This is a genomic window from Micromonospora sp. NPDC005254 (assembly GCF_042872525.1).
Lineage (GTDB): Bacteria > Actinomycetota > Actinomycetes > Mycobacteriales > Micromonosporaceae > Micromonospora.
Genome location: NZ_JBIAKM010000009.1, coordinates 112,744 through 164,911 on the forward strand (window position 1 = coordinate 112,744; position 52,168 = coordinate 164,911).

Genomic DNA, 52,168 nt, shown 5'->3' on the forward strand with positions numbered 1-52,168 from the left:
ACGACCTGACCCGGCGCGTCCTGCGCCTGCGCTTCAGCCCGCCGTCGGCCCGGTGCCGGTGGCGGGCTGGGGCGGCCGGCGTGCGCGTCGCGTCGTCCCGGACCGTCGGCTACCGCCCTCGCTCGCCCGTGGGCCTCGCCTGCCTTCGCCACCGATAATGACGCCACACGGCGACCGCGCATGCCACGGCGACGAGCAGCGCCGCGGTGCCCTTCCACGCACGCTCGAACCACGGGCGGTCGGTGCCGAACGCCGCTTCGCCGGCGGCCATGAGCCACAGCCCCACCCACGCCCACTGCCAGCCGCGTGGCCAGGAGAAGGAGTCGGGCGGGTCGGCGAAGGCGCCAGCCACGACGAACGCGGCGCCGACGACGGCGATCAGCGGTACGCCGATGCGCGAGACGACCTCCCAGAGCGACACGGACCGATCATCGCCGGTGGGCGCAAGCACCAGCGTCACCGCGGGCCGGCGGGCGTGCGGACGGGACCCGGTCCGCCGACCGCGAGCCACCCGATCGCGGCGGTGCTCAGGAGACCGCCGCGCGTACCAGCTCGATGACCCTCTTCTCCACCTCGGGGCTCCACGTCCGCAGGGCGTACGCCACCGGCCAGATATCTCCGTCGTCGAGGTTGGCCGTGTCCTGGAAGCCCAGGGTCGAGTAGCGGTAGTTGAACTTGCCGGAGTCCTGGAAGAAGACGACGATCTTGTCGGCCGCGTTCGCGTAGGCGGGCATCCCGTACCAGGTCTTCGGCGTCAGTTCGGGGGCGGCGGCGGTCACCGCCACGTGCACGCGCTCGGCGAGCGCGCGATCGTCGGGCGCCATCTGCGCGATCCGGTCGAGGACCGCCTGCAACCCGTCGGCCCTCTTGGCGCCCTTCTTACCCTCGGCGCGCAGCTCGGCCGCACGCTCCTTCATCGCGGCGCGCTCCTCGGCGCTGAAGCCGTCGGACTCGGTCGTGGAGGTCTTCGCGGACATGTCGGGCTCCCTCTCGATGTTTTCCGGCCCGGCGTGGTGCCGGCTACCTGGGAAAAGGCTAGGCCGGGGCGCCGAGGCGGCGCTTCTTGATTCCTGACCGGGTCGAGGACGGCGGACGGGCGGGCCGACCCGGTCCGGCGGGCCGAACGGGCCGGGCGGGGCATCCGGGTGCCGGTGCGGAGCGCTTATGCTCGGAACCGGAGCTGGGCGCGTCCCCGTCGGGGCAGGAATCGATTCGAGGGCGGCGTATGAACATCGGGGAGATCGCCCGGCGGGCGGGGGTGTCCCGCAGCACCGTGTCGTACGTGCTGAGCGGCAAGCGGACCGTCTCGGAGGCGACCCGGCAGCGGATCCAGGCGGTCATCGACGAGCTGGACTACCGGCCGAACGCCAGCGCCCGCGCCCTGAAGGAGGGGCGTACCCGCACCCTCGGGCTGGTGATCCCACCGGCGAGCCAGCGGTTGACCGACATGCAGTTGGGCTTCGTGGCCAGCGTCGTCGAGGCCGCCGCCCGCCACGACCTGGATGTGCTGCTGTCCCCGTCCGGCGGCGACCACGACCGGTCGTTCGAGCGGATCGTCACCGGCCGTCGGGTGGACGGCGTGGTCCTCATGGAGATCCGGTTGGAGGACGACCGGGTCACGCGGCTGGCCAGAACGGGTCTGCCGTTCGTCACGATCGGTCGGACGGCCGAAGCGCACGGCATGAGCTGGGTCGACATCGACTACGCCGGGCTGATCGCGCGCTGCGTGCACCACCTGGCCGATCTGGGGCATCGGCACGTGGCGCTGGTCAACCGCTCCGCCGAGCTGGTGGCGGCGGGTTACGGGCCCAGCCATCGCGCGCTGGCCGGTTTCCAGGCGGCGGTGGCGGAACGAGGTCTGGTCGGCGTGGACGTCTGCTGCGGCGACGACACGGCCTCCGGTGAGGCGTGCGTGGAGCAGTTGCTCGGGACGCATCCGGACGTCACGGCGGTGGCCACCATCAACGAGGCGGCGCTGCCCGGGATGCAGCGTGCGCTGACCAGCGCCGGGCTGTCCGTGCCGGCCGACTTCTCCGTCACCGGGGTCGCCGCCCAGCACTGGGCGGAGGACTTCCGCCCGCCGCTGACCGCGGCGGACGTGCCCATGCGGGACATGGGCGCCGAGGCGGTGTCGCTGCTGCTGGAGATCATCGCGGCCCCCGGCAGCGTGCCGCGGCACCGCCTCTACAGCCCGCCCATCTCGTTGCGGTCCAGCACCGGCCCGGTCCGGACCCACTGACCCTCCACCGGCGCGCGGGCCCCGCCCATCGGCGGGACCCCGCTGGCCGGCTACCGCCGCGCGGCTCGGCGTTCCTCCTGGGCGGCCGCGAGGATGAGGTAGCTGCTGGCCGTCCAGGTGTACGCGCGATCCCGCAGCCCGGCGCCGGTCTCGGCGTCGAAGTTCTCCGCGAAACCGGACTTCTCACACAGCGCGAGGAAGCGCTGGCTGATGTCGTCGGCGATCGCGGTGTGCCCGGCCCGCCGCAGACCGTCCTCGACCAGCACGGTGGAGGGCGCCCAGATCGGGCCCCGCCAGTAGCCGTCGGCGAGGTAGTGGGCCGAGTCCGTCGGTTCGGTGGCCAGCCCGTGCGTGGTGAGGTGGGTCTCGACGCCCCGGGCCAGCGCGTCGGCGATCGGGGCGGGCAGGTCGGCGCCGAGAGCGACCGGCATCAGGTCGAGCAGGCTGCGGCTTGTCCGCCGCTGCCCGGTGTGCGGGCTGCGGGCGGTGAAGCGCTCGCCGTCCCACAGCTGCCCGATCATGGCCGTCCGGATCCGGTCGGCCTCCCGGGACCACCGGTCGGCAGGTTCGCCCAGCTCGGTGGCGAGGTCGGCCAAGCACCGCAACTGGGAGACCAGGAACGCGGCCAGGTCGGCGGTCTGCACGACCCGGCCCTCGTCGAACGTGGTGGCGTTGTCCCAGCCGCTGTCGTTGCCGTGCTGGTAATGCGGCAGGTCGTGGCCGGGCGCGCGGCGCGCGTCGAGCCAGAACCCGGTCCAGCGGGCCAGCCGGTCGTACGTCTGCGCGAGCGCCGCCCGGTCCGGTGACTGGGGGAGGCGTCGGCGCAGGTGACGCAGGGCCCAGCCGTGGATGGGGGGCTTGACGTAGTTGTGCAGCACCTCCGAGTGGGTGACCGAATCGGGCAGGGCACCCGCGCCGTCCTGGTGGTCGAAGGGCAGGTGGAACTGGTGCCAGGCCAGCTCCGGCTCACCGGCCGCGAGCGCGATCGCGTTGAAGCAGTGGTCCCAGCTCCACACCTTGTCCATCCAGTGCTTGGACATCAGGACGGCGGGCCGGGTGACGAAGCCCGCCGGGGCGACGGTGGCGGACCACAGCACGTACGCGGCCAGTTCGGCGGCCGGGGTGTCCGCGCCGCGCCACGGCGCGACGGCGTCGACGAACGCGGCGAACTCGGCGCTGCGGTCGCGGCACACCCGGTCGAAGGGGACGGCGGCGGCGTACGGCCGGCGGGCGGTGGCGTACTCCTCGATGGCGATCTCCCAGGGTTGGTCGCCGGGGAGGTCCAGGCAGCGGTCGGCGGTGCCGAGCGCCTCGACGCCGTCGGCGCGACGCAGCGCGCCGGAGAGCACCGTGACCCGGTAGCGGCGCCCGGTCTCGTACGAGGTGAAGACGTGTGAGCCGTCGACCGGGTCGAGGTAGAGGTAGGTGCCGCTGAACGGGGTGAGGGTGCCCGCGGCCGCGGCGATCCGCAGGCCGAGGTGCCGGCCCCGGATCCGCAGGGTGTCGGGTGCGTCGTAGGCGGCCTCGATCCGACCGGGACCGGCACGCCAGGTCAGCAGCGCGGGCGTGGCCACGACCGTGGTGCCCGCGGCCGTGGGGGAGAGGCGCAGCACCGGGTGCAGCCCGGTCTGGTGCGACACCAGGTGCAGGTCGTCGGCGTACGTCTTCTCGGCTACCACCGGGGAGATGTTGAACCAGGATCCGCGGTAGCTGAACGGGATGTCCTGGATGGCGAACTCCGGACCGGACGGGGCGACGGTCATGGGTGGCGGGTGCCTTTCTGTGGTGCGGGTGGTCAGTCCTCGACCGCCGCGGATGGTCAATCCTTGACGGCGCCGGCGGTCACGCCCATCGAGACGTACCGCTGCGCCAGGATCAGCAGCACGGCGGCGGGGATCGAGGCGACGACGGCGGTGGCCATGATGGCGTTCCACTGCTGGTTGTTGTTGCCGATGTAGTGGTAGATGCCGAGGGTGATCGGCTGGTGGTCGCCACCGCCGGCCAGGGTCGAGGCGAAGATGAAGTCCGACCAGGACCACAGGAACGCGAAGAGCGACACCGTGACGATCGAGTTCCGGCTGACCGGCAGCACGATCGACCAGAAGGTACGCAGCCGTCCCGCGCCGTCGACCACGGCGGCCTGGAGCAGCTCGTCGGGGATGCCGGACATGAAGGCCGTGAAGATCAGTACGGCGAACGGCACCGCGAGTGTCGTGTCGGCCAGGATCAGGCCCGGCAGCGTGTTGAGGACGCCGAGGGTGAGGTAGATGGCGTAGAAGCCCATCGCCATGATGATGCCCGGGATCATCTGGGCGATCAGCAGCAGGAAGCTCAGCGCCGGGCCGCCGGGTGGCCGCAGCTTCGCCAGCGCGTACCCGGCGGGGGCGGCGAGCGCCACGGTCAGCGCCACCGTGCCGAGCCCGACGAGGAAACTGGTGCCGAGGTACGGCAGTTGCTGGTCGAGGACGGCCCGGTAGCCGTCCAGCGTGCCGTCGGTCGGGAACAGGTGCGGCGGACTGGCCCGCATGTCCTGGTCCCGGGTGAACGACACATTGATCATCCAGTAGACGGGGAAGAGCATCAGCCCGGTCAGCACCAGACCGACTCCGGTCTTCCACCAGACACGACGCGGTGACGTGGTCATCGTAGGTGCTGCCTCCGCTGGGACCGGATGTAGACGAGCCCGGCGATCAGGGCCATCACGATGAGCAGGTTGCCGACGGCCGCGCCCGGACCGAACTCGGGCAGCAGGTTGCCGAAGCCGAGGCGGTACGACCAGGTGGCGAGCGTGGCGGAGGAACCGGTCGGGCCGCCCCTGGTCATGATCCAGATGATGTCGAAGACCTTCAGCGTGTAGATCAGCCCCAGCAGCAGCGTGATCGCGGAGACCGGGCGCAACAGCGGGAACGTGATCGACCAGAACCGTTGCCAACCGGTCGCGCCGTCGAGCGCGGACGCCTCGTACACCTCGACCGGGATCGCTGCAAGGCCGCTGTAGAGCACCACCAGGTTGAACGGAATGCCGATCCAGACGTTCGCGATGATCACCGAGGTGAGCGACCAGGTCGGCGAGGTGAGCCAGTTGACCGGGTCGATCCCGACGACGCCCAGCGCGGCGTTGACCAGGCCCGAGTCGCTGTTGAGCAGCCACGACCAGGTCGAGGCCGACACGATCAGCGGCAGCAGCCACGGTACGAGGATCAGCGCCCGCAGGGTGCCCGACAGCGGGAAGTTCTGGCGGAAGAAGAGGGCCAGGGCCATGCCGATGCTGAACTGGAAGACGAGCGACGCGCCGGTGAAGACCACTGTGTGCGCCAACGTCGGCCAGAACGCCGGGTCGGCCAGGACGGTGCGGTAGTTGTCCAGGCCGGCGAAGGGTGCGCCGCCCTGCACGAACGAGCGGACGGTGTACTCGCGCAGGCTCAGCTCGACGTTGCGGTAGAGCGGGTAGGCGTAGAAGGCCAGCAGGTAGACGACCGTCGGCGCCAGGAAGCCCCACGCCAGCCAACGTCCGGGCCGGCGGCTTCGAGGCGCGGGGGGCCCGGGTGGGGCGGCCTCAACCGCCCCACCGTGGCCTCGCGTGATGGTGGAAATCCGCGTCGTGGGGGTCATCGTGTCGGTTCGGCGCGCTTACTTGCTCGTGGCCGAGGCCTGCGCGGCGGTCAGCGCCTCCTGCGGCGACTTCCCGCCGCTCAGGGCTGCCTGCACGGCGGTCCACAGTGGTTCGGAGATCTTCGGGTACTTCGTGCCGAGGTTGTCACCGGTGCGGCCCTTCGCCGCCCGGACGGCCTCCACCCAGACCTTGAGCTTGGGGTTCTCGGTTGCCTGCCGGTCCTGCACGGCGGCCACCGGCGCGACGTAGGAGAGCGTGGTGTCGGTGGTGAGGAGATTGTCGGCGCTGGTGAGGCAGGTGACGAGCTTCTGCGACGTCGCGTACCGGTCGGTCTTTTTCTGGACCGGGATCGAGACGAACTCGCCACCGGTCGGCGCCGGGGCCGGCCCACCGGCGCTGGCCGGGATCGCGATGGTGCCGTACGAGAAGCCGAGCTTCTCCGCGTTGGCCAACTGCCAGGTGCCGTTCTCGGCGAACGCGAAGTCGCCGGTGGCGAACTCCTGCCAGCTCGTGGTCTGGGTGTTGTTGATGACCGAGTTCGGGGCGTAGCCCTGCCCCAGCCAGTCCGTCCAGAGAGTCAGCGCGGACACCGCCTGCGGCGAGTCCAGGCTGGTCAGCTGGGCGCCCGATCCCCAGAACCAGGGCAGGAACTGGAAGCTGCCCTCCTCGGTGCCGATCGCGGAGAAGGTGATGCCCTTCTTGCCCTTGGCCTTGACCTTCGTCAGCGCCGCGGTCAGTGACGTCCAGTCCTTGACCGAGGCCGGGTCGACGCCGGCGGCGGTCAGCAGGTCCTTGTTGTAGTAGAGCGCGAGGGTGTTGGCCCCGATCGGCACCCCGTACGTCTTGCCCCCGCTCTGGCCGGCGCCGAGCAGGTTCGCCGCCATGCTCGACACGTCCAGCTTGTTCTCTTCGGTGGTGGTGAGCGCGCCGGCCTCGGCCAGTGTCGAGATGACCGGGTTGTCGACGATCAGCACGTCCGGCGAGTTGCCCTGCTGGGCGGCGAGCAGCGCCTTGTTGGTGAGGTCGGTGGTGTCGTAGCCGGTCCGCTCGACAGTCACGCCCGCCGAGGTTCCGCACTTCTTGAGCAGGGCGACCCAGTCGGAGTCGTCGGCGAACTGCGGATACGGGTCCCAGACGAGGTACGCGCCGCCGCCACCGTCGGAGTCGCCGGACGACGACGAGCAGGCGCTCGCCGTCACCGCGGCGAGCGCTAGCACGGCAACGGCGGCCAGGCGCCGCCGTCGGTTGAGTCGTGTCATGTGCTGCCTCACTTCAAGTCGATCGTCAGGTGGGGTGTCGTGGGTTGACCGTCGCGGGCCGGACCACGTCCGACCATGAGGCGAACCGATTCGACGAACCGGTTCGCACGAAGATAGGACCGCCCGTGCGCGATGGTCAAGGGCTGGTGAGCGTCCACGGAGGCACTGCTGGGAAACAGCGGCTTCACGCGATCGTCACTTCATTGACACGGATGAGTCTCCGACCTACGATCCCTGCGAATCGATTCGCAAGCGCAGCCCTCCGGAGAGCGTCCCCCGCGCCCCACCAAGGAGCCGCCCGTGAAAACCCCGTCCCGCAGCAGGTCGGGACGAGCCCACGCGCTCGTCGCCCGACTCGTCGTCGGCCTGCTCGCCGCAACCACCGCCGTCACCGTCGCCGCGTCCCCGGCCCAGGCCGCCGACGAGTCGATCAGCGTCAACTTCTCCACCACCACCGGCACGCCGACCTACCGCGCGTCCGGCTGGATCTACGGCATGACCGAGAACGCCAGTGGCCCGCCCGACCACTTCTACCGCGACGTCAACTTCCAGTACATGCGCGCCGGCGGCGCGCAACTGCCCGGCAGCGGCTGGGTCGGTGGAAACTACGACCGCCGCTGGAACGCCACAGTCGCCCAGGCCCGTCGGACCGTCGCCCTGGGCGGGCAGTTCATCCTGTTGCCGCACGACCTGTGGGGCGCCGACGGTGCCGGCATCTCCCGCTTCCCCGGCGACAACGGCAACTGGACCGACTACGACAACTTCCTGACCCGGGTGATCAGCGACGTCCGGGCGTCCGGACTGTCGGTGCAGTGGGACATCTGGAACGAACCCAACATCACCATCTTCTGGAACCGGCCGATCTCCCAGTACCTCGAACTCTGGCGGCGCACGTACCAGCGCCTCCGGACGGAGTTCCCCAACCAGCTGATCGTCGGGCCGAGCTGCGCCTGCGTGCCGTCGACCAACCACGCGTTCTGGAACCAGTACCTGGACTTCGTGCGCTCGACAAACACCGTGCCGGACATCATCAGCTGGCACTCGCTGCCCGGTGACCCGGTCGCCAATGTCGCCGCCGCCAACGCCACCCTCGACCCGCGCGGCATCCCGCATCCCCGCCCCTACCAGATCAACGAGTACGGGGCGAGCAACGAGCAGAACCCGGCCGACGGCGCCTGGTACATCGCCCGCCTGGAGCGGGCCCGGGCGGACGGCCTGCGGGCCAACTGGGCCAGCGCCGGCAACCTGCACAACGACCTCGGCAACCTGCTGGTCCGCAACTCGGCCGGCCAGCATCAGCCCAAGGGCGAGTGGTGGGTCTACCGCTACTACGCCTCCCAGGCCGGGCAGATCGTGTCAGTGACCGGCAGCCAGTCCTACGACGCGTACGCCACGAAGGCGAACGGGGTGGCGAAGGTCCTGGTCGGTGGTGGTCGGACGACCGGGAACCTGGCCGTCAATCTGCAACGCCTCGACACGACGAGTGGCGTGGTGCAGAACAACCAGGTGCGGGTGCTCACGCAGCGCATCCCGTACAACAACGGCGGTGCGGTGCAGGGCCCGGTCACGGTTTCGAACAGCGTCGTCACCGTGTCCAACAACAACGCCACAGTGAACCTGCCGTACGGCAACCAGAACGACACGTACACGGTGACCCTGCTGCCGCCCTCCGAGGGGGGCTTCCAGTCGGTGGCGGTGGCCCAGCACTCCCAGCAGTGCCTGGACAACACCGGCCTGAGCACCACCGACGGCAACGTTCAGCAGCAGTTCTACTGCGAGGGCGGTGACCAGCAGCTCTGGAACTTCCGGCCGGTCGCCGGCGTGGCCGACACCTACACGGTGGTCAACCAGCAGAGCGGCAAGTGCCTCGACGTCAGCGGCGCCTCCACCGCCAACGGCGCCGCCGTGGACCAGTGGACCTGCCAGAACGGGCTCAACCAGCAGTTCACCCTCCGGAAGGTGACCTACTCCGGTAACGACTCGCACGACTACCAGCTCGTCGCCCGGCACAGCGGCAAGTGTGTCGACGTCAACGGGGTCTCCACGGCGGCTCGCGCGACGGTCCTCCAGTGGCCCTGCAACGCGGTCAGCCAGGGCAGCCCGCTGAACCAGACCTGGCGGGTCTGGGGGCGGTAGGCGTCGCGGAAGAGGTCAGGCGGTGGCCGTCGGCACGGGCGGCCACCGCCGGACTCCCGCCGGGCGGGCATTCATTGACACTCATCGAAAATTGATCCTACGATTGCCGCGAATCGATTCGGCTGCCCCCGCCACCACCACCTGCGGCGTCGGCCATCCACGCCGTCACGACTCCGAGGAGCCACCTCGTGCGAACCCCGTCCCCCGCCGGGTCAGGCATGGCCCGCGATCCCATCCCGAGACGTCGCCTCCCACGCCTGGCCGTCCTGGCCAGCGCACTGGCCGGCGTCCTCGTCCTCGTCACCGTCGGTGCGACGGCCGGCGCCGGATCGTCCGCCGCCGAGGCCGCCGCCGCGCCGCTGGCGGCCGCCGCCATCGCGCCCGGGCAGAGCACCACAATCGTCGGCGTCCCGTCCGGTCGATGCGTCGAGGTTCCCAACTCCAGCACCACCAACGGCACCCAGACCCAACTGTGGGACTGCAACGGCGCGGCCGGCCAGACCTGGACCTGGACGTCGAGCAAGCAGCTCACGGTGTACGGCAACAAGTGCCTGGACGCCTCCGGCCGAGGCACCACCAACGGCACCGCGGCGATCATCTGGGACTGCAACGGCCAGACCAACCAGCAGTGGAACGTCAACAGCAACGGCACCATCACCGGTGTGCAGTCCGGGCTGTGCCTGGACGCCAACGGCGCGGCCACCGCGAACGGCACCAAACTGATCCTCTGGGCCTGCAACGGCGGCGCCAACCAGCAGTGGGCCTCGCCGAGCACCCCGCCGACAACGACCCCGCCGACCACCACCCCGCCGACCACGACCCCGCCGCCGAGCGGCGCGCGCCCGTGCGACATCTACGCCTCCGGCGGCACCCCGTGCGTGGCGGCCCACAGCACGACGCGAGCCCTCTACGCGACGTACGCCGGCAACCTCTACCAGGTCCGGCGCTCGTCGGACAACACCACCCGCAACATCGGCCTGACCGGCACGGGCGGCACCGCCAACGCGGCGACGCAGGACTCGTTCTGCTCCGGCACGACCTGCGTGATCACCGTCGTCTTCGACCAGTCCGGGCGCGGAAACGACCTCTGGTACCAGGGGTCCAGCGTGGTTCCGGGCTCGCCGCAGAGCAGGCCGGCGACCGCGACCTCGGAGTCCCTGACGGTCGGCGGCGCCAAGGCGTACTCGCTCTACATCAATCCTGGCAACAGCTACTGGCGCGACGGGCACCTGACCGGCGTGCCGACCGGCGCGGCGCCCGAGGGCATGTACATGGTGACCAGCGGGACCCACGTCAACAGCGGCTGCTGCTTCGACTACGGCAACAGCGAGACGACGCGCAAGGCCGACGCCGCCGGCGCGATGGACGCCATCAACTTCGGCAAGCAGTGCTGGTTCGGCGGTTGCTCCGGCAGTGGTCCCTGGGTGCAGGCCGACCTGGAGTGGGGTCTGTTCCCCGGTGGCAGCAGCTCGTGGAACCCGAACCAGCGGGCGTTCACCAGCAAGTTCGTCACGGCGACGCTCAAGAACAACGGCACGTCCCGCTTCGCCATGAAGGGCAGCGACGCCCAGTCCGGCAGCCTCTACACGCTGTGGGACGGCTCGCTCCCGTCGGGATACAGCCCCATGAAGAAGCAGGGCGCGATCATCCTGGGCAGTGGCGGTGACTGCTGCAAGCCCGACGGGGGCGCGAACCTGAGCGCCGGCACCTTCTACGAGGGGGCCATGGTCGCCGGTTACCCGTCCGACGCGACCGAGAACGCGGTGCAGGCCAACGTGGTGACCGCTGGTTACCGCTGACCCCGTCGACGGCGGGCCTCGTCCGCCGGCCACCAGCGCCGAGAGCGGTGGTGGCCGGCGCGACGGGGCCCGCCGTCGTTCCGCTGTGGCGCTCGCTGGCGGCGGGCCGGCGCGCGCCGTGTCGGGTCGTACACCTGTCGATGGTCAGGTCGTCGAGTCGTCTGCCGGTGCGGCGGCCGACGGGGGAGCGACCTCGGCGAGCGCGGTGCGAACGATCTCCAGCAGGTCGCGACCCGGGTGGTCGATCCAGTGCTGGGTGGCGACGCGCAGGGCGGCCAGGAACGTCGCGGTCAGCAGACGGGAGCGCAGCTCCACAGCCGTGCCGGTGAGCCGGTGCGCAAGCTCCGCGGCCAGCTCGCGCTCGATCGCGGTGTACGCCGCGACCTGCTGCGCGGCCAGGCCGGGGTGCCCGCGTAGCTGCCGGCGTCGGGTCAGCCAGCTGTGGTCGCGATCATCCGATGATTCCCTGGTCACGTGTTCGGCCGCCCGGCTCAGCGCGGTCCACGGCGGCTCGCTGCCCGGCCGCTCGTGCACCAACTGCAACAGCCGGCGCAGGCGCACCGTGTCGCCGTAAAAGAGCGCCTCCTCCTTGCTGGAGAAGTAGTTCGAGAACGTCCGCCGGGAGACGTTCGCGGCGTCGGCGATCGCCTCGATGGTCACGCAGTCCGGGCCCTGCTCGGCCGCGAGGCGCAGGGCTGACTCGTGCAGGGCGAGGCGGGTGGCCGCCTTCTTGCGCTCCCGTAGACCGGTGATCTCGTCCATCGCGCTCAGCGTACGTGGAGTGACCGGCTTCTCAATGCGCAAACTTGCCGACTGGGCAAGATCGGTAGATGCTTGCGTGAGGCAACCAACTCAGGTGCGCGAATGCGCGGGTTCGTGAACCCACGGCGCTCGCCGCGCAGCCCTGTTCGACGTCGCCCTCGCCAACCACGACAAGCTGGAGGCCGCGCGATGAGCGCACCCACCACCACGGCCGGCACCGAGCCGATGACCCATCGGCAGACGCTCGAGGCGCTCAGCGGTCTGCTGCTGGTGCTCTTCGTCGCGATGCTGAGCAGCACGGTCGTCTCGACCGCGCTTCCCAAGATCATCGGGTCGTTGAACGGCTCCCAGAACCAGTACACCTGGGTGGTCACCGCGACCCTGCTCACCGCGACCGCCACCACCCCGATCTGGGGCAAGCTGGCTGACCTGTTCAACAAGAAGCTCCTCATCCAGATCGCCATCGTGGTCTTCCTGCTGGGCTCCGTCATCGCCGGCTTCTCGCAGAGCGCGGGGCAGCTCATCGCGGCCCGCGCGTTCCAGGGCATCGGGGTCGGCGGCCTGCAGGCCCTCGTCCAGGTGGCGATCGCCGCCATGATCCCGCCGCGTGAGCGGGGTCGCTACAACGGCTACCTCGGCGGCGTCATGGCGGTCGCGACCGTCGGCGGCCCGCTGCTCGGCGGCCTCATCGTTGACACGTCCTGGCTGGGCTGGCGCTGGTGCTTCTTCGTGGGCGTGCCGGTCGCCGCCATCGCGCTGATCCTGCTCCAGGCGACCCTGCACCTGCCGACGCTGCGGCGGGAGAACGTCAAGATCGACTACCTGGGTGCCACCCTGATCGCCGCCGGCGTCAGCGTGCTGCTGATCTGGATCTCCTTCGTCGACGGGTCGTTCGCGTGGGTCTCCTGGCAGACCGGGGTCATGGTGGGCGGCGCGCTCCTCCTGCTCGCCCTCGCGGTCTGGGTGGAGTCGCGGGCGGCCGAGCCGGTGGTCCCACTCGGCATCGTGCGCCAGCACACCACCGCGCTGGCCATCCTCGGCAGCCTCGCGGTCGGCATGGCCATGTTCGGCGGCGCGGTCTTCCTCGGCCAGTACTTCCAGATCGGCCGCGGCTACAGCCCGACGGAGGCCGGCCTGCTCACCATCCCGATGATGGCCGGCGTCCTCGGCTCCTCGATCGTCGCCGGGCGGCTGATCACCCGGACCGGGCGGATCAAGCCGTACATCGTCGCCGGTTCGATCCTCCTGGTCGCCGGTTTCGCACTGCTCGGCACCATCGACCACGAGACGTCGCTCGTCCTGGTCGGCGTCGCCATGTTCATCGTCGGCACCGGCGTCGGCATGACCATGCAGAACCTCGTCCTCGCCGTCCAGAACACGGTGGCCCTCAAGGACATCGGCGCGGCCAGCTCCAGCGTCGCGTTCTTCCGGTCCCTCGGCGGCACCATCGGTGTCTCGGTGCTCGGCGCCGTCCTCGCCCACCGGGTCACCGACCAGATCACGCGTGACCTGACCGCCGCCGGGATCCCCGCCTCCGGCGCCGGCGGCGACAGCAACCTCAACATCACCGCGCTGCCCGACGGGATCCAGCACATCGTGCGGGCCGCGTACGGCGACGCCACCGGGCACATCTTCCTCATCTCGGCCGCCATCGGGGTGGTCGGCGTCATCGCCGCGCTCCTGCTCCGGCCGGTGACCCTGCGGACCAGCCTCGACCTGCCGGACGCCGCCACGACGACGGCGGTCGGCGCCGACGCGGTCGACGGGGCGCCCGCGTTCGACCAGGTCTCCGTCGACCCCGCGCCGAGGGGGACGCCCGACCGGCGCTGACGTCCGACCGCAGCGGGCCGCCACCGTCTGGAGACGGTGGCGGCCCGATCCACCCGGCGACAGTGACTGAATCGAGGCGCCTGTGGAGATCGCCGAGCTGGCGGTGCCGCAGCCGGTGGCACCCGGCCGGCGGGCCGCTCCGGCCCGCCGCGCGGCGCGCGAGCTGCTGCTCGTCGCCACGCTGTTCCTGCTCTACAAGGTGGCGCGGATGGCGGTGGCCGGTCGGGTGTCGACCGCGCTGGCCAACGGCGAGTCGGTCTGGCACATCGAGCGGCTGTTCCACCTGCCCGACGAGGCTGCCGTCCAGCATCCGCTGCTCGCGCACGACCTGGTGGCGCACCTGGCCAACGGCTACTACGCGTACGTGCACTTCCCCACCACGGTGATCACCCTCGGCTGGCTCTACGTGCGACACCCGGCGCACTACCTGTGGACGCGTCGCGTGCTCGCCTGTCTCACCGCGGCGGCTCTGGCCCTGCACCTCCTGGTCCCCCTGGCGCCGCCCCGGCTGACCGCGCTGACGGGCCTGGTGGACACCGGCCGCCGGTTCGGGCCCACCGTCTACGGTCCACCCGACACCGACACCCTCAGCAACCAGTACGCCGCCATGCCGTCCCTGCACGTCGGGTGGGCGCTGGTCGTGGCCGTCGCGCTCGTCGCGGTGACCCGCGGGCGCCTCCGGTGGCTGTGGCTGGCCCACCCGCTCGTCACCCTGCTGGTCGTCGTGGCCACCGGCAACCACTACTGGCTCGACGGTGTGGTGGCGGCACTGATGCTCGGGGTCGTCCACCTGGTCCTGCCCACGCCCGCCGAGCGACCCGAGCCTCCTTCCAAGCCCCAAGCCACCGCGGCAACGAAACGAGACCTCAGCCCACCGGTACGCCGTACTCGCGCTCGGTGAACAGGTCGACGTCCCGCGGGCCCAGTTTGGCGACCCGGCGCGCGTGCAGGGCGAGCTGCCGACGTGCCTCGCCGAGGCGGCGGCTGGCGATCGTCATCTCGTCGGACGACTCGAACGGCTCCGTACCGCTGGCCCGCAGCGCGGCGGCCAGCACCCCGTTGAACGCGGTCATCAGCCCGTTGGTCAGCGCGATGCCGTCCTGGTCCCCGCGCGTCCAGATCTCCGACCAGGCGGCCTCCACCGTGACCATGTCCCGGGCCAGCCAGTCGTGCAGCATCATCGGCCCCACTGGCTTGTGCCCTCCGAGCAGGTCGTTACCCGCCTCCGGCAGGCCCGACCGCCAGTACCCGGTCTGCCGCAACGCCTCGGCCTTGTGGGCGAGGCGTAGAGCGCCGGACAGAACCAGGACGTACGCCCGCTGAAGCTCGGCCCGCTCGCGCTGCCGCCGCCTGATCCGACCGTGCACCCACACCACGAACAGCGATGCGAAGGCGGTGATCGCGGAGCCGAGCAGGGCGGCCAGGGTTGAGTTCACGCCGACATGATGCCTGCCGCCGCTTGGCGTCGCCGCGCGGGCTCACCCCGGCTCGGGAGCCTTCCCGAGCCGGGCCACGCGGCGTAGTGGATTGGTCGCGGCCGCCACACGCCGCGAGCCGGGGGTGGCGGCCGCGGGACCTCAGCGGTAGCCGGCGGCGACGATGTTCGCCTGCACCGCGTTCTCGGTCGCGTCGGACGGGTAGCCCGCCACCATCGCGCCCTCGTAGAAGGTTCCGACGCTCTGGTTGGAGTTGTCGATGCAGCAGTCGCCACCACTGCCCAGGATGATGGCGCCCTGCTTCCGCATCGGGTTGTAGCCCGAGGGCAGCGAGCCGTCCCAGAGCGTGTAGAGGTTGCCGGACTGGGAGTTGCTGCCCTTGATGGCGAAGCGCGTCGTACCGTTGTTCTTCAACGTAGCGGTGACGAACTTGCTGGTGAACGCCCGCTGGTTCGGGTTCCACGAGCTGCTGCCGCCCGGGAACAGACCCCACTCCAGATCCGCCTGGACCCAGGGACCGCTGCCGGAGCAGCCGCCGAACCAGCAACTCGTTCCGAAGTAGATGGCGTCCATCGTGCCCCGGCCGTCGGCCCGACGGGTGGTCTCGCTGTTGCCATAGTCGAAGCAGCAGCCGCTGTTGACGTGGGTGCCGCTCGTCACCATGTACATGCCCTCCGGCGCGGCCCCGGTCGGGATGCCGGTCAGGTGCCCGTCGCGCCAGTAGCTGCTGTTGCCGTTGATGTAGAGCGAGTAGACCTTGTTGCCGCCGACAGTCAACGACTCCCTGGTCGCCACCGCGGGCTGCACGGCGCCCCCGATGCCACCCGCGCCCTGGTAGCCGAGGTTGTTTCCGCGCCCGGACTGGTCGTAGATGACCGTGATGACGCACGTGGTGTTCGCGCAGAAGCTGTCCTGGGTGGCGGAGTTGGCCCGTCCTCCGGTGCTGAGCACCCCGATGTTGCGGGTGCTGTTGTCCGAGGATCGGCGCACCTGGTAGAGCGAGCCGTTGTAGGAGGCGTACAGGGCACGGGTGGTGCTGTGCGCCGCGACGCAGGGCGTGCCACCGGCCGTGTAGATGTCGCACGGCAGGGTCGTGCTCGGCGGCGGTGTGGTGGGTGGCGGCGTGGTCGGCGGCGGTGTGGTGGGTGGCGGTGTGGTGGGTGGCGGGGTCGTCGGGTCCACCCCTCCCGTACAGGTGGTGCCGTTCAGGGCGAAGGAGGCCGGTACGGGGTTACTGCCGGTCCAACTGCCGTTGAAGCCGAAGCTCGTGCTGCCGTTGGTGGGAATGCTGGCGTTGTAGGGGGCATTGGTGACGGTGAGTTCGCTGCCTGCCTGGGTGTAGCTGCCGTTCCACAGTTGGGTGACGGTCTGGCCGGCGGCGAAGTTCCAGGTCAGTCGCCATCCGTTGACGGCGTCGCCCAGGTTGGTGATGGTGACGTTGGCACCGAAGCCGCCCTGCCACTGGGAGCTGACCGAGTAGGTGACCTGGCATCCGGCGGCGGCCGCCGAGGCGCCGGTCTGGGTGAGGGCGGCGCCGACGAGCACGAGTGTGGCGGCGGCGGCGATGAGCGCCGACCGCCGGTGGCGGGGTTGTCTGAGTCGCACGTGCTCTCCTCATCGGTGAGAGATTGACGATGTGCCGGGGGCCGGCCCGTTCCCCCTGCTCGGGCCCGGACTCTGAGCAGGGGGACGGCGGGACCTGGCCCGGTCTGTGGCCGCGTACGACGACACCGAGGCCGTCCGGCGCCGGGGTGAGCCGTCGGGGACGGCGTGGTCGGCGGGCCAGGCGGTTCGGTACGTGGCGTTACCGTTGCCGGTCAGCGCCGACGGTCCTGCCCGGGGACGCGGCGGTGATCGATGAAGTGGCCGTGGCCTGGAATCGTCCGGCCCTCGGCGCGGGTCGCCCGGTGGTGATCCCGGGCCGTCCCGTGCCGGCCACGCTCCACCCGCCCCACGCCGCGAACGATGTCGACCGCACAGCCGGGACCAGCAATGACAGGCCCTTCGTGACGGTCAGATTACGCTCAGATATCGACGGTCGTCGGCTACGTTAGCGTTAACAGGATGGCATGTCCATAGACGACCGTGGGTATTCGCTCGCACCGACCTGGGCGCCCTTGGTGCCGTCGGGCCAGCCAGCTCTGCTCACCGTACGGTCAGAGTGGCCAGTGCTGGGAGACGATGTCGATGGCGGCCCTGACCGCCTCCGCCAGCGTGCCGCCGACCGTGGCCAACGCGGCAAGTGTCTCCAACGACGTCAGCACCGGCTTGGGATCCGGCTGCCGTTGCTCGCGTGCGACCTCGATCGCGGTCACCTCGCGGCCGGCGCGATCCGGGTCCTGGAAGTCGGCGACATGCTCCTTCAGGGTGCGCAGCAGCGCCTCGAACCGCTCGGCGAGGTCGTTGGTCCCGTTGTACTGGACCATGGTGACGTTGTCGCTGGCCATCGCCTGTTGCCCACCATGGATCGTGTTGTGGAACACGATCGACCGGGCCGGCTGATCCGGGTCCGCCATCGAGGGCCTCCTAGGTGTGCTGTTCGAACGTGACATTGGAGCTGGCGAACGCCTGCTGACCGCCGAAGATGGTGTTGACGTTGCCGAAGATGTTCTGGACCTCGGACGCGCGCTGCACCAGATCGCCGGTGTCCAGGCCCCGCTCGGTCAGGAACGACACGACCGCCTCCAGCACGGCCCGCTCCAGCAGCTTGGTGTACTTCCACTCGTCGAGCAGCTGCAGGTGCTTGACCGCGGTCCGCTCGGCGACGAGCTGACGCACACTGACCCGGGCGCCGTAGTCGTGCGTCCGGAACTGCTCGCTCGCGGCGAGCGCGTCGTCCATCCGGGTCTTCATGCCCCGATCGTGCCGCAGTCGCTTGATGAGGTGCCAGCCGCTGAGCACCGAGTCGGTCACCATGTTCGCCAGCACGTTACGCACGATCCGGACCATCGACTGCTCGGGCCGCAGCCGATCGACCACCGCGTACCGGGCCTCGATGGGGGGCATCACCGTGGTGACGAACTCGACGTAGAGCAACCCGCCCTCGACGGCGGCGTGCACGAACGCGGAGATGTCGATGCCGAGGTTCTGCTCGGGCAGCACGAGCCGTCCGTCGGCGGTGTGCAGGGGCTTGCCGGCGCCGCTGACCACGATCCGGTCGTAGTAGCGCAGGCCGCCCTGCGGATGCCGGACGATCACGTCGATCACCTCTTCCGAGGCGCGGCTGCGCGGCATCCCGGTCACCGGGTCGAGCAGCGGGTCACCCTGCCGGCGTACCCCGTCGGCGACGATGTGCGGCACCAGGGAGAGCCCGGGCACCCGGACGGCGCGGGGCAGCGGATCCTCCCGCATCCGCCGGATCGCCGCCCGGACGTGCGCGGTCAGCGCCGGCCCCAGCTCCGCCTGGTCGATCGGCGAGGCATCCGGGCTGCCGTCGCGGCCGGCGGCCCGGCCGGGCGCGGGCCGCACCGGAATGGCGTACGACCAGCCGTGCTCGGCCGCACCGCAGCCCAGGAAGGGGTCCCGTTCCTGGACGGTGATGTTGCCGTACTGGGCGCGGGCCACCAGGTCGAGCCGGCGGGCCACCCGTTCGTTGGGCAGGGTCGGCAGGACCGGTGGGATGCCGGGGCGCAGCTCGTCGGTCAGGATCTGGTGGGTGGTGCGCTCGAACCGGACGAGGACGGCGAGGGTGGCGACACCGAGCAGGAGGGGCATCCAGGCCAGGAAGCCGAAGAGGCCGGCCGTCATCCTGGCCTGCAGCGCCTCGACCAGTGAGTCGGCGCTGAGGTCGGGGCCGGTGCCCAGCAGGGAGCCGGCGAAGAACTCGAGGCCGCTCGACACAGTGAACAGAGGCAGCACGAGCGCCAGGCCGCCACTGCACAGCACGATGGTGATCAGCGTGCCGTACAACAGGACGCGGACGGGCAGGGACAGCTGGCGCGACTCCCGGGACCGGGCCAGCAGCACGGTGAACCCGAGCACCACCCAGCCCACGGTGGCGGTGATCGAGGTCAGCAGACCGATGACGAGCAGCCCGAACAGGATGCTGTCACGGACCAGGTAGCGGTGCTGTGCCCGGAAGCAGTGCCGGACGACCGCGTTGAGGTCGAAGCCGAACGAGAGCGCGACGGCACGCCGCTCGTCCTCGATCACCTCTCTGATCACCGTCTCGGCGTACTTCTGGTCGAGGTAGGCCGCGCCACACAACTGCCGGGTGGTGTCGGACAGCCGCGGTGGCACCTGGTACGACGGGAAATCGAAGTGGTCGGTCTGCGGCGCCTCGGTCACCGTCACGTCGTCATCTCCCGGCTCCCTAGATTTCCTTGCTGGTGCGGGTGGGCAACCCGCATGAGGTGGCGATCGGGTTCCACCGGCGCAGAAACTCGTTCTTGGCCTTCTGGGACTGCTCGGAGAGTTGGTTGCCCCGCCGCCAGTTGGCGTCGAGCGAGCAGCCGGAGCTGATGGAGCGTCGCGTCCAGGCGGCGTAGGCCGCGTCGGCGTCCCCGGCGTACGTGAAGGCGGAGACCAGGTGGGATCGCATCGCCGGCCCGTCGGTGAGCGCGTCGACGGTCAGTGCCTCGGCCTGGTCACGCTGGGTGCGGCGTTGGCGTGTCACGCCGTCCAACAGGCCGAGCGAGCGGTTCAGGTCGCGGCACTCTCCCACGGCCGCGATGGCGATGGCCAGGTCGCCGCGCGAGGCGATCGACTCCGACAGCAGCGCGTCCACCGCCTGGGCCTGCGTACGCCGCCGGGCATCCGGATCGTCGCTCACCGTCGGCGTCGGCGTCTCCGGGCCGGGCGTCGTCGTCGGGACCGGGTCGGGCGTCGGCGGCGTCTCGGTGGGCACCTCGTCGTCGGCGGTCGGGGTCGCCGAGGTGGACGTCGCCTCGGAGACGGCGGCGGACAGCGGCACTGTCATGCCCGCGACGAGCGCCACCGCGACGGTCACCACGACCGTGGGCACCAGAAGCTGGAGCCCTCGCCTCAGGTCACCGTCACGGCCGTCACCCCGGGCCGCGCGCGCCCACAGGTAGCCAGGTGACTCGGGTACGCCCCGGACGGCCGTCAACAGGTAGATGGCCACGGCGAGCGCGGCGAGCACGTAGTGCCACAGGGCCAGTCGACCCGGCACCTCGGACGGCTCCTGGGCGCCCCGGGCGAGCGCGACGAGCAGCAGCACCAGCGCCCAGCCGGCGAACAGCACCGCACACACCAGCAGGTCCCACAGCGGGGGTGGCAGGGCCGCCCCCGACATCGCGCCCGAGGCCCCGCCGACGACGGGCGACACCCCCGGCGGTTCGGTCGCGAAGGGTGTCGCGCTGGGCGGCTCGGTCGTGAAGGGTGTCGCGCTGGGCGGTTCGGTCGCGAGGACGGTCGGGCCGGGCGGCTCGGTGGTCGGGTCGGGAGGCTCGGTCGCGACGGAGAACGCGCGGGGCGGAGACTCCTGCTGCGGCACGGCGGCGCCGGGCAGGGCCGAACCGCACCGTTGGCAGGTGGGGAGCGCCGCATCGGTGTCGGCCCCACAGGTGACGCAACGCATCGATCACCGCCTTCCCCGGCAGGCGCTTGTCACGCTGGACCTTAGCGACGAGATCGATGTCCGACATCCTCCACCCGGGCCCGCGTCGGGGATCGCGGATATCCGACAGTCCCCAGTGGAGCTACCGGCCCGGGTTGGCGAAAAGCGCCGAGCGGAAACGGCGGAAAGTGGCCCTGCCGGCGTCGGCCGGCGGTCAGCGGGCCTCGGGTACGGCCATCTCGCCGAGCAGCGACCAGTCCTGCTGCGGGACCGTGGCGTTGACGATGCGCGGCGTCTCGGCCAGGTGCGGCGGCAGCGTCTCCTGCGCGGCGCGGAAATGGGCCGACTGGACGTGGGCCGCGCCTGCCTCGTCGTCGCGGAAGGCCTCGACCAGGACGTACTCGGTCGGGTCGTCCAGGCTGCGGGACCAGTCGAACCACAGGCAGCCCGGCTCGGCGCGGGTCGCCTCGGTGAACGGGGCGGCGATCTGCGGCCACTGGTCGGCGTGCTCGGGCAGCACCCGGAATTTCGCGGTAATGAAGATCATGGGCTTAAGGCTACCCAGCGGTCGTCGACCGAGTGCTCAGGACGCCTCACGGACGCGCAGATCGGCCAGCCACACCTCGGCCAGGTCGCTGAGCGCGACGCCGAGGACCTCGCTGAGGCAGACCACGGTGCCGAACGCGGGTGCCGGAAGCCGGCCCACCTCGATCTTGCGCAGCGTCTCCGGTGACATGCCGGCCGCCAGGGCCACCTCGACGAGACTGCGGCTGCCCCGTGCGACCCGAAGCGCCGCTCCGAGGCGTTGCCCCGCGGCGATCTGTTCCGGTGTGAGGGGTGGGCGGACCATGTGAGCAGGATAGATGCGTCCGCGCGGACCGGCAATGTCGACCCGCCGACCCCTCGGGCCAACGTGGTATAAATATACCGCACCGGAGACGGAAGGGTTGATCGTGATCGAGCTGAAAACCGCCGCGGAAGTCGATCGAATGGCCGTGACCGGCCGGTTCGTCGGCGAGCTGCTGGCCGAGCTGCGTGCGGTGGCCGCCGCAGGGGTCAACCTGCTGGACCTGGAGCACCACGCCCGCCGCCGAATCAGGGAGCGGGGCGCCGAGTCCTGCTACTGGGACTACACGCCGTCGTTCGGTCGCGGCCCGTTCCGCAACGTCCTGTGCCTCTCGGTCAACGACGCCGTGCTGCACGGTCTGCCGCACGACTACGTCCTGCGCGACGGTGACCTGCTGAGCATCGACATGGCGGTCGGGATCGACGGCTGGGCCGCCGACTCCGCGCTGTCCGTCGTCGTCGGCACCCCCGACCCGGCGGATCTGAAGCTGATCGAGGCCACCGAGGTCGCGCTGGCGGCCGGCATCGACGCCGCGCGGCCGGGCAACCAGCTCGGCGACATCTCCGCCGCCATCGGCGAGGTCGCCCACCGCTACGGCTACCAGGTCAACGACGAGTTCGGCGGGCACGGCATCGGCCGCACCATGCACGAGGCCCCGCACGTGCCCAACAACGGCCGACCCGGGCGGGGCATGAAACTCAAGCCCGGCCTGACGCTCGCGATCGAGCCGTGGTTCTGCCGTAGCACCGGCAAGATCAAATTCGACCAGGACGGCTGGACGATCCGGTCCGCGGACGGCTCGCGCTCGGCCCACTCCGAGCACACTGTCGCGGTCACCGAGACCGGCCCCCGGGTGCTGACCCACCGCCCCGACCAGGGCGTACTGCCGGACAGCCGCAGCGGGCAATCTGCCGCGACGTCCTGAGGCGTACCGCCGCGGAGCGTGCGGGCCATCGGCCTGCGGTGCCTGCGGTGCCTGCGGTGCCTGCGGTGCCTGCGGTGCCTGCGCAGTTTCATGCCGGCTCGATCGGGATCGTGACGGTGACCCGGGTCGGGCCGCCGACCGGGCTGTCGACCGACAGGCGGGCGTCGATGGCGTCGAGGCGACCGATGATGCCGCGCAGGCCGGTGCCGCGGCCCGGGTCGGCGCCACCGGAACCGTTGTCGTCGACCTGGATCCGTAGCATGTCGCCGGCCTGGTCGAAGGTCACGCACGCCGCCGTGGCGCCGCTGTGTTTCGCCACGTTGGCCAGGGCTTCGGCCACCGCGAAGTACGCCGCGGTCTGCACCGCCGGTGGGAGTTGCGCGGGCGGGTCGCCGGTGACGGTGACGGGCACGGCGAGGTCGAGCGCCAGGGCGCGGACGGCGTCACCGAGGCCGCGGTCGGCGAGGACCGCCGGGTGGATGCTCTGGGTGACGGTGCGAAGGTCGTCGAGGGCGGCGGTCGCCGTGGCGCGGGCCTCCGCCAGCAGTTGCGCGGCACCGTCGACGTCGCGGCGCAGCAGGTCCCCGGCCAGGCCGAGGGTCAGCGCCAGGGACACCAGGCGGGCCTGGGCCCCGTCGTGCAGGTCGCGCTCGATCCGTTTCAGCTCGGCCGCCTGCTGGTCCACGGCGCTGCGGCGGGAACGGGTCAGCGTGGCGATCCGCTCGGTGAGCTCCCGCTCGCGGGCGCCGGGAGGGCGACTGACCACCCAGGCGTGCAGCCCGACGATCGTCGCCAGGCCGAGCAACGTCCAGGCCGGCCAGAAGTAGCCGCCACCGGTGAGCACCCAGACGCTGAGGTCGGCGCACCCGATCAGGGCGCACGCGGCGACGTCGAGGGCGAGCCAGAGACGCCGGCCCGGTGGCACCCGCAGTGCCCGCCGCAGCAGGAGCCGGCCGAGCAGCACGATGCCGACCCCGAAGTACACCCACCGGGGCCAGAACACGCCACGGCCGGTGACCAGCCAGGCGACCGTGGCCGCGACGCAGAGCGCCCCGGCCACGGTCCTGCGGGTGATGGCGGTCATCGGCGGGTGGTGCGGTAGGTGATGCGTCGCAGCAGCGTCTCCGCCGGCCCCCGGTGACCGGTGACGCTCAGCGTCCAGGCGGCGGCCAGCGAGACCAGCCAGGTGACGACCGCCACGCCGGCGGCGGCGTACGTGCCCTCCAGGTGCAGCGCCCACGGCGCGAACAGCGCCAGCCACACCGCGGACTGCAACAGGTATCCGCTCAGCGACCGTTGCCCGAGCGCGACCACCGGGGCGAGCAGGGCACGGCCGCGGCGGGCACGGTCGAGTCGCAGTGCCAGCAGGCCGAACAACGCCACGTAGCCGGGCCCTCCGTACTCGCCGCTCACGGCGTGGACGAGTGCCATGGTCTCGACCGTAGCGGCGTCGACGTGCACGGCACCAGCGGCGATGAGCGCGTAGGGGAGCGCGCCGACGACGGAGATGCCGAGGCAGCCGACGGCGACGCGGCGCAGCAGCACGCGGTGCGCGGCTGGGTTCTCCAGGATGCGGTGCCGGGCCGCCCAGATGCCCAGCCACACGATGACGATGAACGGGAGCACGGTGGCGGTGTGGACCGGCCACTCGGCGAGTCGGTCGAGGATGGACTGGCCGTACGACGATGCGGCGAGCGACGGGTTCGGCGTGTTGGTGAGGACGGCGTTGCCGCCGCGCGCGCCGACGAGCGCGGTCACCGCCAGGACCCCGGCGTACGCGGTCTGGATGCCCCAGAGCCACAGCACGACGCGGTGGAACCGGTCGCCGCGGCGCAGCAACAGCAGGGTGGCGGCGATACCGACGATGCCGTACGCGCCGAGGAAGTCCCCGAAGTACAGCAGAGTCGCGTGGCACAGGCCGAAGACGATCAGGGCGGCGTTGCGCCGCAGCAGGATCCGCCGTGCGCCCTCGCCCTGTCGTCGGGCGATCTGCACGAGGCCGTACCCGAACATGACGGCGAAGACCGGGTAGGCGCGGCTGTCGACGAACGTCGCCAGGACGGCGTTGACGACGCGCTGCGCGCCGTGCGGCGTGCCGTCCAGGCCGGGCTGGCCGGCGAACGCGGCGTTCGCGGCGTTCGCGAGCGCGATGAACAGCAGCATGGCGCCCCGGGCGAGGTCGGGGGCGAGGGCGCGGTCGGTGCGGGGGACGGGGCCCGGTTGGAGGGCCGTCGTGCTGACGGTTGCGGTCATGGTCTCAGGCTCGCCGCTGGCGCGACGCGTTTCGAGGAGCCTGGAACCCCTCCCGTGGTGGTGCCAGTACCCCTATGCGTCGAGGTAGGCGAGGACGGCGAGGACTCGCCGGTTGTCGTCCTCGGAGGACTGCAGCCCGAGTTTGGCGAAGATGCTGTTGGTGTGCTTGGCGACGGCCTTCTCCGTGATGAACAGGGCGGCGCCGATGGCGGCGTTGGACCGGCCCTGCGCCATCTGCCCGAGCACCTCCCGCTCGCGAGGGGTCAACCGGTCCAGGGGCAGCACCCGGGTCCGGCTGTCGAGCAGCTTCGCCACCACTGTGGGGTCGAGCGCGGTGCCGCCCGCGGCGACCCGGCGGACCGCGGCGACGAACTCGCCGAGGTCGGACACCCGGTCCTTGAGCAGGTAGCCGATCCCGCCGTGGCCGTCGGCGAGCAGTTCCCGCGCGTACAGTCGCTCCACGTATTGAGAGAGCACCAGCACCGGCAACCCCGGCACCTCGGCCCGCGCCGCGAGCGCGGCCCGCAGACCCTCATCGGTGTACGACGGCGGCAGCCGCACGTCGACCACGGCCACGTCGGGGCGCCGCGTGACGAGTTCGGTCAGCAGATCCGGCCCGGTGCCCACGGCGGCGACCACCTCGAAGCCGTGGGCCTCCAACAGCCGGATCAACCCGTCCCGCAACAACACGAGGTCTTCCGCCACCACCACCCGCACCCGGCAACGGTAGCGGGCCCGCCGCCGGGTGTGGGTACGCGTCAGCGCAGGCCGGCGAAGAGGTCGTCCTCGGGCACCGGCGCGCCCGTGGTGTCCCGCACCCGGACGAAGGTCTCCCTGCCCATCAGCTCGGTGAACCGCTCCGGGCCCAACTGGAGGAAGAAGATGTTCTCGGTCTGGCTGGCGTGCGCGGCCAGGGCCTCGAACTTCTGCGCGCCGTAGCTCCGGGTGTCGACCCAGGTGGTGATCTCGTCGTCGGGCAGCCCCAGCTCGGGCTGGTCGGACGACGGGTCCGGCTCGGCCCACTCGACGCCGAGCTCCTTCATGATCCGGCCGAACTCCGCGAACGCCGTCCGCGGCACGGTGGTCCAGTAGACCTTCGCGGGGATGTCGGTCTGCGCGACGGCGGCCATGGTGATGCGATGCGCCTGGATGTGGTCCGGGTGGCCGTAGAAGCCGTTCTCGTCGTAGGTCACGATGACGTCCGGCTGGTAGCGGCGGATCAGGCCGGCGAGCCGGTCCGCGGCCTCGGCCACCGGCGTCGTCCAGAAGGAGCCGGGCTGGTCGTTCGTCGACCAACCCATCATCCCGGAGTCGGCGTAGCCGAGCGTCTCCAGGTGGGTGACCTTCAACGTCGCGCAGCTGTCCTCCAGCTCGGCCTGACGCATCGCCACGACGGCGGCCGGGTCGTGGCCGGGCTCACCGGGCTTCGCCCCGCCGGGGCCGTCTCCGCATCGCCCGTCGGTACAGGTCACGAGGACCGTGGTGACACCTTCGGCCGCGTACCGGGCGAGGACGCCACCGGTGCTCGTCGCCTCGTCGTCGGGGTGCGCGTGCACCGCCATCAGGGTCAGGGATCGCTCAGCCATGTCATCACCCTACGACCAGCGCGGCGACCACACGGGAAGTGTCCTGTTCGCGGACGCATTCTAGCGATCCGCTCACCGGCGCTGCTGTTCTTGCGCAACTCGCTGTCCGGCGGCTCGTGGATTCCTACGATTTCGGGGCTGGGCCGGTGGTCCGGAGCCGCGTTTCGACAGCGGAATCAGTCGAGGAAGGGGACCGGTTCGATGGCACTGTTCGATGACGTGCGACAGATCGACGCCGGGGTCCTGAACGTCGGATACGTGGACGCCGGCCCGGCCGACGGCGCTCCCGTGATCCTGCTGCACGGCTGGCCGTACGACATCCACAGCTTCGTCGACGTCGTACCGCTGCTCACCGACGCCGGCCACCGGGTCGTCGTGCCGTACCTGCGGGGTCACGGCACGACGCGGTTCCGATCCGACGACGCCGTCCGCAACGGCGAGCCGGCCGCCATGGGGCTCGACCTCATCGCCCTCATGGACGCCCTGGGCATCGACAGCGCGAAGCTGGCCGGGTTCGACTGGGGTGCGCGTACGGCCGATGTCGTGGCCGCGTTGTGGCCTGAGCGCTGTTCCGGTCTGGTGTCGGTCAGCGGTTACCTGATCGACGGCCAGGAGTCGGGCCGGACGCCGCTGCCGCCGAAGGCCGAGTTCGCCTGGTGGTACCAGTTCTACTTCGCCACCGAGCGCGGCCGGCAGGGGTACGACCGCAACCGCCGCGACTTCGCCCGGCTGATCTGGCAGACCGCATCGCCGCGGTGGACGTTCGACGACGCGACCTTCGAGCGCAGCGCCGCCGCGTTCGACAACCCCGACCACGTCGACGTCGTGATCCACAACTATCGCTGGCGGCTGGCCCTGGCCGAGGGCGAACCGCAGTACGACGAGGTGGAGAAGCGCCTGGCCGGCAAGCCGAGGATCTCGGTGCCCAGCATCACCCTGGAGGGTGACGCCAACGGCGCTCCCCACCTGGACCCGAGTGTCTACGGCAAGCAGTTCGCCGGCCGGTACGAGCACCGGACCGTCGGCGGCGGCATCGGGCACAACTTGCCCCAGGAGGCGCCGCGGGCCTTCGCCGACGCGGTCCTGGAGGTCTGAGCGCGCTGCGCTACGGGCGTTCGGTGCGGGTCGGGTCGCCCCGCACGAGGTCGTCGTGGATGCGCCAACGGGCGGTGGTGACCGCGCGGCGGGCCGCCTCGTCGCCGCGCTCGACACGCTGGCGCAGCAGCTCAAGGGCGATGCGCCGGTTCAGACTGAACTGCCGTTCGTCGTCCACCACCACGACCAGGCCCGAGGGGCGGTGGGTGGCGCGTACCGCAGTGCTGGCCTTGTTCCGGTGCTGGCCGCCGGGACCGCCGGTGCGGCAGCCGACGATGTCGACGTCGGCCTCGGCGAACGTCGTCGGCGGTGCGTCGCTCGGCGGCGGTTGCGCGGTCACGTACCAGTTCTTTCGACCGGCGCTCGTCCGGTAAGGGCTGGGCGCCTGCCAGCACAGCGTCCCCGTCCAGGAGGCGGCGAACGCCTCGACGTCGGCGCCGGACAGCCGAATCAGCACTGACCGGTAGGTGCCAGGACGGTCACCGGGCACCGCGTGGACCCGCTGGACGGTCACGCCCTGCCGGGTGGCGTCAGCCTCCAGGCGGCGCAACAGGTGGGCCAGCGCCCACGCGCACTCCCGCGGCCCACGGCCGGCGGACAGCAGCAGCTGCGCGCTCACGACCGACCCTGCCCGCGACGCTTGTCGCGCCGGTCCGACCTCGACGCGGCCCCGACATCCGGCGTCTTGTAGGTGACCAGGGGGATCGTGGTGGCCACCGGCGTGGCGAGCCGGTGCTCGACGAGATCGCCGATCACCTGCTCGATCCGCTTGTACGCCGTGGGCGCCTCCTCGAAGAGCAACTGGCGGTCACCGCACACCACCAGGGAACCCACCGGGGTACGCCGCAACTCCTCGACCGTGTGCTTGGCCCGGCCCCGGCGCAGCGCGTCGGCACGGGACATCTTCCGGCCCGCGCCGTGCGCCACCGAGTGGTTGGCGTCCGCCCCGGCGTGGGCGGCCACCAGGTACGACGCGGTACCCCGCGTACCGGCGACGAGCACGTCGCGGCCGTCACCGGGCGCCGCCCCCTTGCGGTGCAGGTAGACGCCGTCGCGCACCTCGACCAGGTTGTGGCACTGGTCGACGACCGGCTCGGTCGGCTCGGCCCCCAGGGCGTACGCGACCCGGGCGGCCAGCAGCCGCCGGTTGAGCGAGCCCCAGCGCACCGCCTCGTCGTGCCGGGCCAGGTACGCGGCCGGGTCGGGAGCGGGGCCCGCCCCGTGCGTCTCGGTGTGCGTGCGCAGGATCCGCTCACCCAGGCCCCGCGAGCCGCTGTGCACGACGAGGACGAGGTCACCGGTGGCCAGCCCGAGTCGGTGCGCGTGCTCGGGTGCGAAGACGGTGTCGACGCGAGCCAGCTCGACGAAGTGGTTACCGCGGCCGACCGTACCGAGACCGTCCCGGTGGCCGGCGGGAACGTCGCCCGCGACGACGGTCCAGGCCGGATCGTCGGCGTCCCGCTCGGGGTCGAGCGCGCGGTCGAGGTCGGGGAACCGGGCAGCCAGCCGCTCGGGTACGACGCGCCGGAGTCGAATGGGGAACACCGCGATGCCGCAGCCGATGTCCGAGCCCACCAGGAACGGGTACAGCACGGTCGACGCCATGGCCGCGCCGATGGGGGCGCCCTTGCCCGGGTGCAGGTCCGGCATCCCGGCAACGTGGACCATGCCGTCGAGGGCGGCCACCTGCCGGCACTGGTCGAGCGCGGCGGACTCGATCCAACTCGCGGGGGACGCGAACACGGCAATGGTGGCCGGGGCGGACGGGGACGAAGACTCCCGAGGGGAGTGGTGCTCAGACAACGACGCTCACTTCTCGCTGAATCGCAAGGGGACGGACGGCGGTACGGCACCGAGCGGCGCGAAGCGGCCTCGGCGCGGTGCGGGTGGTGTCCGTCAGTACGTCATGGGCACCACTCTGGCGACGCCCGTCGTGCGCGGCAAGCGATTATCGACGCGGGCCCGGCACGCGGCCGGCCTGTCCCGGCAGCATCTGGTGAGGCCCGCTCGACGCTGCGGCGTACGCTGCCGCGATGCGAGCCCGGCGGCCCTGAACGACTGGCTGGCCGGCCTGCCGAGGCGCTGAACCTCGCGGACGGCCCGATGACACCTCAGCGCAGCCGGTGCTCCGGCTGGATCGCGCGACCCAGAACGCACGGCGAGGAGGGGCTGGAACTGCCGGCCGGGAACCGGAAGCGACGCAGCTCGTCGATGGCGAACCCGGCCGCCTCGATGGCGGCCGTGGTGTCGCGGCCGGTGTGGCAGCCGCCGAACAGTTTCGGCCAGAGCGTGGCGTCGGAGAACCGCTGGACCCGACGGAGGCGACCGGGCTCCTCGGCGGCGACGTGCTCGAAGAAGGGCAGCTGGCCGCCGGGGCGCAGCACACGGTGGATCTCGGCGAGCGCGGCGGCCTGGTCGGGCACGGTGCACAGCACCAACGCGACCACGACCGCGTCGAACTCGCCGTCGGCGGCGGGCAACGCCTCGGCCAGGCCGTCGACGACCGTGATCGGCACCGGCGCGGCCGGGGCCGCCCGGACGGCGGCGGCACGCAGGCGGCGTTCCGGCTCGACCGCGACGACCTCGGTCACCGTCCGCGGGTAGTGGGCGAACATGCGCCCGTTGCCGGCGCCGACCTCGAGCACCCGGCCGGTCAGGCCGGCGACCAGGTCGCGGCGGAACTCGGCGGTGCCGGCGCGATCCATGGCGACGCTGAGCCTTTCGTACACCCGCGCGAACACCGGGTGGGACACCGCAGCCACGTCGACCTCCAGCCTCTGACGATCAGGATTCCGGGCAGCGACCACAATCATGGGCGGTGATGTCAACCGCGCCGGTGTGGCGCGCTCCGTGGGCTGGTTCTGCCCTGCGATTCCGCGCACCGGACGGAGACGGGAAGTGGCCCGATCAGCGTCACTCGGGCGGCGCGTGCCGCAGGCGTTGCGCCAACTCCAGCCGCCAGACCAGGCCGATCGCGACGACCGGCACCAGCGCGAACACCGCCAGCACCCGGCACAGGGACTTGACCATGGCCTCCGAGCGGGGGTTCGCCGGACGCATCCAGATCGCCACGTTTACCAGCAGGAACGGCAGCAGAAGGCACCCGCAGCTCCACGATGTCGCCGAGGGTGTCGGGCCCGCTCACCCGCGCTGATCCATCCGCCGTCGCCCCCCGAGGCGTCCGACCGCCCGGCGCCGGCGATCCAGTCGCGGGTGGCCCCACCACCCGCGTGGCAGACCGGGGTCTACCCCGCCCGGACGCGCCCAACCCCGCAGGCGACGCGCCGCACCGCACGGGTGACCCCTATGCGGTCCCGGCGCTCCCGGCCACCTGTCTGCGGTACGTCCGCGGCGAGACGCCGGTGACACGTTTGAAGGCCACGCTGAGGGCGCTCTCCGAGCCGTACCCGACGGCCAGGGCGATGGTGGCGACGGTGTCCGAGCCGCGGCGGATGCGGTCCGCCGCGAGTTCGATCCGCCATCGCGTGAGGTACTCCAGCGGGCCCACGCCGACGACCTGCCGGAAGCGGGCGGCGAGCGTGGAGCGGGAGACGGACGCGGCGCGGGCGATCTCGTCCACCGTCCACGACTGCGCGGGCCGCCCGTGCATCGCCCGCAGCGCGGGAGCGACCACCGGGTCGGCGAGCCCGGCCAGCCAGCCGGACGTGTGCTGCGGACCGCGGGCCAGGTGCAGCCGCAGCACCTGGATCAGCAGGACGAGCGCCAGGTGTTCGGCGACGAGTCGCGATCCGAGCTGTGCCTGCCGCAGCTCGCTGTCGATCTCGTCGAGCGCCCACCGGATGGTGGCGGCCGCGGGGGTGTCGGCGGGCACGTGGATGATCGGCGGAAGGCTGTCCAACAGGAGACTGCGACCCCGGTCGCCCAGGGAGAACGCGCCGCCGATGAGGAACATGTCGTCGCCGTCGCCCGCGTGCGCCACGCCGTCGGCAGCGGCGGCGAAGATCGGGTACGCCGGCTGGACCGGCGCGTCGGCGTCACTGAAGAGCGTGTAGGCCACCGGCCGGGTCAGCAGGTAGCAGTCGCCCTCGGCGAGGCCGATCGGCTCGGGCTCGCCGTCGACGAGCAGGAAGCAGCGGCCGCGCCGGATGGCGTTGAACTTCGCGCCGGCCGGTGGGTCGAACCGGACCGCCCAGCGCCCTCCGGCGACGAGGCCGGCGGAGACGTGACTCGTCGCACCGAGCAACGCCAGTACGTCCTCAAGGGGATCCATCCGCACCGTCCTGGACGATCACTAAAGTATCGCGGATCCTAGACTATAGGCAGTCCAGGTTCAGGTTCATAGTCTGGCTGACATGACAGCGAACCCACGCCTCACCACGTCGTTCACCGCCCGTACCACCGCCGCCGAGATCCTCGACGGCGTGGACCTCACCGGGCGCCGGATGATCGTCACCGGCGGCGCCTCCGGCCTCGGTGTCGAGACGGTTCGCGCCCTGGCCGGCGCCGGCGCCGAGGTCACCGTCGCGGTCCGTGACCCCCAGCGGGCCGCCGCGCTCGTCGCGGAGTTCGCCACCGACGCCACCCGGGGCGCCGTCCGGTCGGCCGCGCTCGACCTCGCCGATCTGGCGTCGGTCGACGCCTTCGTCGCGGCCTGGCGGGGCCCGCTCGACGCGCTGGTCGCCAACGCCGGCATCATGGCGCTTGCGACCCGGCAGCTCTCCGCGCAGGGCTGGGAACTCCAGCTCGCGACCAACTACCTGGGGCACTTCGCGCTCGCCGTCGGTCTGCACGACAACCTGCGTGCCGCCGGGGCGGCCCGGGTCGTGGTGGTCAGCTCCGGGGCGCACCTGGGCGCTCCGTTCGACGTCGAGGACCCCCAGTTCGAGCGGCGCCCGTACGACCCGTGGTCGGCGTACGGGCAGTCGAAGACCGCGGACGTCCTGCTCGCGGTCGGCATCACCCGGCGGTGGGCCAAGGACGGGATCACCGCCAACTCCCTCAACCCCGGGTACATCCACACCAACCTGCAACGTCACCTGGACGACGACATGATGCGCGCGTTCGGCGCGATGGACGAGGCGGGCAACCTCGTCGTGCCGGACTACTACAAGACGCCCGCCCAGGGAGCGGCGACCACCGTCCTGCTCGCCGCGTCACCCCTGCTCGACGGCATCGGCGGCCGGTACTTCGTCGACAACCAGGAGGCGGAGGTGGTGCCCGGCGGCCCGAACGCCACCGGCGGGGTCGCCGACCACGCGGTCGACCCGGCCGCCGCGGACCGGCTCTGGGCGTACGCCGAGAAGATGCTCTCCGCGCGCTGAGCGCGACCGCCGTCGGACGCCGGGCGCGGCGCGCTCGCGCCTGGCCGCGCCCGGCGGCCAGGATTGATCGGGGTACGGCGGGGTAGCCGCCGCCATGGTCGCTGCCGGTCGGCCCGCTACGGACGGGGGCGCCGCGGCGCGGGCCGGCGCGGGAGCGAACGCCGCTGCGCCGACGACCGTCGCCCGGCTCCGCGCCCGCCTGTGGGGCACGCTGCGGGAGCGGGCGCGGCGGGTACGGGGCGTCGGCGGCCTCGCTCTGCAGGCCGGTCTGGCTGCGGCGCTGTCCTGGCTGGTGGTGCGCCACGTGCTGCACGTCTCGCAGCCGGTGTTCGCGCCGATCTCCGCGGTCTCGACCCTCGCCGCGTCGGTCGGGCAACGGCTGCGTCGCACCGTCGAGTTGATCATCGGCGTCACCGTGGGGGTGCTGGTCGGCGACCTGCTGCTCACGGTCACCGGCACCGGGTGGTGGCAACTCGCCCTGATCGTCGTGCTGGCGATCCTCGTCGCGTTGTTCCTCGCCGGCAGCGCGGCGGCGGTGATCCAGGCCGGGGCGACGGCGGTGCTCATCGCCACGTTGAGTCCGTCCGTGCGGGACCTGGAGATTCCCCGCTTCGTGGACGCTCTCGTCGGGGGAGCGGTGGCGCTGCTGGTCACCGCCGTCCTTTTGCCGTTGAGCCCGCTGCGGGTGCTCAACCGGGCCGCGCGCCCGGCGTTGGACCTGCTCAGCACCCAGCTCGACGCCACCGCTGGCGCGCTGGCCGACCGCGACATCGCCCGTGCGCTGGCCGCCCGGACGCAGCTGCGGGAGAACAAGGACGAGCTGCGGGCGCTGGTCGAGGCGACCCAGGGGGCCCGGGAGGCCAGCACCCTCTCGCCGGTGCACTGGCATGAGCGGCACGGGCCGGTGGGCCGGTACGCGCAGGCGGCGGGACCGATCGACCGGGCGATGCGCAACGCCGGAACGCTGATCCGCCGCGCGGTGACCGTGATCGACGACGGCGAGCCGATCCCGAGGCAGCTGCCGGAGGCCGTCGCCGACCTCGCCGAGGCGGTACGCGTGCTCAAGCGGCAGTTCGCCGCCGGTCACGAACCCACCCAGGCGCGGGAGCAGGCCCTGCGGGCGGTGTGCGCCGCCGGTGACGCCTACCGGGAGGGGGTCGGTTTCTCCGGTGCCGTCGTGGTGGCGCAGGTCCGGACGACCGTCAGCGATCTGCTGGTGGCCACCGGGCTGACGCAGGAGGTCGCGAACCGGCTGGTCCGCCGCGTGTTCGGGGGGCCGGAGCGTCGCACCAGCGATCGACGATGAACGTCATGGCAGCAAGTTGAGCCACGGCTGTTGCATCCTGAGCCAAAGTGGTGCCATGATGGTGCCATGGACTTGAGGCCGTACGTCGAGAACCTGCGCAACGAGTTCGCTGTGGCCGCCGAGGGCGTCGACCCGGAGGGTCGGGTGCTGGCCGAGCGACTCTTCACCCAACTGGAGGCGGCGACCCACCTCACGCTGCTCGAGGCGCTGTCCGACGCGGCCGACGAGATCACCCGCGATCTCGCCCCCGGGTCGGTGCACGTCCGGCTGCGCGGGCGCGAGCCCAATTTCGTGGTGACGCCCGCGAACCCGCCGGCGGACAGCACGGATGCGGTCAGCGAACCGCCTCCGGCGCCGGCGCCGCTGCTCCCGCCCGAGGGCGACGAGGGCGGCACGTCCCGGATCAACCTCCGCCTCCCCGACCATCTCAAGGCCAGCGTCGACGGGGCCGCCAGCCGGGCCGGGCTTTCCGTCAACGCCTGGCTGGTGCGAGCCGTCGCCGCCGCCGTCGCGGCCGGCGGCACGGATCGCCAGCCACCGCGCCGGCTGGAGCCGCCGCGGCCTGGCCAGCACGTCACCGGCTGGGCGCGCTGACCGCCGCGCCCCTTCCTGATTCCGCTCGCCTTCGCCACGCACCTCCCGGGAGACCACCATGCCTGTTTTCGATACGCCAGAACCGATTTCCGTCCAGGTCGAGCTGCCCGTCGGGGACGCCTGGATCGCCGCGACCGACCGCACCGACACGGTGGTGCAGGTGCGCCCCCGCGACCCGTCGAGCAAGGCCGACGTGAGCGCCGCGGAGCAGACCACCGTCGAGTACGCCGCCGGGCTCCTGCGGATCAGGGTGCCGAAGAGCTGGCGCCGATACGGCTTCGGCTCCGGCCCCTCGGTCGACGTCCTCATCGAGGTGCCGAGCGGGACACGGCTGCATGCCGAGGCGGCGTGGGCGGCGTTCCGCGGCGAGGGGCGGCTCGGCGAGTGTCGCATCAAGACCGGCAGCGGGATCCGGCTCGAGGAGACCGGGCCGTTGGAGATCGACAGCAGCCACGGCGAGGTCGCGGTGGAGCGTGTCACCGGTTCCGCCCGGGTGAAGGCCTCCTCCGGAAAGGTGCGCCTCGGCGCGGTCGACGGCACCGCGGAGATCAAGAACTCCTCCGGTGACTGCTGGATCGGCCGCAGCGGCGGTGACGTCCGGGTCAACACCGCGTACGGCGACATCACGGTGGACGCGTCGATGGCCTCGGTGGCGGCACGCACCGCGTACGGCAACGTCCGGCTGGGCGAGGTCGTACGCGGGTCGGTCGAGTCGCACACCTCGTACGGCGCGATCGAGGTCGGGGTCCGGCGCGGCACCGCCGCCTGGCTCGACGTCAGTTCCCGGCACGGGCGCGTGCACAACGCGCTCGAGTCGACCGACAGCCCGGCCGAGACCGACGAGACGGTCGAGATCCGCGCGAACACCTCCTACGGCGACATCACGATCCGCCGTGCCTGATCCGCCGCGACCCCCGACCACAAATGAGGAGACCATGACCAGCAGCAGGAAACCCGCGATCGTCACCACGGAGCTGCGGAAGTCCTACGGTGACAAGGTCGTGCTCGACGGCATCGACCTGATGATCACCGAGGGAACGATCTTCGCGCTGCTCGGCCCGAACGGCGCCGGCAAGACCACCACAGTGCAGATCCTCTCCACCCTGCTCCGGGCGGACGGCGGCCACGCCCGCGTCCTCGGCCACGACGTGACCCGTGAGCCCGACGCGGTTCGTGAGCTGATCGGCGTCACCGGCCAGTTCTCCGCCGTGGACAACCTGCTCACCGGTCGGGAGAACCTGAACCTGATGGCCGACCTGTGTCATCTGGACCGGGCGACGGGTCGGCGACGGATCGCCGACCTGCTCGGGCAGTTCGACCTCACGGAGGCGGCGGACAAGCCGGCCGCGACGTACTCCGGCGGCATGCGCCGTCGGCTCGACCTCGCGATGACCCTGGTCGGCGACCCCCGCGTCATCTTCCTCGACGAGCCGACGACCGGCCTCGACCCGCGCAGCCGCCGCGCCATGTGGCACATCATCCGGGCCCTCGCCGCCGAGGGCGTCACCATCCTGCTGACGACCCAGTACCTGGAGGAGGCCGATCAGCTCGCCGACCGCGTCGCGTTCCTCGACCACGGCCGGCTGATCGCCGAGGGCACCCCGCACGAGCTCAAGCGGCTCATCCCGGGCGGCCACGTCGTGTTGCGGTTCGCCGACCAGGAGGGGCTCGACTCGGCGGCCCGTACGTTCGCGGCGGCCACCCGGGACGACGCCGCGCTGACCCTCCAGGTGCCGAGCGACGGCGGGGTCGGTTCGTTGCGGTCCGTCCTCGACCACCTCGACCGCGACGCGATCACCGTGGCCGGCCTCGCGGTGCACACCCCCGACCTCGACGACGTCTTCCTCGCCCTCACCGGCCAACCCGACAGCCGAGCCAATCAACCCGACAGCCACCCCGCCACCCGGGCCGGGCGGTCCGGTCACGAAAGGGCCTCCGCGCGATGAGCACCCTCAACCTCGCCCTGCGCGACTCGAACACCATGCTGCGGCGCAACCTCCTGCACATGCGGCGCTACCCCTCGCTGACCCTCATGCTCGTCGGCATCCCGGTCATCCTTCTGCTGCTCTTCGTCTACGTCTTCGGCGGCACGCTCGGCGCCGGCCTCGGACCCTCCGGCGACCGCGCCGACTACGCCAACTACGTCACCCCCGGCATCCTGCTCATCACGGTGGCCAGCGCGGCGCAGGGCACCGCGATCTCGGTCGCCATGGACATGGCCGAGGGCATCATCGCCCGCTTCCGTACGATGGCGATCTTCCGGCCGTCGGTTCTCACCGGCCACGTCGTGGGCAGCGTGCTCCAGACGATGTTCAGCCTCGCGGCCGTCACCGGCGTAGCGCTGCTGGTCGGGTTCCGTCCCACCGCCAGTGCCGTCGAATGGCTCGCCGCGATCGGCGTCCTCACCATGATCACTTTCGCGGTCACCTGGCTGTCGGTCGCCCTCGGCCTGGTCACGAAAAGCGTCGAGACGGCCAGCAACCTGCCCATGCCGCTGGTGCTCCTGCCATTTCTCGGCAGCGGGTTCGTCCCCACCGACTCCATGCCGACGCCGGTACGCCTGTTCGCCGACTACCAACCCTTCACCCCGGTCATGGAAACCCTCCGGGGCCTCCTGCTCGGCACCGGAATCGGCAGCAACGGGATCCTCGCGGTCGCCTGGTGCGCCGTCATCACGGTGGCCTGCTTCCTCTGGGCCAAGGCGCTCTACAACCGCGGCCGGACCGCCTGACCCGACGGGCCCTCGCGCCTGACCCTCCCGGCCCGCCCCGGTCCGGCCCTTCGGGGCCGGGCCGGGGCGCATGATCGACCCCAGCTCGGCGATGTCGCGGTGTCCCGCCGACCGGACACCGCGACGTCGCCAACCTGGAGTCGATCACCACCGCGGGAAGGCCGCGGAGTCCCCACCCCGGCCCATGGCCGCGACGCCGGAGGGGCGGGCGCCCACGAGACGCGCTGGGTCGAGACCGTGCGCGCGGCGACCGTGAAACGTCGAATGTTATCGATAACACGATTCCCGGGCTGGGCACGCGAGGTGCACGTCGGCGACCGGAGTGCGCGCTCATGGGCTCGGCGGCGGCTGCGGCGCGGGTCATAGATCTGATCATGCGAGGGTGGCGGCCGCAGCGATGTTATCGCTGACATCGCCGACGACCCGGCCACCGTCGCGATCGGACCGTCATCCCGCCGCTCTGTGATGCGGGACCTTGCTGTCGCCCTGCCGGCTGAGGAGGCGCCGGGCCGACGGCCGGCCGGGGAGGTGTCGGGCCGCCCGCCGGGCGAGGAGGTTTCGGCCGGCTGCCGTTCAGATGTCGCCCTCCCGGCGCTGCCGCGACCGGGCTGGAGGCGGAATCGCGGACTTTGCACCAATCCGGTAGCTACCCGCCCAAGTGGGCGCGCGGGCCTCCGCGTTCCGTTACGGAGCTGTTGCAGCTAGATGTCTTGACGGCGCTGGATGTGAGCGTTAACACTATCCCCGTTAACGGTGGAGGTGAACATGGAGCGTGTGGACGGAGCTGCCGAAAGCTACGTCGTGGGTGTCGACTTCGGCACTCTCTCCGGGCGGGCCCTGGTGGTCCGGGTTTCCGACGGTGCCGAGTTGGGGACCGCGGTGCACGAGTACGGCGACGGGGTCATCAGCGAGACGCTGCCCGGAGGTCGACCGCTGCCCCCGGACTGGGCGCTGCAAAATCCGGACGACTACCGCGACGTGCTGCGCCACGCCGTCCCGGCGGCGGTGTCCGCCGCGGGGGTGGACCCCGCATCGGTGGTGGGCATCGGCATCGACTTCACCGCCTGCACCGTGCTGCCGACCGACGCCCACGGCACCCCGCTCTGCGAGGATCCCGACCTGCGCGACCGGCCGCACTCCTGGGTCAAACTGTGGAAGCACCACGCCGCGCAGCCGCACGCCGACCGGATCAACGCGCTGGCCCACGAGCGGGCGGAGCCGTGGATCGGCCGGTACGGCGGCAAGATCTCCGCCGAGTGGCAGTACGCCAAGGGTCTGCAGATCCTGGAGGAGGACCCGGAGATCTACCACCGGGCCGAGCGGTTCATCGAGGCCGCCGACTGGATCGTCTGGCAGCTCAGCGGCACCGAGACCCGTAACGTCTGCACCGCGGGCTACAAGGGCATCCTGCAGGACGGGCAGTACCCGTCCGAGAGCTTCCTGACCGCGCTCAACCCCGACTTCGGCGACTTCGTGGCCAAGCTCGACGGTCCGCTGCTGCCGCTCGGCGCCCGCGCCGGCACGGTCACCGCCCGCGCCTCGGCCTGGACCGGTCTGCCGGAGGGGATAGCGGTGGCCGTCGGCAACGTCGACGCGCACGTCACCGCGGCGTCCGCGCAGGCGGTGGAGCCCGGTCGGCTGGTCGCCATCATGGGCACCTCGACCTGCCACGTCGTCAACGGCGCGGAGGTCGCCGAGGTGGCTGGCATGTGCGGTGTCGTGGACGGCGGCATCAGCCCCGGCGCCTGGGGCTACGAGGCCGGGCAGAGCGGTGTCGGCGACATCTTCGGCTGGTTCGTCGCGCACGGCGCCCCCGCCGGGTTCGACTCGCACGAACGCCTCACCGAGCTTGCCGCCAGCCAGCCGGTCGGCGCACACGGCCTGGTCGCCCTGGACTGGTGGAACGGCAACCGCTCGCTGCTGGTCAACCACGACCTCAGCGGGATGATCGTCGGGATGACCCTGGCCACCCGGCCGCAGGACATCTACCGTGCGCTGCTGGAGTCCACGGCGTACGGCACCAGGATGATCATCGACGCGTTCGTCGAGGCCGGGGTGCCGGTGAACGACCTGGTGATCGCCGGCGGTCTCACCAACAACAAGCTGCTGATGCAGATCTACGCCGACGTGACCAAGCGACCGCTGAACATCATCGCCTCGGCGCAGGGGCCGGCGCTCGGGTCGGCGATCCACGCCGCCGTCGCCGCCGGGGCGTACCCGTCGATCCACGAGGCGTCGCAAGCGATGGGGCGGGTGCACGAGGCCGTCTACACGCCGGATCCCGACCGGGCGCGCGCCTACGACGCCCTGTACGCCGAGTACCGGGCGCTGCATGACCACTTCGGTCGGGGCGGCAACGACGTCATGCTCCGCCTGCGGGCGATCCGCAACGCGGCGGTCGAGGCCGTCGCGGCCACGCACGAGGCCCCGCTGGAGGTCGTCGCATGAGCGCAGAGGTAGGTCGACAGATCCGCGAGCTGCGCGAGAGCGTCGCCCGCCTGCACAGCGAGCTGACCCGGTACAACCTGGTCGCCTGGACGTCCGGCAACGTCTCGGCGCGGGTCCCCGGTCAGGACCTCATGGTGATCAAGCCGAGCGGTGTGGGCTACGACGACCTCACGGCCGACACCATGGTGGTCTGCGACCTCGACGGTGTCCTCGTCGAGGGGGACCTCGCCCCGTCCAGCGACACGGCCGCCCACGCCTACGTCTACCGCGCCATGCCCGAGGTCGGCGGTGTCGTGCACACGCACAGCTCGTACGCCAGCGCCTGGGCCGCCTGCGGGGAGGCGATCCCCTGCCACCTCACGGCCCAGGCCGACGAGTTCGGTGGGGAGATCCCGCTGGGCCCGTTCGCGCTGATCGGCGGCGACGACATCGGCAAGGGGATCGTCGCCACCCTCGCCGGGCACCGCTCTCCCGCGGTGCTGATGCGCAACCACGGTGTCTTCTCCATCGGTCGGGACGCCCGGGCGGCGGTCAAGGCCGCGGTCATGTGCGAGGACGTGGCCCGCACCGCGTACCTGGCGCGGACCCTCGGGCAGCCGGTGCCGATCGCGCAGGCCGACATCGACGCCCTCTACCACCGCTACCAGAACGTCTACGGGCAACAAACAGTCGCACCGGCAGGTCCCTGACCGTCTCCATCGGCCGTCCGGGCCCGCCGGTCTGCTCCACCGACGCACCAGCACGCACCACCCGCGTACGCCACCCTTCGCACGTCGGCGGCTCGCGCGGTCCCACCACACCACAGCCAAGGAGAACTGATGAGAAAGATGCGAACGCAGTCCGCTCCGTGGCGCGCTGTCGCGGTCCTCGCCAGCGTGCTGCTCGTGGGCGGCGTGGCGGCCTGCGGCAACAGCGACACCGGCGGCGGCGGGTCCAAGGACGACGGCAAGATCACGATGGGCTTCTCCCAGGTCGGTGCGGAGAGCGGGTGGCGTACCGCGAACACCACCTCGATCAAGGATGCCGCGGCCGCGGCGGGCATCGAGCTGAAGTTCGACGACGCTCAGCAGAAGCAGGAAAACCAGATCAAGGCGATCCGCAACTACATCCAGCAGAAGGTCGACGTGATCGCCTTCTCGCCGGTGGTGGAGTCCGGGTGGGACACCGTCCTCAAGGAGGCCAAGGACGCCGGCATTCCGGTCATCCTGACCGACCGCTCGGTCGACTCGGCCGACAAGACCCTCTACAAGACCTTCCTCGGCTCGGACTTCGTCAAGGAGGGCCGTCTCGCCGGTGAGTGGCTGGTCGAGCAGAAGAAGGCCGCCTCGGGCCCGGTGAACATCGTGGAGTTGCAGGGCACCACCGGCGCGGCGCCGGCCAACGACCGCAAGAAGGGCTTCGCCGAGGCGATCGCCGCCAACCCGAACCTGAAGGTCATCGCCTCGCAGACGGGCGACTTCACCCGGGCCGGCGGCAAGCAGGTCATGGAGCAGTTCCTCAAGGCCAACCCGAAGATCGACGTGCTGTTCGCGCACAACGACGACATGGGTCTGGGCGCGCTCGAGGCGATCACCGCGGCCGGCAAGGTGCCCGGCAAGGACATCACCATCATCACTGTGGACGCCGTCAAGGACGGTATGCAGGCCCTCGCCGACGGGAAGTTCAACTTCATCGCGGAGTGCAGCCCGTTGCTCGGCCCGCAGCTGATGGACCTGGCCAAGAAGGTCCACGCGGGCGAGACGGTGCCGGCTCGGATCGAGACCGAGGAGACCACCTTCACGACTGAGCAGGCCAAGGAGGCTCTGCCCAACCGCAAGTACTGATCGACGCAGGGGGGTCGCCGCGCTCGCGTGGCGACCCCGCCGCGTCGCCCCATAAACCCGAACGGACCGGGCATGACCCGCGCCACGCCCGCCCGAGCCTCCCGCCGGGGCGGCCGGGCGGGCGCGGTGGGAGCGCAGCGGCCCATCCGCGTCGACAACCCCCAGAAGAGGTCTGATGGGATGACGGATAGCCGTCCGGTCCTGACGATGACCGGGATCAGCAAGTCCTTTCCCGGGGTGCGCGCACTCCACGACGTCAACTTCCGGCTCTTCCCCGGCGAGGTGCACGCCCTGTTGGGCGAGAACGGCGCCGGCAAGTCGACCCTCATCAAGGTGCTGACCGGCGTCTACGACACCGACGAGGGCACGATCACCCTCGACGGTGAGCCGGTGTCCTTCACCGGCCCGATGCAGGCGACGGCAGCCGGGGTGAGCACCGTCTACCAGGAGGTCAATCTCTGCACCAACCTCTCGGTGGCGGAGAACATCTTCATCGGCCGCCAGCCGCGGCTTTTCGGCGCCGTCCGCTGGGGTGAGGTCCGCCGACGGGCACGCGCGCTCCTGGCGCGCCTCGACCTCGACCTCGACGTCAGCGCGCCGCTGGGCTCGTACTCCCTCGCGATCCAGCAGATGGTCGCGATCGCCCGTGCGATCGACATCCAGGCCCGGGTGCTGATCCTGGACGAGCCGACGTCCAGCCTCGACGCGGGTGAGGTCGCGCAACTGTTCCGCATCATGCGGCAACTGCGCGACGAGGGCATCGCGATCCTGTTCGTGACCCACTTCCTCGACCAGGTCTACGAGATCGCCGACCGCATCACGGTGCTGCGCAACGGCGGGCTCGTCGGCGAGTACCTGACCGCCGAGCTGCCCCAGCTGAGCCTCGTCGAGAAGATGATCGGCAAGGAACTCGACGTCCTCGAAGGGATCGAGGAGCACTCCCGGCGGGACCTGGCCGAGCTGGAGGAGGGCACCCCCCTGGTGGCGGTGTCGAACCTCGGCCGGGCGGGCGCGGTCGCGCCGTTCAGCCTGACCATCCATTCCGGCGAGGTGGTGGGCCTGGCCGGTCTGCTGGGCTCCGGGCGTACCGAGGTGGCGCGGCTGTTCTTCGGCGCCGACCGGGCCGACGGCGGGCAGGTCGCGATCGACGGCACGTCGGGCAGTCTGCGTACCCCCGCGCAGGCCATCGACCAGGGCGTCGGCTTCTGCTCGGAGAACCGCCGGGCCGAGGGCATCGTTCCCGAACTGTCGGTCCGCGAGAACATCATCCTCGCCATGCAGGCCGCCCGCGGCTGGCTGCGGCCCATCCCGCGCCGCCGCCAGGACGAGCTGGTCGACAAGTACGTCAAGGCCCTCAACATCCGTCCGGCGGACCCGGAGGTGCCGGTCCGCAACCTCTCCGGCGGCAACCAGCAGAAGGTGCTGCTGGCCCGGTGGCTGATCACCGAGCCGCGGCTGCTGATCCTGGACGAGCCGACCCGGGGCATCGACATCGGCGCGAAGACCGAGATCCAGCGGCTCGTGACGCAGTTGTCCGACGGCGGGATGGCGGTGCTGTTCATCTCCGCCGAGTTGGAGGAGGTGCTGCGCCTCAGCCACAAGGTGGCGGTCATGCGCGACCGGCAGATGGTCGCGCAGCTCGCCAACGACGAGGACCTCGACGCCGAGCGCATCATGCAGACGATCGCGAGTGGATCTCACCGGGAGGAGGTGGACCGATGAACGACACCATGGGCCGCTATCGGACGATGATCGGTCACCGGCTGTTCTGGCCCGTCGCCGTGCTGGTCGCCATGCTCGCCGCGAACACGATCTACCGGCCCGGGTTCCTGTCCATCGAGCTCAAGGACGGGCACCTGTACGGCTCGCCGATCGACATCCTGCGGTTGAGCGCGCCGCTGATCCTCGTGGCGCTGGGCATGACCCTGGTCATCTCGACCGGCGGCATCGACCTGTCGGTGGGCTCGGTGTGCGCGATCAGCGGCGCGATGGCCTGCATGTACATCAGCAGGCAGCCCGACCAGAACAGTCTCACCGTGGTGCTGACCGCCCTCGCGATGGCGTTGGGGGTCGCGCTCGTGCTCGGCGTCTGGAACGGGGTGCTGGTGGCCGTGATCGGGATCCAACCGATCATCGCCACCCTGATCCTGATGGTGGCCGGCCGGGGCCTCGCCCAGCTGATCACCCAGGGTCAGATCATCACCATCAACTCCGAGCCGTTCCGGGCGATCGGGCTGGGCCACCTGCTCACCCTGCCGCTGGCCATCTTCATCGCCCTCGCCGCGGCGCTGCTCGTCGCCGCGTTCACCCGCCGTACCGCACTCGGCATGATCATCGAGTCGGTGGGCGGCAACGCGGAGGCGAGCCGGCTCGCCGGCATCCGCTCCGGTCGGGTCATCTTCCTCGCGTACGTCGTCAGCGCCGTCTGCGCGGCGATCGCCGGCTTCATGATGACGGCCAACGTCTCCAGCGCCGACGGCAACGCCGTCGGCCTCTGGGTGGAGTTGGACGCCATCCTCGCGGTCGTCATCGGTGGCACGTCCCTCGCCGGCGGCCGGTTCTTCCTGAGCGGCACGATCCTCGGCGCGCTGATCATCCAGACCCTGACCACCACGGTGTACGCCATGAACATCTCACCGCAGACGTCGCTGCTGTTCAAAGCGGTAGTCGTCATCGCCGTCTGCCTCATCCAGGCGCCGGCGTTCCGAGCCAAGTTCAGCCGGCGCAGAAGAAGCGCCCCGCCGCCGCGCCCCGTCGCCGACAAGCCGAAGGAGCAGGTGCCGGCATGACCACCGGATCGCTCACCGCCCCCCGCCGCACCCGGATCCGGCTGCCTCGGCGGCAGGTGCCGGTGCTTGCCACGCTCGCCCTGCTCCTGGTGATGTACGGCATCGGCGTGTCCCAGTACACGGCGTTCTCGAACGTGCAGGTCATCTTCAACGTCTTCATCGACAACGGCTTCCTGCTCGTCGTCGCGGTGGGGATGACCTTCGTGATCCTCACCGGTGGCATCGACCTGTCGGTGGGGTCCGTCGTCGCCATGACGGCGATGGTGTCGGCGGATCTGTTGCAGAAGGGTCTGCCCGCGGCGCTCGTGCTCGTCATCGCCCTGCTCATCGGCCCGACACTCGGCCTGTTGATGGGCTGCGCCATCCACTTCTTCGACATCCAGCCGTTCATCGTCACGCTCGCCGGGATGTTCTTCGCCCGCGGCATGTGCACGTTCATCTCCGGCTCGTCCATCCCGATCACCGACGGGTTCTGGACCAGGATGTCGCAGGAGCGGATCGGGGACCCCCGGGGCAACTTCGTCTCGATCAGCGTGTTGATCGCCTTCGCCGTGGTGCTCGTCGCGGCGTACGTGCTGGCCTACACCCGGTTGGGGCGCAACGTGTACGCGGTCGGCGGCAACCCGCAGTCGGCGCTGCTGATGGGTCTGCCGTTGGGGCGGACCCGGATCGCCGTCTACACGATCAGCGGTCTGTGCTCCGCGATCGGTGGCATCCTGCTGTCCTTCTACACCCTCTCGGGTGCGCCGCTGATCGCCGTCGGCATGGAGTTGGACGTCATCGCCGCCGTCGTGATCGGAGGCACCGTGCTCACCGGTGGCTCGGGTTACGTCTTCGGCACGGTGCTCGGCGTGCTGGTGCTGGGTGTGATCCAGACCCTCATCACCTTCGACGGGAGTCTCAACTCCTGGTGGACCAAGATCGTGATCGGCGGACTGCTCTTCGCGTTCATCCTCCTCCAGCGCCTCATCGGAATTCGTTACAAGTGACCGTTCCTCTCGCGGAAGGCAACCCCATGGCACCACAAACCCACCCCGAGATCTGGTTCCTCACCGGCAGCCAAGGCATGTACGGCGAGGAGACGCTCCGGCAGGTCGCCGAGCAGTCCCGCCAGATCGCGGCCGCGCTCGACGACTCGCCGCAGATTCCCGCCCGGGTGGTCTGGAAGCCCGTCCTGACCAACAGCGGTGAGATCCTGCAGGTCTGCCGGGACGCCGCCGCGCAGGGGGCCATCGGGGTCATCGCGTGGATGCACACGTTCTCACCGGCGAAGATGTGGATCTCCGGTCTGGACGCCCTGCAGACGCCACTGCTGCACCTGCACACCCAGGCGAACGTCCTGCTGCCGTGGGACGAGATCGACATGGACTTCATGAACCTGAACCAGGCCGCCCACGGCGACCGTGAGTTCGGGTACATCCAGACCCGCCTCGGGGTGGCCCGCAAGACCGTCGCCGGGCACGTGAGTGACCCGCGGGTGACCGGCCGGGTCGGGGCCTGGGCCCGCGCGGCGCTCGGCTGGTCGGCGATGCGGTCGCTGCGGCTGGCCCGCTTCGGCGACAACATGCGCGACGTCGCGGTGACCGAGGGTGACAAGGTCGAGGCGGAGCTGCGCTTCGGGGTGTCGGTCAACACCTACGGCGTCAACGACCTGGTCCAGGTGGTCGGCGAGGTCGCCGACGCCGACGTGGACGAGCTGGTCAAGGAGTACGACGACAGCTACCGCGTCGGCGCCGAGCTGCTTCCCGGGGGCGAGCGGCACGACTCGCTGCGCTACGCGGCCCGTCTGGAGCTCGGCATGCGTGCGTTCCTGGACGCCGGCGGCTTCCGCGCGTTCACCACCAACTTCGAGGACCTCGGTGGTCTGCGTCAGCTGCCCGGTATCGCCGTGCAGCGGCTGATGGCCGACGGCTACGGCTTCGGTGGTGAGGGCGACTGGAAGACGTCCGTCCTGGTCCACACCCTCAAGGCGATGTCGGTGGGGGTCGCGGGCGGCACGTCGTTCATGGAGGACTACACCTACGACCTGACTCCGGGTCAGGAGCTGGTGCTGGGCGCCCACATGCTCGAGGTCTGCCCGACCATCGCGTCAGACGTGCCCAACGTGGAGATCCACCCGCTGAGCATCGGCGGGCGGGAGGACCCGGTGCGGCTCGTGTTCGACGCCGCGCCCGGCCCGGCGGTGGTGCTCGGCCTGGCCGACATGGGGGAGCGGTTCCGGCTCGTGGCCAACGAGATCGACGTCGTGCCGCCGCCGCAGCCGCTGCGCCGGCTGCCGGTCGCCCGCGCCGTCTGGCGGCCGCGACCGGACCTGCCCGGCTCGGCCGAGGCGTGGATCACCGCCGGCGCCCCGCACCACACCGTGCTGTCGCAGGCGGTGGGCACCGAGGAGCTGCACGACCTGGCCGAGATGAGCCGGACCGAGCTCGTCGTCATCGACGCCGACACCGAGCCGCGCCGCTTCGCCGACGAGATCCGCTGGAACCAGGCCTACTACCGGCTGGCCCGCGGCTTCTGATCCGCGCGCTCGCAGCGTTCTGACAAACGGGTGGTCCATTCCTGCCTGCGGGCGGGGGTGGGCCACCCGTTCGCGTGTGCGCCAGCAGGGCCACGAGGCGGTTGTGTTACGCCTTGACTAACAGCATGTTATCGCTCACAGTCTATAGCCAAGATGGTCGATGTCGTTGGCTGGTCCGGCCGCGCGCGCGTCCTACCCCGCGGTTTCGGCACCTCGTCACCGCGACGGTCGGGCGATCGGTGTTAGCGATCACATGGTCGGGCGTGGTCAGCTCGGTGCCCCGCCCGGTGCCGCGGACGCCGACCCAGACCGCACGGTTCGCGTCAGCAGAGGAGGATCATGCTTTCCATCGGTCGGGTTCCCCGGGGTGCGCCACGTGGGCGCGGGTGGCTGTCGAGACTCGCCGTCGCCGCGATGACACTGGTGGTCGGTGGCGCGGCCGCGGCGGTGGCCGCGGCGCCCGCGTCAGCGGCGACGGTCGACACCAGCGCCTGGTACGTGTTGGTGAACCGCAACAGCGGCAAGGCATTGGACGTGTACAACCTGGCCACGAACGACGGCGCTCGGATCACCCAGTGGACGCGTAACAACGGTAACCAGCAGCAGTGGCAGTTCGTGGACTCGGGAAGTGGCTACTACCGGCTCAAGTCGCGGTTGTCGGGCAAGGTGCTCGACGTCTACAACCGTTCGACCGCCAACGGCGCGGCGATTGTGCAGTGGACCGACAACAACGGCACCAACCAGCAGTTCCAGCTGGCCGACTCCGACGGCGGCTACGTCCGGTTGATCAACCGCAACAGCAACAGGGTGATGGAGGTGCAGGGCGCCTCGACCGCCGACGGCGGAAACATCGTGCAGTACGACGACTGGAACGGCACCAACCAGCAGTGGCAGCTCGTACGCGTCGACGGCGGGGGCAACCCCACCACGCCGCCCCCCACGACGCCACCCCCGTCGAGTGGCACGTACTCGAACCCGGTGGTCTGGCAGGACTTCGCCGACGTCGACATCATCCGGGTCGACAACGTCTACTACATGTCGGCGTCCACCATGCACTACTCGCCGGGCGCTCCGGTGCTGCGCTCGTACGACCTGGTGAACTGGGAGTACGCCGGGCACTCCGTACCCCGCTTGGACTTCGGCTCGAAGTACGACATGAGCGGTGGTAACGCGTACGTCGACGGGATCTGGGCCTCGACGTTGAACTACCGGCCGAGCAACAAGACGTACTACTGGGCCGGGTGCATCGACTTCGCGCAGACCCACATCTACACCGCGTCCGCCGTCGACTCGACGTGGAGCAAGCTCACCACCATCCCCAACTGCTACTACGACGCCGGCATGCTGATCGACGACAACGACACCATGTACGTCGCGTACGGCAACACCACCATCAGCGTCGCGCAGCTGTCCGCCGACGGAAAGACCCAGGTCCGCAGCCAGCAGGTCTACAGCACGCCGTCGAGCATCGGGACGCTGGAGGGCGCACGCTTCTACAAGCGCAACGGCGCGTACTACATCTGGCTCACCCGGCCGGCCAACGGCCAGTACGTGCTGAAGTCGACCAACGGCCCGTTCGGCCCCTACGAGCAGCGTCAGGTGCTGCTCAACCTGCCCGGCCCGATCTCCGGTGGCGGCGTGCCGCACCAGGGCGGACTGGTGCAGACCCAGAACGGCGACTGGTACTACATGGCGTTCGTCGACGCGTACCCCGGTGGCCGGATGCCCGCCATGGCGCCGATCACCTGGACCGGCGACGGCTGGCCGGTGCTGCAGACCGTCAACGGCGCGTGGGGCAGCTCGTACCCGAAGCCGAACCTGCCCGCCGCGCCCCGGGCGGTGAAGCCACTCACCGGCACCGACACGTTCGCCGGCACCACCCTCGGCCCGCAGTGGGAGTGGAACCACAACCCGGACAACAACCGGTGGTCGGTCAACAACGGGCTGCAGCTGCAGACCGCCACGGTCACCGGCGACCTGTACGCCGCGCGCAACACGCTGACCCACCGGATCCAGGGCCCCACCTCGACCGCCACCATCGAGTTGGATTACTCCACGATGCGCGACGGTGATCGCACCGGCCTGGCGGTGTTGCGCAACTCGTCAGCGTGGATCGGGGTCCGGCGGGACAACGGGTCCACCCGCCTGGTCATGCAGAACGGGCTCACGATGGACGGCAACTGGAACACCACCAGCACCGGCAGCGAGGTGGCGAGCACCGCCGTCTCCGGTGGCCGGATCTGGTTGCGGGCCAACGCCGACATCAGACCCGGGTCCGGCCGGCTGGCCCGCTTCTCGTACAGCACCGACGGGGTCAACTTCACGTCCTTCGGCAACGCCCTGACCCTGGCGAACAACTGGCAGTTCTTCATGGGCTACCGGTTCGCCATCTTCAACCACGCCACACAGGCGCTCGGTGGCGCGGTCACCGTGCGCCGATTCGACCTGACGACACCGTGACGCCGGTCACACAACGAGTAACCCACGGGTGACGCGAATGGACCACCTCTCCCGCCGCGGAAGGTGTCCGCGTCGCCGGCTCCGGCCCGCCGCCGCCCTGTTCCGCGCTCTGTCCAGGAGCGCCGAGCGGGGCGGCGGTTCGCCGTGGCCGGCTCGGGTCAGCGGAGGCCGGCACGCGCGGCGCGGAGCGCTGCCGCCCGACCTGGCACCCGCCGTGTCGTTCACGCTCAGCCGTTCCGTGTTGGCGGCGGTGCCTGGCGTAGACTGTCGGCGATCCAGCGCTGGTCACCTGCGATTCAGCACCGGCGTGGTGGCTGAGCGAGGGGGATCGGGCCGGGCCGCTCCAGTCAACGTCGACGGGCCGCGGGTCGGGTTGCAGGCGGGGGGAGTGAAATGGCCGTGCACGGTCCCGCGATGACAGATGTCGCTCGTCTGGCCGGTGTCTCCCACCAGACGGTGTCGCGGGTGCTCAACGGGCACCCCAACGTGCGTGAGCAGACCCGGTTGCGGGTGCGGGCGGCGATCGCCGAACTCGGCTACCGCCCGAACGGCGCCGCACGCGCACTGGTGACCGGCCGGTCCCAGGTCATCGGCGTGGTGGCACAGAACACGACCCTCTACGGCCCGGCGTCACTGCTGGCCGCCCTGGAGCAGACGGCCGCGGAGGAGGGCTTCGCGGTCAGCGTGGGCAGCGTCCGCAACCTCGACCACCGCTCCATCTCGGCAGCCGTCGAGCGACACCTGGCGCACCGGGTGGCCGGCATCGTCGTCATCGCGCCGGTCGAGTCGGCCGGCGAGGCCCTGGAACGGCTGCCCAAGGACGTTCCCCTGGTGACGGTCGACGGCGATCCGCAGCGGCCGGTGCCGTTGGTGACGGTCGACCAGGTGGCTGGCGCGCGGGCGGCGACCCAGCATCTCCTCGACGCGGGGCACCGCACCGTGTGGCACGTCTCGGGGCCGTCCGACTGGTTCGACAGCGCCGGCCGGATCGAGGGCTGGCGGGCGGCGCTCCTGGCCGCGGGGATCAACCCACCGCCCCTGATGCACGGGGACTGGTCGGCGGCGTCGGGCTACCGGTGCGGGCAGATGCTCGCCCGGATGCCGGAGGTGACCGCGATCTTCACGGCCAACGACCACCTCGCGCTGGGAGTGCTGCGGGCGTTGCACGAGTTCGGGCGGCGGGTGCCGGCCGAGATCAGCGTCGTGGGTTTCGACGACGTGCCGGAGGCCGCGTACTTCATTCCGCCGCTGACGACCGTGCGACCGGACTTCGACGCGGTGGCCCGGGCGAGCCTGCAGATGTTGCTGAGCCAGATCGAGTCGGGCATCGGTGGGGGTGCCCTGCGGCAGACCATCGCCCCGACCCTGGTCGCCCGCGACAGCGTCGCCCCGCCGCGCCATTGAGGGGCGCCAGCGCCGTACGCCTCGGCGGCCGCCGATCCCGGCACGTACTGGCGGCCGTCGATCAATCGTCGACCGGGTTTCGCGAGGTCGCGTCGGTGGCGACGGCTCCGTTACGAGACCGTGACACCGGTATTTCGGATCAAGTGTTGACGTGCCCTATGTGAGCGCTAACACTACCCGAAAGGTGACAGGTGGCCCCGGCGGTCAGCGGGGGAATCGGGAGAGGAGAAGCCCGTGAGCAGGAAATTCCTGGTTGCTCTCGGTAGTGCGGCGCTGGCGCTGAGCCTGGCGGCATGCAGTGGTGGAGGTGCCGGCAGCGGCGGCGACACCAGCGACAAGAAGCCGGGGGACCTGACGATCGGTGTCTCGATGCCGACGCAGACCTCCGAGCGGTGGATCGCCGACGGCAACGCGGTGAAGTCCAAGCTGGAGGCGAAGGGCTACAAGGTCGACCTGCAGTACGCGGGCGACGACATCCCCACCCAGTCGCAGCAGGTCGACCAGATGATCACCCAGGGCGCCGACGTCCTGGTCATCGCGGCGATCGACGGCACCGCGCTCAGCAGCCAGCTGCAGGCCGCCGCGGCCGCGAAGATCCCGGTCATCTCCTACGACCGGCTGATCCGCGGCAGCAAGGACGTCGACTTCTACGTCAGCTTCGACAACTACAAGGTTGGCGTCGCCCAGGGCACCGCGCTGCTGGTCGGTCTCGGCCTGCTGAACAAGGACGGCTCGAAGGGCACCGCCAAGGGGCCGTTCAACATCGAGCTCTTCGCCGGCTCGCTCGACGACAACAACACGCAGTACTTCTTCGGCGGGGCGATGGACACCCTGAAGCCGTATGTCGATGCCGGCACGCTGAAGGTCAAGTCCAAGCAGACCACCCCCGAGCAGGTCGCCACCCTGCGGTGGCAGCAGGAGACCGCGCAGAAGCGGATGGAGAACCTGCTCACCTCCAGCTACAACGACGGCTCCAAGGTCGACGGCGTGCTGTCGCCGTACGACGGCATCTCCCGGGGCATCATCACCGCCCTGCAGAACGCCGGCTACGGTAGCGGCGCCAAGAAGCTGCCCGTCGTGACCGGTCAGGACGCGGAGATCGCCTCGATCAAGCTGATCAACGACGGCGTGCAGAACTCGACCGTCTTCAAGGACACCCGCCTGCTGGCCGACCAGGCCGTGAACGCCGCCGAGGCGTTCCTGCAGAAGAAGCAGCCGCAGGCGAACGACACGCAGACGTACAACAATGGCGTCAAGGTCGTTCCGGCTTACCTGCTGCCGATCGCTACCGTCTACAAGGACGACATCAAGGCTACGCTGATCGACTCCGGTTACTGGACGGCGGAAGAGGTCGCCGCCGGTCAGGCCAAGAAGTAAGTCACCCCGTCGGGGGGGGGGGGGGGGGGGGGGGGGGGGGGGGGGGGGGGGGGCGGGGGCGGGGGGCGGGGGGGGGGGGGGGGCCGCCCCCGCCCCCCCCCCCGACCGGCGGAAATCCTCAGGCGCGGGCGTACTGGG

The 52,168-nt window shown here is 71.0% G+C and carries 47 protein-coding genes (1 of these 47 cut by a window edge); 24 read left to right on the forward strand and 23 right to left on the reverse strand.

What is annotated here, in order from left to right:
* Window positions 1–9 carry the final stretch of a glycoside hydrolase N-terminal domain-containing protein gene (locus ACFYPR_RS25850; RefSeq protein WP_387262871.1) on the forward strand. It extends 2,823 nt beyond the left edge of the window, so 9 of the gene's 2,832 nt are visible here — the last part of the coding sequence; its start codon lies off the left edge, out of view; its stop codon occupies window positions 7–9.
* Window positions 10–109: 100 nt separating this feature from the next.
* Here the strand turns inward: ACFYPR_RS25850 and ACFYPR_RS25855 are convergent, their stop codons facing one another.
* Window positions 110–421: a hypothetical protein gene (locus ACFYPR_RS25855; protein WP_387262873.1), complete on the reverse strand. Its 312-nt coding sequence runs from the start codon at window positions 419–421 to the stop codon at window positions 110–112.
* A gap of 106 nt (window positions 422–527) precedes the next feature.
* Window positions 528–977, reverse strand: coding sequence for a hypothetical protein (locus ACFYPR_RS25860; protein WP_354856190.1), 450 nt, complete (start codon window positions 975–977; stop codon window positions 528–530).
* Between the two features lie 248 nt (window positions 978–1,225).
* Between ACFYPR_RS25860 and ACFYPR_RS25865 the strand changes: the two genes are divergently transcribed.
* Window positions 1,226–2,239, forward strand: a complete 1,014-nt coding sequence (locus tag ACFYPR_RS25865) for a LacI family DNA-binding transcriptional regulator (RefSeq protein ID WP_354856189.1) — start codon at window positions 1,226–1,228, stop codon at window positions 2,237–2,239.
* A gap of 50 nt (window positions 2,240–2,289) precedes the next feature.
* On the opposite strand, the gene ACFYPR_RS25870 is transcribed toward ACFYPR_RS25865, so the two are convergent.
* Genes ACFYPR_RS25870 through ACFYPR_RS25885 form a run of 4 tightly spaced genes read right to left on the reverse strand, consistent with a single transcriptional unit; the run spans window position 2,290 to window position 7,111 of the window.
* Window positions 2,290–4,002, reverse strand: a complete 1,713-nt coding sequence (locus tag ACFYPR_RS25870) for a trehalase family glycosidase (protein WP_355068005.1) — start codon at window positions 4,000–4,002, stop codon at window positions 2,290–2,292.
* Between the two features lie 56 nt (window positions 4,003–4,058).
* Window positions 4,059–4,883 carry a carbohydrate ABC transporter permease gene (locus tag ACFYPR_RS25875; protein WP_354856187.1) on the reverse strand — a complete coding sequence of 275 codons (825 nt, stop codon included), beginning with the start codon at window positions 4,881–4,883 and terminating at the stop codon, window positions 4,059–4,061.
* On the reverse strand, window positions 4,880–5,851 hold the full coding sequence (locus tag ACFYPR_RS25880) for a sugar ABC transporter permease (protein WP_354856186.1): 972 nt from the start codon (window positions 5,849–5,851) through the stop codon (window positions 4,880–4,882). Before ACFYPR_RS25880 ends, ACFYPR_RS25875 begins: the two co-directional genes overlap by 4 nt.
* Before the next feature lie 18 nt (window positions 5,852–5,869).
* Window positions 5,870–7,111 (reverse strand): sugar ABC transporter substrate-binding protein, encoded by a 1,242-nt coding sequence (locus ACFYPR_RS25885; RefSeq protein WP_354856185.1) that lies wholly within the window; start codon window positions 7,109–7,111, stop codon window positions 5,870–5,872.
* A 300-nt stretch (window positions 7,112–7,411) separates the two neighbouring features.
* Between ACFYPR_RS25885 and ACFYPR_RS25890 the strand changes: the two genes are divergently transcribed.
* Window positions 7,412–9,247 (forward strand): RICIN domain-containing protein, encoded by a 1,836-nt coding sequence (locus tag ACFYPR_RS25890; protein WP_387262877.1) that lies wholly within the window; start codon window positions 7,412–7,414, stop codon window positions 9,245–9,247.
* 188 nt (window positions 9,248–9,435) lie between these two features.
* On the forward strand, window positions 9,436–11,046 hold the full coding sequence (locus ACFYPR_RS25895) for an arabinofuranosidase catalytic domain-containing protein (protein ID WP_355139770.1): 1,611 nt from the start codon (window positions 9,436–9,438) through the stop codon (window positions 11,044–11,046).
* Between the two features lie 144 nt (window positions 11,047–11,190).
* Here ACFYPR_RS25895 and ACFYPR_RS25900 read toward each other — a convergent pair whose 3' ends face one another.
* The gene (locus ACFYPR_RS25900) at window positions 11,191–11,808 is read right to left on the reverse strand and encodes a TetR/AcrR family transcriptional regulator (RefSeq protein WP_387181627.1); all 618 of its coding nucleotides are present in this window, start codon (window positions 11,806–11,808) and stop codon (window positions 11,191–11,193) included.
* A gap of 189 nt (window positions 11,809–11,997) precedes the next feature.
* On the opposite strand from ACFYPR_RS25900, the gene ACFYPR_RS25905 reads away from it, so the two are divergent.
* Together ACFYPR_RS25905 and ACFYPR_RS25910 are read left to right on the forward strand one after the other, a co-directional pair.
* Entirely contained in the window at window positions 11,998–13,638 is a 1,641-nt protein-coding gene (locus tag ACFYPR_RS25905) for an MDR family MFS transporter (RefSeq protein WP_355067998.1), read from the forward strand.
* A gap of 82 nt (window positions 13,639–13,720) precedes the next feature.
* Window positions 13,721–14,539 carry a phosphatase PAP2 family protein gene (locus tag ACFYPR_RS25910; RefSeq protein WP_355067997.1) on the forward strand — a complete coding sequence of 273 codons (819 nt, stop codon included), beginning with the start codon at window positions 13,721–13,723 and terminating at the stop codon, window positions 14,537–14,539.
* On the opposite strand, the gene ACFYPR_RS25915 is transcribed toward ACFYPR_RS25910, so the two are convergent.
* The 7 genes from ACFYPR_RS25915 to ACFYPR_RS25945 form a co-directional block, all read right to left on the reverse strand.
* A complete protein-coding gene (locus ACFYPR_RS25915) occupies window positions 14,505–15,074 on the reverse strand; it encodes a hypothetical protein (protein ID WP_387181631.1) in 570 nt (189 codons plus the stop codon). The two genes, ACFYPR_RS25910 and ACFYPR_RS25915, sit on opposite strands and share 35 nt — an antisense overlap.
* Window positions 15,075–15,215: 141 nt before the next feature.
* Complete coding sequence (locus tag ACFYPR_RS25920; protein WP_354861082.1) at window positions 15,216–16,679, reverse strand: arabinofuranosidase catalytic domain-containing protein; 1,464 nt, start codon at window positions 16,677–16,679, stop codon at window positions 15,216–15,218.
* A 551-nt stretch (window positions 16,680–17,230) separates the two neighbouring features.
* Entirely contained in the window at window positions 17,231–17,590 is a 360-nt protein-coding gene (locus ACFYPR_RS25925) for a hypothetical protein (protein ID WP_387262880.1), read from the reverse strand.
* 10 nt (window positions 17,591–17,600) lie between these two features.
* Window positions 17,601–19,367: a hypothetical protein gene (locus ACFYPR_RS25930; protein ID WP_387262882.1), complete on the reverse strand. Its 1,767-nt coding sequence runs from the start codon at window positions 19,365–19,367 to the stop codon at window positions 17,601–17,603.
* 19 nt (window positions 19,368–19,386) lie between these two features.
* Entirely contained in the window at window positions 19,387–20,613 is a 1,227-nt protein-coding gene (locus ACFYPR_RS25935; protein WP_387181637.1) for a hypothetical protein, read from the reverse strand.
* Between the two features lie 193 nt (window positions 20,614–20,806).
* Window positions 20,807–21,139 carry a putative quinol monooxygenase gene (locus tag ACFYPR_RS25940; protein ID WP_355139754.1) on the reverse strand — a complete coding sequence of 111 codons (333 nt, stop codon included), beginning with the start codon at window positions 21,137–21,139 and terminating at the stop codon, window positions 20,807–20,809.
* Window positions 21,140–21,175: 36 nt separating this feature from the next.
* Window positions 21,176–21,442 carry a helix-turn-helix transcriptional regulator gene (locus ACFYPR_RS25945; RefSeq protein ID WP_354861073.1) on the reverse strand — a complete coding sequence of 89 codons (267 nt, stop codon included), beginning with the start codon at window positions 21,440–21,442 and terminating at the stop codon, window positions 21,176–21,178.
* Window positions 21,443–21,545: 103 nt separating this feature from the next.
* Between ACFYPR_RS25945 and map the strand changes: the two genes are divergently transcribed.
* The gene (map, locus tag ACFYPR_RS25950) at window positions 21,546–22,364 is read left to right on the forward strand and encodes a type I methionyl aminopeptidase (protein WP_355067989.1); all 819 of its coding nucleotides are present in this window, start codon (window positions 21,546–21,548) and stop codon (window positions 22,362–22,364) included.
* An 88-nt stretch (window positions 22,365–22,452) separates the two neighbouring features.
* Here map and ACFYPR_RS25955 read toward each other — a convergent pair whose 3' ends face one another.
* The 4 genes from ACFYPR_RS25955 to ACFYPR_RS25970 all read right to left on the reverse strand — a co-directional run bounded on the left by ACFYPR_RS25955 (window position 22,453) and on the right by ACFYPR_RS25970 (window position 26,203).
* A complete protein-coding gene (locus ACFYPR_RS25955) occupies window positions 22,453–23,448 on the reverse strand; it encodes a histidine kinase (protein ID WP_354861070.1) in 996 nt (331 codons plus the stop codon).
* Window positions 23,445–24,617: a DUF418 domain-containing protein gene (locus ACFYPR_RS25960; protein WP_354861069.1), complete on the reverse strand. Its 1,173-nt coding sequence runs from the start codon at window positions 24,615–24,617 to the stop codon at window positions 23,445–23,447. The genes ACFYPR_RS25955 and ACFYPR_RS25960 overlap by 4 nt, the downstream gene beginning before the upstream one ends.
* 72 nt (window positions 24,618–24,689) lie before the next feature.
* Entirely contained in the window at window positions 24,690–25,334 is a 645-nt protein-coding gene (locus tag ACFYPR_RS25965; protein WP_354861068.1) for a response regulator transcription factor, read from the reverse strand.
* A 41-nt stretch (window positions 25,335–25,375) separates the two neighbouring features.
* Window positions 25,376–26,203: a PIG-L family deacetylase gene (locus ACFYPR_RS25970; protein WP_354861066.1), complete on the reverse strand. Its 828-nt coding sequence runs from the start codon at window positions 26,201–26,203 to the stop codon at window positions 25,376–25,378.
* Between the two features lie 201 nt (window positions 26,204–26,404).
* Here ACFYPR_RS25970 and ACFYPR_RS25975 point away from each other — a divergent pair, with 201 nt between their 5' ends.
* The gene (locus tag ACFYPR_RS25975) at window positions 26,405–27,298 is read left to right on the forward strand and encodes an alpha/beta fold hydrolase (RefSeq protein WP_387262887.1); all 894 of its coding nucleotides are present in this window, start codon (window positions 26,405–26,407) and stop codon (window positions 27,296–27,298) included.
* A 10-nt stretch (window positions 27,299–27,308) separates the two neighbouring features.
* Here the strand turns inward: ACFYPR_RS25975 and prfH are convergent, their stop codons facing one another.
* The 5 genes from prfH to ACFYPR_RS26000 all read right to left on the reverse strand — a co-directional run bounded on the left by prfH (window position 27,309) and on the right by ACFYPR_RS26000 (window position 31,529).
* Window positions 27,309–27,917, reverse strand: a complete 609-nt coding sequence (gene prfH, locus ACFYPR_RS25980; protein ID WP_354861063.1) for a peptide chain release factor H — start codon at window positions 27,915–27,917, stop codon at window positions 27,309–27,311.
* Window positions 27,914–29,101, reverse strand: coding sequence for an RNA ligase RtcB family protein (locus ACFYPR_RS25985; RefSeq protein WP_363939701.1), 1,188 nt, complete (start codon window positions 29,099–29,101; stop codon window positions 27,914–27,916). Before ACFYPR_RS25985 ends, prfH begins: the two co-directional genes overlap by 4 nt.
* 308 nt (window positions 29,102–29,409) lie before the next feature.
* A complete protein-coding gene (locus tag ACFYPR_RS25990) occupies window positions 29,410–30,060 on the reverse strand; it encodes a class I SAM-dependent methyltransferase (RefSeq protein WP_387262891.1) in 651 nt (216 codons plus the stop codon).
* Between the two features lie 151 nt (window positions 30,061–30,211).
* Window positions 30,212–30,370: a hypothetical protein gene (locus ACFYPR_RS25995; protein WP_354861058.1), complete on the reverse strand. Its 159-nt coding sequence runs from the start codon at window positions 30,368–30,370 to the stop codon at window positions 30,212–30,214.
* 232 nt (window positions 30,371–30,602) lie between these two features.
* Window positions 30,603–31,529 carry an AraC family transcriptional regulator gene (locus tag ACFYPR_RS26000; protein WP_354861056.1) on the reverse strand — a complete coding sequence of 309 codons (927 nt, stop codon included), beginning with the start codon at window positions 31,527–31,529 and terminating at the stop codon, window positions 30,603–30,605.
* A gap of 82 nt (window positions 31,530–31,611) precedes the next feature.
* On the opposite strand from ACFYPR_RS26000, the gene ACFYPR_RS26005 reads away from it, so the two are divergent.
* From ACFYPR_RS26005 to chvE, 16 genes are all read left to right on the forward strand, one after another.
* Window positions 31,612–32,580, forward strand: coding sequence for an SDR family NAD(P)-dependent oxidoreductase (locus ACFYPR_RS26005; RefSeq protein WP_387262893.1), 969 nt, complete (start codon window positions 31,612–31,614; stop codon window positions 32,578–32,580).
* A 94-nt stretch (window positions 32,581–32,674) separates the two neighbouring features.
* Complete coding sequence (locus ACFYPR_RS26010; RefSeq protein WP_354861052.1) at window positions 32,675–33,886, forward strand: FUSC family protein; 1,212 nt, start codon at window positions 32,675–32,677, stop codon at window positions 33,884–33,886.
* A 66-nt stretch (window positions 33,887–33,952) separates the two neighbouring features.
* Window positions 33,953–34,480, forward strand: coding sequence for a hypothetical protein (locus tag ACFYPR_RS26015; protein WP_354861050.1), 528 nt, complete (start codon window positions 33,953–33,955; stop codon window positions 34,478–34,480).
* Between the two features lie 58 nt (window positions 34,481–34,538).
* Window positions 34,539–35,381 (forward strand): DUF4097 family beta strand repeat-containing protein, encoded by an 843-nt coding sequence (locus tag ACFYPR_RS26020; protein WP_355069101.1) that lies wholly within the window; start codon window positions 34,539–34,541, stop codon window positions 35,379–35,381.
* A 34-nt stretch (window positions 35,382–35,415) separates the two neighbouring features.
* A complete protein-coding gene (locus tag ACFYPR_RS26025; RefSeq protein WP_355069102.1) occupies window positions 35,416–36,426 on the forward strand; it encodes an ATP-binding cassette domain-containing protein in 1,011 nt (336 codons plus the stop codon).
* Window positions 36,423–37,211 (forward strand): ABC transporter permease, encoded by a 789-nt coding sequence (locus ACFYPR_RS26030; RefSeq protein WP_387262895.1) that lies wholly within the window; start codon window positions 36,423–36,425, stop codon window positions 37,209–37,211. The genes ACFYPR_RS26025 and ACFYPR_RS26030 overlap by 4 nt, the downstream gene beginning before the upstream one ends.
* Window positions 37,212–37,976: 765 nt before the next feature.
* Window positions 37,977–39,659, forward strand: a complete 1,683-nt coding sequence (araB, locus tag ACFYPR_RS26035) for a ribulokinase (protein ID WP_387262898.1) — start codon at window positions 37,977–37,979, stop codon at window positions 39,657–39,659.
* Complete coding sequence (locus tag ACFYPR_RS26040) at window positions 39,656–40,348, forward strand: L-ribulose-5-phosphate 4-epimerase (protein ID WP_354861991.1); 693 nt, start codon at window positions 39,656–39,658, stop codon at window positions 40,346–40,348. Before araB ends, ACFYPR_RS26040 begins: the two co-directional genes overlap by 4 nt.
* 129 nt (window positions 40,349–40,477) lie before the next feature.
* Window positions 40,478–41,482: an ABC transporter substrate-binding protein gene (locus ACFYPR_RS26045; RefSeq protein ID WP_387181665.1), complete on the forward strand. Its 1,005-nt coding sequence runs from the start codon at window positions 40,478–40,480 to the stop codon at window positions 41,480–41,482.
* 180 nt (window positions 41,483–41,662) lie between these two features.
* Window positions 41,663–43,204, forward strand: a complete 1,542-nt coding sequence (locus ACFYPR_RS26050; RefSeq protein WP_354861993.1) for a sugar ABC transporter ATP-binding protein — start codon at window positions 41,663–41,665, stop codon at window positions 43,202–43,204.
* Entirely contained in the window at window positions 43,201–44,271 is a 1,071-nt protein-coding gene (locus ACFYPR_RS26055) for an ABC transporter permease (protein ID WP_387262901.1), read from the forward strand. The genes ACFYPR_RS26050 and ACFYPR_RS26055 overlap by 4 nt, the downstream gene beginning before the upstream one ends.
* Complete coding sequence (yjfF, locus tag ACFYPR_RS26060) at window positions 44,268–45,260, forward strand: galactofuranose ABC transporter, permease protein YjfF (protein WP_354861996.1); 993 nt, start codon at window positions 44,268–44,270, stop codon at window positions 45,258–45,260. The genes ACFYPR_RS26055 and yjfF overlap by 4 nt, the downstream gene beginning before the upstream one ends.
* Window positions 45,261–45,286: 26 nt before the next feature.
* Window positions 45,287–46,789, forward strand: a complete 1,503-nt coding sequence (araA, locus tag ACFYPR_RS26065; RefSeq protein ID WP_387262904.1) for an L-arabinose isomerase — start codon at window positions 45,287–45,289, stop codon at window positions 46,787–46,789.
* Between the two features lie 339 nt (window positions 46,790–47,128).
* Window positions 47,129–49,249: an RICIN domain-containing protein gene (locus tag ACFYPR_RS26070; protein WP_387262907.1), complete on the forward strand. Its 2,121-nt coding sequence runs from the start codon at window positions 47,129–47,131 to the stop codon at window positions 49,247–49,249.
* Between the two features lie 414 nt (window positions 49,250–49,663).
* Window positions 49,664–50,653, forward strand: a complete 990-nt coding sequence (locus tag ACFYPR_RS26075) for a LacI family DNA-binding transcriptional regulator (protein ID WP_387262910.1) — start codon at window positions 49,664–49,666, stop codon at window positions 50,651–50,653.
* A 234-nt stretch (window positions 50,654–50,887) separates the two neighbouring features.
* The gene (gene chvE / locus ACFYPR_RS26080) at window positions 50,888–52,030 is read left to right on the forward strand and encodes a multiple monosaccharide ABC transporter substrate-binding protein (protein ID WP_234582843.1); all 1,143 of its coding nucleotides are present in this window, start codon (window positions 50,888–50,890) and stop codon (window positions 52,028–52,030) included.
* Window positions 52,031–52,168 lie beyond the last annotated feature (138 nt).

What these genes read in the sequence shown, in the direction of transcription:
- ACFYPR_RS25905 (WP_355067998.1), top strand. Translation starts at nt 11,998, where the DNA reads ATGAGCGCACCCACCACCACGGCCGGCACCGAGCCGATGACCCATCGG.
- yjfF (WP_354861996.1), top strand. Translation starts at nt 44,268, where the DNA reads ATGACCACCGGATCGCTCACCGCCCCCCGCCGCACCCGGATCCGGCTG.
- ACFYPR_RS25960 (WP_354861069.1), bottom strand. Translation starts at nt 24,617, where the DNA reads ATGACCGCAACCGTCAGCACGACGGCCCTCCAACCGGGCCCCGTCCCC.
- ACFYPR_RS25865 (WP_354856189.1), top strand. Translation starts at nt 1,226, where the DNA reads ATGAACATCGGGGAGATCGCCCGGCGGGCGGGGGTGTCCCGCAGCACC.
- ACFYPR_RS25900 (WP_387181627.1), bottom strand. Translation starts at nt 11,808, where the DNA reads ATGGACGAGATCACCGGTCTACGGGAGCGCAAGAAGGCGGCCACCCGC.
- ACFYPR_RS26045 (WP_387181665.1), top strand. Translation starts at nt 40,478, where the DNA reads ATGAGAAAGATGCGAACGCAGTCCGCTCCGTGGCGCGCTGTCGCGGTC.
- ACFYPR_RS25925 (WP_387262880.1), bottom strand. Translation starts at nt 17,590, where the DNA reads ATGGCGGACCCGGATCAGCCGGCCCGGTCGATCGTGTTCCACAACACG.
- ACFYPR_RS25935 (WP_387181637.1), bottom strand. Translation starts at nt 20,613, where the DNA reads ATGCGTTGCGTCACCTGTGGGGCCGACACCGATGCGGCGCTCCCCACC.
- ACFYPR_RS25940 (WP_355139754.1), bottom strand. Translation starts at nt 21,139, where the DNA reads ATGATCTTCATTACCGCGAAATTCCGGGTGCTGCCCGAGCACGCCGAC.
- ACFYPR_RS26050 (WP_354861993.1), top strand. Translation starts at nt 41,663, where the DNA reads ATGACGGATAGCCGTCCGGTCCTGACGATGACCGGGATCAGCAAGTCC.
- ACFYPR_RS25945 (WP_354861073.1), bottom strand. Translation starts at nt 21,442, where the DNA reads ATGGTCCGCCCACCCCTCACACCGGAACAGATCGCCGCGGGGCAACGC.
- araA (WP_387262904.1), top strand. Translation starts at nt 45,287, where the DNA reads ATGGCACCACAAACCCACCCCGAGATCTGGTTCCTCACCGGCAGCCAA.
- ACFYPR_RS25955 (WP_354861070.1), bottom strand. Translation starts at nt 23,448, where the DNA reads ATGACCGCCATCACCCGCAGGACCGTGGCCGGGGCGCTCTGCGTCGCG.
- ACFYPR_RS26040 (WP_354861991.1), top strand. Translation starts at nt 39,656, where the DNA reads ATGAGCGCAGAGGTAGGTCGACAGATCCGCGAGCTGCGCGAGAGCGTC.
- ACFYPR_RS26005 (WP_387262893.1), top strand. Translation starts at nt 31,612, where the DNA reads ATGACAGCGAACCCACGCCTCACCACGTCGTTCACCGCCCGTACCACC.
- ACFYPR_RS26000 (WP_354861056.1), bottom strand. Translation starts at nt 31,529, where the DNA reads ATGGATCCCCTTGAGGACGTACTGGCGTTGCTCGGTGCGACGAGTCAC.
- ACFYPR_RS25975 (WP_387262887.1), top strand. Translation starts at nt 26,405, where the DNA reads ATGGCACTGTTCGATGACGTGCGACAGATCGACGCCGGGGTCCTGAAC.
- ACFYPR_RS26020 (WP_355069101.1), top strand. Translation starts at nt 34,539, where the DNA reads ATGCCTGTTTTCGATACGCCAGAACCGATTTCCGTCCAGGTCGAGCTG.
- ACFYPR_RS25880 (WP_354856186.1), bottom strand. Translation starts at nt 5,851, where the DNA reads ATGACCCCCACGACGCGGATTTCCACCATCACGCGAGGCCACGGTGGG.
- ACFYPR_RS26070 (WP_387262907.1), top strand. Translation starts at nt 47,129, where the DNA reads ATGCTTTCCATCGGTCGGGTTCCCCGGGGTGCGCCACGTGGGCGCGGG.
- ACFYPR_RS26015 (WP_354861050.1), top strand. Translation starts at nt 33,953, where the DNA reads ATGGACTTGAGGCCGTACGTCGAGAACCTGCGCAACGAGTTCGCTGTG.
- ACFYPR_RS25885 (WP_354856185.1), bottom strand. Translation starts at nt 7,111, where the DNA reads ATGACACGACTCAACCGACGGCGGCGCCTGGCCGCCGTTGCCGTGCTA.
- ACFYPR_RS26030 (WP_387262895.1), top strand. Translation starts at nt 36,423, where the DNA reads ATGAGCACCCTCAACCTCGCCCTGCGCGACTCGAACACCATGCTGCGG.
- araB (WP_387262898.1), top strand. Translation starts at nt 37,977, where the DNA reads ATGGAGCGTGTGGACGGAGCTGCCGAAAGCTACGTCGTGGGTGTCGAC.
- ACFYPR_RS26055 (WP_387262901.1), top strand. Translation starts at nt 43,201, where the DNA reads ATGAACGACACCATGGGCCGCTATCGGACGATGATCGGTCACCGGCTG.
- ACFYPR_RS25875 (WP_354856187.1), bottom strand. Translation starts at nt 4,883, where the DNA reads ATGACCACGTCACCGCGTCGTGTCTGGTGGAAGACCGGAGTCGGTCTG.
- ACFYPR_RS26075 (WP_387262910.1), top strand. Translation starts at nt 49,664, where the DNA reads ATGACAGATGTCGCTCGTCTGGCCGGTGTCTCCCACCAGACGGTGTCG.
- ACFYPR_RS25970 (WP_354861066.1), bottom strand. Translation starts at nt 26,203, where the DNA reads ATGGCTGAGCGATCCCTGACCCTGATGGCGGTGCACGCGCACCCCGAC.
- ACFYPR_RS25860 (WP_354856190.1), bottom strand. Translation starts at nt 977, where the DNA reads ATGTCCGCGAAGACCTCCACGACCGAGTCCGACGGCTTCAGCGCCGAG.
- ACFYPR_RS26025 (WP_355069102.1), top strand. Translation starts at nt 35,416, where the DNA reads ATGACCAGCAGCAGGAAACCCGCGATCGTCACCACGGAGCTGCGGAAG.
- ACFYPR_RS25870 (WP_355068005.1), bottom strand. Translation starts at nt 4,002, where the DNA reads ATGACCGTCGCCCCGTCCGGTCCGGAGTTCGCCATCCAGGACATCCCG.
- ACFYPR_RS26010 (WP_354861052.1), top strand. Translation starts at nt 32,675, where the DNA reads ATGGTCGCTGCCGGTCGGCCCGCTACGGACGGGGGCGCCGCGGCGCGG.